The 56,348-nt window shown below is 73.6% G+C and carries 53 protein-coding genes (1 of these 53 running past the window's edge); 29 read left to right on the top strand and 24 right to left on the bottom strand.

What is annotated here, in order from left to right; translation table 11 throughout:
• Positions 1 to 283 (bottom strand): alkaline phosphatase family protein (locus R2S09_RS15845; protein ID WP_316741625.1); only part of this gene is annotated, 283 nt, incomplete at its 3' end.
• 211 nt (positions 284 to 494) lie between these two features.
• Positions 495 to 620, bottom strand: a complete 126-nt coding sequence (locus R2S09_RS15850) for a hypothetical protein (RefSeq protein ID WP_399143979.1) — start codon at positions 618 to 620, stop codon at positions 495 to 497.
• A 141-nt stretch (positions 621 to 761) separates the two neighbouring features.
• On the opposite strand from R2S09_RS15850, the gene mgrA reads away from it, so the two are divergent.
• A complete protein-coding gene (gene mgrA, locus R2S09_RS15855; protein WP_316741626.1) occupies positions 762 to 1,805 on the top strand; it encodes an L-glyceraldehyde 3-phosphate reductase in 1,044 nt (347 codons plus the stop codon).
• 237 nt (positions 1,806 to 2,042) lie between these two features.
• Here mgrA and R2S09_RS15860 read toward each other — a convergent pair whose 3' ends face one another.
• Positions 2,043 to 2,333 carry a hypothetical protein gene (locus tag R2S09_RS15860; protein ID WP_316741627.1) on the bottom strand — a complete coding sequence of 97 codons (291 nt, stop codon included), beginning with the start codon at positions 2,331 to 2,333 and terminating at the stop codon, positions 2,043 to 2,045.
• A 180-nt stretch (positions 2,334 to 2,513) separates the two neighbouring features.
• Positions 2,514 to 3,812, bottom strand: a complete 1,299-nt coding sequence (locus R2S09_RS15865) for a PHB depolymerase family esterase (protein WP_316741628.1) — start codon at positions 3,810 to 3,812, stop codon at positions 2,514 to 2,516.
• 245 nt (positions 3,813 to 4,057) lie between these two features.
• Between R2S09_RS15865 and R2S09_RS15870 the strand changes: the two genes are divergently transcribed.
• The 4 genes from R2S09_RS15870 (at position 4,058) to R2S09_RS15885 (ending at position 9,843) form a co-directional block, all read left to right on the top strand.
• Complete coding sequence (locus tag R2S09_RS15870) at positions 4,058 to 5,458, top strand: endo-1,4-beta-xylanase (RefSeq protein WP_316741629.1); 1,401 nt, start codon at positions 4,058 to 4,060, stop codon at positions 5,456 to 5,458.
• Positions 5,459 to 5,643: 185 nt separating this feature from the next.
• Positions 5,644 to 7,443, top strand: a complete 1,800-nt coding sequence (locus R2S09_RS15875; RefSeq protein WP_316741630.1) for an FUSC family protein — start codon at positions 5,644 to 5,646, stop codon at positions 7,441 to 7,443.
• A gap of 13 nt (positions 7,444 to 7,456) precedes the next feature.
• On the top strand, positions 7,457 to 8,371 hold the full coding sequence (locus R2S09_RS15880) for a LysR family transcriptional regulator (protein ID WP_316741632.1): 915 nt from the start codon (positions 7,457 to 7,459) through the stop codon (positions 8,369 to 8,371).
• A 245-nt stretch (positions 8,372 to 8,616) separates the two neighbouring features.
• Positions 8,617 to 9,843, top strand: coding sequence for a PP2C family protein-serine/threonine phosphatase (locus R2S09_RS15885; protein ID WP_316741633.1), 1,227 nt, complete (start codon positions 8,617 to 8,619; stop codon positions 9,841 to 9,843).
• Between the two features lie 10 nt (positions 9,844 to 9,853).
• Here the strand turns inward: R2S09_RS15885 and R2S09_RS15890 are convergent, their stop codons facing one another.
• Complete coding sequence (locus R2S09_RS15890) at positions 9,854 to 10,927, bottom strand: NAD(+)/NADH kinase (RefSeq protein WP_306191214.1); 1,074 nt, start codon at positions 10,925 to 10,927, stop codon at positions 9,854 to 9,856.
• 276 nt (positions 10,928 to 11,203) lie between these two features.
• On the opposite strand from R2S09_RS15890, the gene R2S09_RS15895 reads away from it, so the two are divergent.
• Both R2S09_RS15895 and R2S09_RS15900 read left to right on the top strand, forming a co-directional pair.
• Positions 11,204 to 12,418: a chitinase gene (locus R2S09_RS15895; protein WP_316741634.1), complete on the top strand. Its 1,215-nt coding sequence runs from the start codon at positions 11,204 to 11,206 to the stop codon at positions 12,416 to 12,418.
• Between the two features lie 244 nt (positions 12,419 to 12,662).
• A complete protein-coding gene (locus tag R2S09_RS15900; RefSeq protein WP_316741635.1) occupies positions 12,663 to 13,985 on the top strand; it encodes a GAF domain-containing SpoIIE family protein phosphatase in 1,323 nt (440 codons plus the stop codon).
• A 418-nt stretch (positions 13,986 to 14,403) separates the two neighbouring features.
• Here the strand turns inward: R2S09_RS15900 and R2S09_RS15905 are convergent, their stop codons facing one another.
• The gene (locus R2S09_RS15905) at positions 14,404 to 15,486 is read right to left on the bottom strand and encodes a YihY/virulence factor BrkB family protein (protein WP_306191161.1); all 1,083 of its coding nucleotides are present in this window, start codon (positions 15,484 to 15,486) and stop codon (positions 14,404 to 14,406) included.
• Positions 15,487 to 15,704: 218 nt separating this feature from the next.
• Here R2S09_RS15905 and R2S09_RS15910 point away from each other — a divergent pair, with 218 nt between their 5' ends.
• The 5 genes from R2S09_RS15910 to hypA are packed head-to-tail and all read left to right on the top strand — an operon-like array spanning position 15,705 to position 20,627.
• Complete coding sequence (locus tag R2S09_RS15910) at positions 15,705 to 17,252, top strand: hypothetical protein (protein ID WP_316741636.1); 1,548 nt, start codon at positions 15,705 to 15,707, stop codon at positions 17,250 to 17,252.
• Positions 17,249 to 19,042 (top strand): nickel-dependent hydrogenase large subunit, encoded by a 1,794-nt coding sequence (locus R2S09_RS15915; RefSeq protein WP_316741637.1) that lies wholly within the window; start codon positions 17,249 to 17,251, stop codon positions 19,040 to 19,042. The genes R2S09_RS15910 and R2S09_RS15915 overlap by 4 nt, the downstream gene beginning before the upstream one ends.
• Positions 19,035 to 19,646, top strand: coding sequence for a NifU family protein (locus R2S09_RS15920; protein WP_316741638.1), 612 nt, complete (start codon positions 19,035 to 19,037; stop codon positions 19,644 to 19,646). The genes R2S09_RS15915 and R2S09_RS15920 overlap by 8 nt, the downstream gene beginning before the upstream one ends.
• A complete protein-coding gene (locus R2S09_RS15925) occupies positions 19,643 to 20,257 on the top strand; it encodes a DUF5947 family protein (protein WP_306191165.1) in 615 nt (204 codons plus the stop codon). The genes R2S09_RS15920 and R2S09_RS15925 overlap by 4 nt, the downstream gene beginning before the upstream one ends.
• 16 nt (positions 20,258 to 20,273) lie before the next feature.
• The gene (gene hypA, locus R2S09_RS15930; RefSeq protein ID WP_316741640.1) at positions 20,274 to 20,627 is read left to right on the top strand and encodes a hydrogenase maturation nickel metallochaperone HypA; all 354 of its coding nucleotides are present in this window, start codon (positions 20,274 to 20,276) and stop codon (positions 20,625 to 20,627) included.
• Positions 20,628 to 20,741: 114 nt separating this feature from the next.
• On the opposite strand, the gene hypE is transcribed toward hypA, so the two are convergent.
• The 8 genes from hypE to R2S09_RS15970 form a co-directional block, all read right to left on the bottom strand.
• Positions 20,742 to 21,827: a hydrogenase expression/formation protein HypE gene (gene hypE, locus R2S09_RS15935; protein ID WP_316741641.1), complete on the bottom strand. Its 1,086-nt coding sequence runs from the start codon at positions 21,825 to 21,827 to the stop codon at positions 20,742 to 20,744.
• The gene (hypD, locus tag R2S09_RS15940) at positions 21,820 to 22,962 is read right to left on the bottom strand and encodes a hydrogenase formation protein HypD (RefSeq protein WP_316741643.1); all 1,143 of its coding nucleotides are present in this window, start codon (positions 22,960 to 22,962) and stop codon (positions 21,820 to 21,822) included. Before hypD ends, hypE begins: the two co-directional genes overlap by 8 nt.
• Complete coding sequence (locus tag R2S09_RS15945; protein WP_306191169.1) at positions 22,959 to 23,300, bottom strand: HypC/HybG/HupF family hydrogenase formation chaperone; 342 nt, start codon at positions 23,298 to 23,300, stop codon at positions 22,959 to 22,961. The genes hypD and R2S09_RS15945 overlap by 4 nt, the downstream gene beginning before the upstream one ends.
• A gap of 3 nt (positions 23,301 to 23,303) precedes the next feature.
• On the bottom strand, positions 23,304 to 25,694 hold the full coding sequence (hypF, locus tag R2S09_RS15950) for a carbamoyltransferase HypF (protein WP_316741644.1): 2,391 nt from the start codon (positions 25,692 to 25,694) through the stop codon (positions 23,304 to 23,306).
• Entirely contained in the window at positions 25,691 to 26,506 is an 816-nt protein-coding gene (gene hypB, locus R2S09_RS15955) for a hydrogenase nickel incorporation protein HypB (protein ID WP_306191171.1), read from the bottom strand. The genes hypF and hypB overlap by 4 nt, the downstream gene beginning before the upstream one ends.
• 100 nt (positions 26,507 to 26,606) lie before the next feature.
• Positions 26,607 to 27,215, bottom strand: coding sequence for a hydrogenase maturation protease (locus tag R2S09_RS15960; protein WP_316741645.1), 609 nt, complete (start codon positions 27,213 to 27,215; stop codon positions 26,607 to 26,609).
• A complete protein-coding gene (locus R2S09_RS15965; protein ID WP_316741646.1) occupies positions 27,212 to 28,924 on the bottom strand; it encodes an enoyl-CoA hydratase-related protein in 1,713 nt (570 codons plus the stop codon). Before R2S09_RS15965 ends, R2S09_RS15960 begins: the two co-directional genes overlap by 4 nt.
• A gap of 65 nt (positions 28,925 to 28,989) precedes the next feature.
• A complete protein-coding gene (locus R2S09_RS15970) occupies positions 28,990 to 29,358 on the bottom strand; it encodes a low affinity iron permease family protein (RefSeq protein ID WP_316741647.1) in 369 nt (122 codons plus the stop codon).
• Between the two features lie 70 nt (positions 29,359 to 29,428).
• On the opposite strand from R2S09_RS15970, the gene R2S09_RS15975 reads away from it, so the two are divergent.
• A complete protein-coding gene (locus R2S09_RS15975) occupies positions 29,429 to 29,815 on the top strand; it encodes a transglycosylase family protein (protein WP_306191175.1) in 387 nt (128 codons plus the stop codon).
• Positions 29,816 to 29,833: 18 nt separating this feature from the next.
• Here R2S09_RS15975 and R2S09_RS15980 read toward each other — a convergent pair whose 3' ends face one another.
• Both R2S09_RS15980 and R2S09_RS15985 read right to left on the bottom strand, forming a co-directional pair.
• Entirely contained in the window at positions 29,834 to 30,715 is an 882-nt protein-coding gene (locus R2S09_RS15980; protein ID WP_316741649.1) for a diacylglycerol kinase family protein, read from the bottom strand.
• Between the two features lie 181 nt (positions 30,716 to 30,896).
• A complete protein-coding gene (locus R2S09_RS15985; protein ID WP_316741650.1) occupies positions 30,897 to 32,540 on the bottom strand; it encodes an FAD-binding oxidoreductase in 1,644 nt (547 codons plus the stop codon).
• A 48-nt stretch (positions 32,541 to 32,588) separates the two neighbouring features.
• Between R2S09_RS15985 and R2S09_RS15990 the strand changes: the two genes are divergently transcribed.
• Positions 32,589 to 33,242 carry a TetR/AcrR family transcriptional regulator gene (locus R2S09_RS15990; protein ID WP_316741651.1) on the top strand — a complete coding sequence of 218 codons (654 nt, stop codon included), beginning with the start codon at positions 32,589 to 32,591 and terminating at the stop codon, positions 33,240 to 33,242.
• On the top strand, positions 33,239 to 34,837 hold the full coding sequence (locus tag R2S09_RS15995) for a glycerol-3-phosphate dehydrogenase/oxidase (protein WP_316741653.1): 1,599 nt from the start codon (positions 33,239 to 33,241) through the stop codon (positions 34,835 to 34,837). Before R2S09_RS15990 ends, R2S09_RS15995 begins: the two co-directional genes overlap by 4 nt.
• A 104-nt stretch (positions 34,838 to 34,941) precedes the next feature.
• Here R2S09_RS15995 and R2S09_RS16000 read toward each other — a convergent pair whose 3' ends face one another.
• Together R2S09_RS16000 and R2S09_RS16005 are read right to left on the bottom strand one after the other, a co-directional pair.
• Entirely contained in the window at positions 34,942 to 35,469 is a 528-nt protein-coding gene (locus R2S09_RS16000) for a hypothetical protein (protein ID WP_306191215.1), read from the bottom strand.
• A 215-nt stretch (positions 35,470 to 35,684) separates the two neighbouring features.
• Positions 35,685 to 37,964, bottom strand: a complete 2,280-nt coding sequence (locus tag R2S09_RS16005) for a catalase (RefSeq protein WP_316741654.1) — start codon at positions 37,962 to 37,964, stop codon at positions 35,685 to 35,687.
• A gap of 331 nt (positions 37,965 to 38,295) precedes the next feature.
• Here R2S09_RS16005 and R2S09_RS16010 point away from each other — a divergent pair, with 331 nt between their 5' ends.
• The 4 genes from R2S09_RS16010 (at position 38,296) to R2S09_RS16025 (ending at position 41,043) form a co-directional block, all read left to right on the top strand.
• Entirely contained in the window at positions 38,296 to 39,006 is a 711-nt protein-coding gene (locus R2S09_RS16010; protein WP_316741655.1) for a lipoprotein, read from the top strand.
• A gap of 242 nt (positions 39,007 to 39,248) precedes the next feature.
• Complete coding sequence (locus tag R2S09_RS16015; RefSeq protein WP_316741657.1) at positions 39,249 to 39,998, top strand: nucleotidyltransferase family protein; 750 nt, start codon at positions 39,249 to 39,251, stop codon at positions 39,996 to 39,998.
• Positions 39,995 to 40,285, top strand: coding sequence for a hypothetical protein (locus tag R2S09_RS16020; RefSeq protein WP_316741658.1), 291 nt, complete (start codon positions 39,995 to 39,997; stop codon positions 40,283 to 40,285). The genes R2S09_RS16015 and R2S09_RS16020 overlap by 4 nt, the downstream gene beginning before the upstream one ends.
• The gene (locus R2S09_RS16025; protein WP_306191185.1) at positions 40,282 to 41,043 is read left to right on the top strand and encodes a metallophosphoesterase; all 762 of its coding nucleotides are present in this window, start codon (positions 40,282 to 40,284) and stop codon (positions 41,041 to 41,043) included. The genes R2S09_RS16020 and R2S09_RS16025 overlap by 4 nt, the downstream gene beginning before the upstream one ends.
• On the opposite strand, the gene R2S09_RS16030 is transcribed toward R2S09_RS16025, so the two are convergent.
• Entirely contained in the window at positions 41,044 to 41,190 is a 147-nt protein-coding gene (locus tag R2S09_RS16030) for a hypothetical protein (RefSeq protein ID WP_316741660.1), read from the bottom strand.
• Positions 41,191 to 41,372: 182 nt separating this feature from the next.
• Here R2S09_RS16030 and R2S09_RS16035 point away from each other — a divergent pair, with 182 nt between their 5' ends.
• Positions 41,373 to 41,837, top strand: coding sequence for a low molecular weight protein-tyrosine-phosphatase (locus R2S09_RS16035; protein ID WP_316741662.1), 465 nt, complete (start codon positions 41,373 to 41,375; stop codon positions 41,835 to 41,837).
• A 98-nt stretch (positions 41,838 to 41,935) separates the two neighbouring features.
• On the top strand, positions 41,936 to 42,757 hold the full coding sequence (locus R2S09_RS16040; RefSeq protein ID WP_316741773.1) for a fructosamine kinase family protein: 822 nt from the start codon (positions 41,936 to 41,938) through the stop codon (positions 42,755 to 42,757).
• Positions 42,758 to 42,761: 4 nt separating this feature from the next.
• Here the strand turns inward: R2S09_RS16040 and R2S09_RS16045 are convergent, their stop codons facing one another.
• On the bottom strand, positions 42,762 to 43,226 hold the full coding sequence (locus tag R2S09_RS16045) for an SRPBCC family protein (RefSeq protein ID WP_316741664.1): 465 nt from the start codon (positions 43,224 to 43,226) through the stop codon (positions 42,762 to 42,764).
• A gap of 262 nt (positions 43,227 to 43,488) precedes the next feature.
• Here R2S09_RS16045 and R2S09_RS16050 point away from each other — a divergent pair, with 262 nt between their 5' ends.
• The 4 genes from R2S09_RS16050 to R2S09_RS16065 all read left to right on the top strand — a co-directional run bounded on the left by R2S09_RS16050 (position 43,489) and on the right by R2S09_RS16065 (position 48,452).
• Complete coding sequence (locus tag R2S09_RS16050; RefSeq protein WP_316741665.1) at positions 43,489 to 43,968, top strand: hypothetical protein; 480 nt, start codon at positions 43,489 to 43,491, stop codon at positions 43,966 to 43,968.
• Positions 43,969 to 44,244: 276 nt separating this feature from the next.
• Positions 44,245 to 44,802 (top strand): ANTAR domain-containing protein, encoded by a 558-nt coding sequence (locus tag R2S09_RS16055; protein ID WP_399143955.1) that lies wholly within the window; start codon positions 44,245 to 44,247, stop codon positions 44,800 to 44,802.
• Positions 44,705 to 47,467: a SpoIIE family protein phosphatase gene (locus R2S09_RS16060; RefSeq protein ID WP_316741666.1), complete on the top strand. Its 2,763-nt coding sequence runs from the start codon at positions 44,705 to 44,707 to the stop codon at positions 47,465 to 47,467. Before R2S09_RS16055 ends, R2S09_RS16060 begins: the two co-directional genes overlap by 98 nt.
• Before the next feature lie 142 nt (positions 47,468 to 47,609).
• Positions 47,610 to 48,452, top strand: coding sequence for a chitosanase (locus R2S09_RS16065; RefSeq protein ID WP_306191191.1), 843 nt, complete (start codon positions 47,610 to 47,612; stop codon positions 48,450 to 48,452).
• An 81-nt stretch (positions 48,453 to 48,533) separates the two neighbouring features.
• Here R2S09_RS16065 and R2S09_RS16070 read toward each other — a convergent pair whose 3' ends face one another.
• Positions 48,534 to 50,393, bottom strand: a complete 1,860-nt coding sequence (locus tag R2S09_RS16070; protein ID WP_316741667.1) for a glycoside hydrolase family 15 protein — start codon at positions 50,391 to 50,393, stop codon at positions 48,534 to 48,536.
• A 311-nt stretch (positions 50,394 to 50,704) separates the two neighbouring features.
• Between R2S09_RS16070 and R2S09_RS16075 the strand changes: the two genes are divergently transcribed.
• Together R2S09_RS16075 and sthA are read left to right on the top strand one after the other, a co-directional pair.
• The gene (locus R2S09_RS16075) at positions 50,705 to 50,908 is read left to right on the top strand and encodes a hypothetical protein (protein WP_030172676.1); all 204 of its coding nucleotides are present in this window, start codon (positions 50,705 to 50,707) and stop codon (positions 50,906 to 50,908) included.
• A gap of 186 nt (positions 50,909 to 51,094) precedes the next feature.
• Complete coding sequence (gene sthA / locus R2S09_RS16080) at positions 51,095 to 52,498, top strand: Si-specific NAD(P)(+) transhydrogenase (protein WP_306191194.1); 1,404 nt, start codon at positions 51,095 to 51,097, stop codon at positions 52,496 to 52,498.
• 16 nt (positions 52,499 to 52,514) lie between these two features.
• On the opposite strand, the gene R2S09_RS16085 is transcribed toward sthA, so the two are convergent.
• Positions 52,515 to 53,000, bottom strand: a complete 486-nt coding sequence (locus R2S09_RS16085) for a DUF5709 domain-containing protein (RefSeq protein WP_306191195.1) — start codon at positions 52,998 to 53,000, stop codon at positions 52,515 to 52,517.
• A 260-nt stretch (positions 53,001 to 53,260) separates the two neighbouring features.
• Between R2S09_RS16085 and R2S09_RS16090 the strand changes: the two genes are divergently transcribed.
• Together R2S09_RS16090 and R2S09_RS16095 are read left to right on the top strand one after the other, a co-directional pair.
• Positions 53,261 to 53,929 (top strand): DedA family protein, encoded by a 669-nt coding sequence (locus R2S09_RS16090; protein WP_306191196.1) that lies wholly within the window; start codon positions 53,261 to 53,263, stop codon positions 53,927 to 53,929.
• Between the two features lie 52 nt (positions 53,930 to 53,981).
• Positions 53,982 to 54,731 carry a phosphatase PAP2 family protein gene (locus R2S09_RS16095; protein WP_316741671.1) on the top strand — a complete coding sequence of 250 codons (750 nt, stop codon included), beginning with the start codon at positions 53,982 to 53,984 and terminating at the stop codon, positions 54,729 to 54,731.
• Positions 54,732 to 54,770: 39 nt separating this feature from the next.
• On the opposite strand, the gene R2S09_RS16100 is transcribed toward R2S09_RS16095, so the two are convergent.
• Entirely contained in the window at positions 54,771 to 55,718 is a 948-nt protein-coding gene (locus R2S09_RS16100; RefSeq protein WP_316741673.1) for a lysylphosphatidylglycerol synthase domain-containing protein, read from the bottom strand.
• Positions 55,715 to 56,348: the final stretch of a hypothetical protein gene (locus R2S09_RS16105; protein WP_316741674.1), read on the bottom strand. 863 nt of this gene lie beyond the right edge of the window; 634 of the gene's 1,497 nt are visible here — the last part of the coding sequence; the start codon falls outside the window, past its right edge; it ends in the stop codon at positions 55,715 to 55,717. The genes R2S09_RS16100 and R2S09_RS16105 overlap by 4 nt, the downstream gene beginning before the upstream one ends.

Below are 56,348 nucleotides of genomic sequence, written 5' to 3' on the forward strand. Positions count from 1 at the left end.
GGGCGAGGGTGTCGATGTCCCTGGGGGTCTTCCTCGACGCCGTGAACCGCGTGCCGTCGGTGTTGGCGGCCTTCGGGTACGTGGCGAAGTAGTGGTCGAAGGAGACGTTCTCGTCGAAGAGCACGACCACGTGCCGGATGGGCGTGGCCGTCGGTCGGTGGCCGTGGTGGCCGGCGGGAGCGGCGGCCCAGCCGGGAGCGGCCGCGCCCAGGACGGTGAGCGCCGCGGCACCGGCCAGCGCCCCGAGGCTTCGTATCGTGGCTCGTCTTCCCCTGCTGGCCATGCGGCTTCACCTTCCGGGCAGGATCGTCTCTGCGTCGTACGGCCTGGGATGCTCCGCCGGACGTCGGCGCGGTGGCGGAGCCATGATGGCGCGGGAGTGAACGCCCGGTCAGGGAAGCGGGGCCAACAGTTGACCGCGTATTGACCAATTGGCCGAACGGACTCCTCGCAAAGGACGCAAAGGAGTGAAAGGCCCGAGGGCGCCCGGGAGTTCAGCCCAGCAGGGCGCGGCCGTACCAGTCCGTCTCGTCCCGTACGCCGGGCAGGGCGAAGAAGTAGCCGCCGCCGAACGGCTTGATGCAGTCGGTGAGCGGCTCGCCGGCCAGGCACTTCTGCACGGTCTCGAGCTGGCGGGCGAGGTCCTGCCGGTAGCAGGGCGCCCCGTTCGCACCGCCGGTCCGGCCGGGCTCGTAGGGTGGGGTTCGTCCCGCCGCGTCCGGCAGGACACCCCCCCGACAGCACCACCCGGAGAACACTCGATGACCTACGTCGCGGATCCCACACGCTACGACGGCACCATGCGCTACCGGCGCACGGGCCGCTCGGGACTCGACCTGCCCGTCCTGTCCCTGGGCTACTGGCACAACTTCGGCGACGACCGTCCGTTCGAGACCCAGCGCGAGATCGCGCTGCGCGCCTTCGACCTCGGCATCACCCACCACGACCTGGCGAACAACTACGGGCCGCCCTACGGCTCCGCGGAGATCAACTTCGGTCGCCTGATGAGGCAGGACCTCGCGCCGTACCGGGACGAGCTGGTCATCTCCACCAAGGCGGGCTGGGACATGTGGCCCGGCCCGTACGGACAGGGCGGCGGCTCCCGAAAGTACCTGCTGGCCTCGCTCGACCAGTCGCTGAGCCGGATGGGTCTCGACTACGTCGACATCTTCTACTCCCACCGGCTGGACGCGAGCACGCCGCTGGAGGAGACGATGGGTGCCCTGGACACCGCCGTCCGCCAGGGCAAGGCGCTGTACGTCGGCATCTCCTCCTACGACGCCGAGCGGACCCGGCAGGCCGCCGCCATCCTCCGCGACCTGGGCACCCCGCTGCTGATCCACCAGCCGTCGTACAGCATGGTCAACCGCTGGATCGAGACGGAGGGCCTGCTGGACGCGGCACGGGAGGAGGGCTTTGGAGTCATCGGCTTCACCGCCTTGGCCCAGGGTCTGCTGACCGGGCGCTACCTGGACGGCGTCCCGCAGGACTCGCGGGCGGCGCGGGGCACTTCGTTCGACACCGCGTGGCTGTCGGAGGACATGCTGCACCGGCTGCGTGCCCTGAACGACATCGCGGCCCGGCGCGGTCAGACCCTCGCCCAGATGGCGCTCGCCTGGGCGCTGCGCGACGAGCGCGTCACCTCGCTGGTCATCGGCGCCTCGCGGGTGGAGCAGCTGGAGCAGAACGTGGCCGCGCTGGAGCGGCTCGACTTCAGCGACGAGGAACTGGCCGAGATCGACAAGTACGCCACCGATGGCGGCGTGGACCTGTGGCGGGCGGCCCGCACCGGGAACCTCGGCTGACCGCGTCGGCCGTCTGACACGCGCGGCATCCCCCATCCGGCGACGGGTGGGGGATGCGGCGTCAGGAGCGTTGGGCAGGCCTTGCACCTGCATCTCCCCGCGGGGAGCGGGGTGTCTTTCCTTGGACCACCAACGCACGGGCGGCCGCCGGGAGTTCCGGCTTCCTGCCTGACCATCACACTAGCCCTCCCGTGCCGCCGGCGCCTCACGGGACGCGCGCACCGTCACCCGAACGCGTCATCCGCGCTGTTCAGGGGCGGTTGCCGCGGGACCGCCCCAGCCGTGTCCCTTGCCCTTCCCGTGGCCCTTGCCCTTGCCTCCGTGATCCCCCTCGTCGGCGTTCAGGACCGGTGACACAAGGTCGTGGGCCGCTTCCAGGGCCGTCGGTACGGGACCGGCGTCGCCCGGGGCCATGGCGTTGTCCTCGGCCGCCTGGGCCGAGAGGACGGGACCGAGCAGGAGACCGCCTCCCAGCGCCAGCACCGCCACCACCTGCCGCCCGCCGATGCGTCCGATGTGACCGGTCAAACGTCCACCTCCCTGTGCCGGCCGAGCCGTCGTGCCCGGCACAGGGAGGCTGGCAGATCCGGTGATCGACGCGTCGGCGAGTCCCGGGCGGCTCCCACGGAAGGAGGAGGCCCGGACGCCGGAGGTGACGAACGTCCGTGCTGGCGCCGTCGCCGCGACACACCGTGCGCCGACGACCGTTCAGCCCGTCCGGCAGGGGGCGCCGTTGAGGCTGAAGGACGTGGGCGCGCCGGTGTCACCGGTGTGGGTGGCCTGGAAGCCGACGGTGGTGGAGGCTCCGGGCGCCAGGACGGCGTTGTAGGCCATGTTGCGTGCGGTGACGGTGCCGCCGGCCGGCGAGAAGGTGGCGTTCCAGCCGGAGGTGATGGTCTGCCCCGACGGCAGGGTGAACGTCAGCGCCCAGCCGTCGACCTGCGTGGTACCGGTGTTGGTGACGGTGATCTGCGCGGTCAGACCGGTGTTCCAGGTGCTGGTCGTGTACGTCACCCGGCAGGTGCCCGCCGGTGTGGTGGGCGGGTCGGTCGGCGGCTCGGTGGTCGTGGAGTCCAGACCGAAGAACGAGATGGCACGGGCGGCCATGCCGGCGGTCGGCAGCGTGTGGCCGGCGCCCTGGACGCTGATCGCCTCGACGGGTGCCTGGGTGCCGGTGCCGCCGTAGCGGGTGCGGGTCCAGGTGGACTGCGGACGGTCGGTGAAGGCCGGTGTCTGGCTCACGCCCAGCACATCGGTCCACTGCTTGATCTCTTCACCGAAGTTGGGGTACCGCAGGGTGGTGTCCTCCGTGCCGTGCCACAGCTGCATCCGGGGACGGGGGCCGGTGTAGCCGGGGTAGGCGGCACGCGCCAGGTCGCCCCACTGCTGGGGGGTCCTGGTCACCGTGCCGTCGGCGCAGGCGCTGTTCCAGCTGGAGCCGTCGGTGGTCGCGAAGCAGCCGAAGGGCACGCCCATGAAAGCGGCGCCGGCCTTGAAGACGTCCGGGTAGTCGCCGAGCAGCACATTGGTCATCATGGCCCCGGACGAGGCCCCGGCGACGAAGACGCGGTTCGGATCGGCGCCGTAGTGCTGTTCCGCGTAGGTGACCATCGACATGATGCCCACCGGGTCGCTGCCGCCGCCGCGCTCGAGCGCCTGGGGCGAGGACACGTCGAAGCAGCCGCCGCTGCGCGTGACCGAGGGGTAGACGACGAGGAAGCCGTAGCGGTCGGCCAGGGACGCGAACTCGGTGCCCGAGTAGAAGGCAGGGCCCGAGCCGGTGCAGTAGTGCACGGCCACGAGGACGGCGGGGCGGGCCGGCGCGCTGTCCGGGCGGTAGACGTACATGCGCAGGTTGCTCGGGTTGGCGCCGAACCCGGTCACCTCCGTCAGGGACGCCGCGTGCGCGGCGGGCGCGGCCGTCAGCGTCAGTGCCGCGAGCAGCGGCACGATGCCCGCGAGCAGGGCTGTCAGGAGCGACCGGATTCCCGGCCTTCTTCGCGGCATGTCACCATCCTTGGTGTTCGAAACTTTCGGACTCATTTCGGAAACGCGCCGCGTCACGTTAGGAGTACCGCACGACGGCGTCAACCACCTTCACGCCCCTACAACTGCGGGGGGACCAAGGGGCGTAGCCCTTCGGCCATCACTTGAAGAGAGCGTCCGAACCGTTGACCGGCATCGGTTCGGTTCGTAATCTTCGCGTAAACATTCGCCTCGTGAGAGCAAAAGTTTCGACAGAAGGAGATGGCATGAGCATGCTCAGAATCAGCACCGGAGCCCGGCCCCGGGCACTCCCCCGACGGGCGGCGCAGGCGTTCGCGTCCGCGCTGCTCGCCGCCGCCACGGTCACGGCCGTGTCGCACAGCGCCGCGGCCGCCGACACCCTGGGCTCGGCCGCGGCCGGCAAGGGCCGCTACTTCGGCACCGCGGTCGCGGCGAGCCACCTCGGCGAGTCCGCCTACGCCGCCACGCTCGACCGGGAGTTCAGCGCGGTGACCCCGGAGAACGAGATGAAGTGGGACGCCACCGAGCCCACCCGCAACACCTTCAGCTTCGGCGCCGCCGACCAGATCGTCAGCCACGCGCAGAGCAAGGGCATGAAGATCCGCGGGCACACGCTGGTGTGGCACTCCCAGCTGCCCTCCTGGGTCTCCGGCCTGAGCGCCACCGACCTGCGCACGGCGATGAACAACCACATCACCCAGGTCATGCAGCACTACAAGGGCAAGATCTACGCCTGGGACGTGGTCAACGAGGCGTACCAGGACGGCTCCAGCGGCGCCCGGCGCAGCTCGCCGTTCCAGGACAAGCTCGGCAACGGCTACATCGAGGAGGCCTTCCGCACCGCCCGCGCCGCCGACCCGGACGCCAAGCTCTGCTACAACGACTACAACACCGACGGCGTCAACGCGAAGAGCAACGCGGTCTACAACATGGTCAAGGACTTCAAGTCCCGTGGCGTGCCGATCGACTGCGTGGGCTTCCAGTCGCACTTCAACAGCGCCTCCCCGGTGCCCTCCGACTACCAGGCCAACCTCCAGCGCTTCGCCGACCTCGGTGTCGACGTGCAGATCACGGAGCTGGACATCGAGGGCTCGGGCACCGCCCAGGCCACCAGCTACTCCAACGTCGTCAAGGCCTGTCTGGCGGTGACCCGGTGCACGGGCATGACCGTCTGGGGCATCACCGACAAGTACTCCTGGCGCAGCAGCGGCACCCCGCTGCTGTTCGACTCCAACTACGCCCCGAAGCCCGCGTACGACGCCGTGCTGGCCGCTCTCGGCGGCTCGAGCAGCGGCGGGGGCGACGGCGGCGGTGGCGGCGACAACGGCGGCGGCACCGGTGCCACGTGCACCGTCAGCTTCACCAAGACCGCCGACTGGAACGACGGTTACAACGGACAGGTCACCGTGAAGGCGGGTGCCGCCCCGATCACCGGCTGGACCACGACGGTCACCTTCCCCGCCGGGCAGAAGGTGTCCACCCTGTGGAACGGCAGCGCGAGCTGGGACAGCAGCGGCACCGTGATGACGGTCCGCCCCACCTACAACGGCAACCTCGCGGCGGGCACCTCGACCAGTTTCGGCTTCACCGTCCAGAAGAACGGCGACTCCGCCGTTCCTACGGTCGGGACCTGCACCGCGTCCTGATGTCCGGCCGCCCACGCGTCGGGTCCGTTCCATGAGCTGCGTTCGCATTCCATGAGCTGCGCCCGCATTTCATGCACTGAGCGCATGGCTCGGCGACCGTTCAGGCATTGGACGCATGCGTCATCTTGATCGACCCTTGAGGGAGACATCCCCGTCCCCCGGTCCGTCCAGGAGTCGATCAGTTCATGAAGGCATCGCGCGGCGCCCCGCTCACCCCCGTGCCCCTCGCGGCGGCGGCACGGGGCGCCGTCGCGCTCGCCGTGCCGCTCCTCGTGGGCGTGTGGACCGGGGCGGTGGTCCCCGCAGTGATCGCCGGGATCGGCGCCCTGTGGGGCGTGAGCCAGGACGGCTCCGATCCCTACCGGCTGCGGGTCCGGCGGCTGGGCTGCATGGGCGGCTCGGCCGCCCTCGGCCTGCTCGCCGGGGAACTGGCGCTGCGCTGCGGACATCCCGCGGCGGTCACCGTCTGCCTCGGTGCCACCGCGCTGCTCGCGGGCGCGGTCAGCCTGCGCGGCCGCCTCGCCTCCGTGTCCGGCATGCATCTGCTGCTCGGCGCCACCGTCGGCAGCGGCTTTCCGGTGCCGGGGCCGTGGTGGCAGCCTCCCCTCGCGCTGCTCGCCGGGGTGGCGCTTGTCGTCGTCCTGTCCGCGACGCCATGGCTGTGGCGTCGGCACGCCATCGAGCGGGCCGCCGTTCTCGCGGTGTACCGGGCCGCTTCAGAGGCGCTGTCGGCGGCCGGTTCGCCCGAGGCGGAGGCCGCACGCCGGCGACTGACGGCCGCCCTCGACGACGCCCATCAGGTGATGGGCCGCCATCTGACGGGCCGCGAACGGCCGCGGACGGAGCTGGGCGCGGTGCGCGACGCCTTCGACGCGGCGGTGCGGCTGGGCGAGGTGACGTCGGCGCTGGTGTGGGAGGGGCGTCCGCTGCCCCGGCGCGTGACGGACGTACCGCTGCTGGTGGCGGCACGCCTGCTGCCGGACGGGGGTGCGACGGCCGTCTCCCCCGCCGCGGATCTTCCGGGGCCCGCGACCGGCCCGGGTGCCGACCCGTGCGACGGGGTCTCTCCTGGCGTGCTCGCCCTCTCCGAGCTGTACGCGGAGCCGGTGCCGCACGCGGAGCCGGTGCCGCACACGCGGTCCGTCCGGGCGCGTCCGTCCGGCGTGGCGGTGCGTCTGCCCGCGTACCCGTGGCACGGGCGGGCGGCCCAGGCGCGGTACGCCGTGCTGCTGACGGTGTGTGTGCTCGTTGCCCAGCTCTGCGCCGAACTGCTGCACGGGCCGCGCGGATACTGGCTCCCCATGACGGTGGCGTTCGTCTACAAGCCCGACTTCGGGCCGGTCCCGCGCCGCGCCCTGCACCGCTGCGCCGGAACGGTTCTGGGGGTGGCCGCCATCGGCACGGTGACCCTGCTGACGACGGACACCCTCGTCCTCATCGGCGCCGTGGCGGCCTTCGGCGCGCTGATGGCCGTCGGTGTACGCCACCACTACGCGCTCGCCACGACGGGTCTGACGGCGATCGTCTTCGTCCTCCTCGACATGCTCGGCGACCACCGCGCCCTGTACTCGGCGCGCATCCTGGACACCGCGCTGGCCGCCGCGATCGTGCTCGTCGCGCACTTCGCCCTGTGGCCGGACTCGGCGGCCGGCCGGGCCGCCGCGCAGACCGAGGCCGCCCTCGCCGCGGCGCACCGGTACCGGGACCTGGCCGCCGATGCCACTCCGGCCCAGCGGCACGCGCTGCGCCGGACCGCCTACCACCGGCTCGCCGAGGCGCGCAGGGCCGTGGCCCACGCCGACGGCGAGCCGGGCCGCCCCGGACGCAGGGGCGGGAGGAAAAGGAGGCTGCCGGACCGGGAGGACCCCATCGCCTCGGCGGAGCGGCTCTGCGACGCCGTCAGCGCGCGGAACGTGGGCGCGCGGCGGGCGGCGTCCGCGCTCCCGGTCCACCGCTGCACCGGGGCCTGCGCGATGGGAGGATGAGCGCGATGGGAGGATGAGCGCGATGGATCTCCAGGTGCTGCGCTCCTTCCAGGCGGTGGCCGAGGGCCTGACGGTGACTGAGGCCGCCGCCGAGGCCCGTCTCACCCAGCCCGCCCTGTCGCGCGCGCTGCGCCGGCTGGAGGAGGAGGTGGGCGCGGAACTCCTCCAGCGCGTCGGCCGGGTGCTGCGCCCGACACCGGCCGGACGGGTGTTCAAGGAGTACGTCGACGTCGTTCTGGACAGCTACGACCGGGGACGGCGGGCCGTGGCCGAGGTCGTCGACCCTGCGGCGGGCGTGGTGCCGCTGGCCTTCCTGCACACCCTGGGCACCTGGCTGGTGCCCAGGCTGGTCACCGGCTTCCGGGAGGCCTTCCCGCAGGTCCGCTTCGAGTTGCACCAGCACGGGGAGAACGGCCTGGTCCAGCATCTTCTCGACGCCACCGCCGACATGGCGATCACCAGCGGGGATCCCGGTCATCCGCTGATCACCTGGCGACGGCTCCTGGTCGAACCACTGTGGCTGGCCGTGCCCACCGGGCACCGGCTGGCCGGGCGCCCCCGGGTCCGGCTGGCCGAGGTCGCCGAGGAGCCCTTCATCCTCCTCAAGCCCGGCTACGGGCTGCGCAGCGTCACCGAGTCGCTGTGCCGTCAGGCCGGCTTCACCCCGGTCGTCGGCTTCGAGGGCGAGGAGGTGCACACTCTGCGCGGTCTGGTGGCGGCCGGTCTCGGCGTCTCCCTGATCCCGTCCTCGCCGGACGCGGCGGCGACCGGTGACGTCCCGATCCGCTACCTGGAGATCACCGATGTGCACGGTGCCCGGGACATCGGCATCGCCTGGCTCTCCGGACGCACCCTGCCCCCGGCCTCCCGGCGCTTCATCGACCACGCACTCCGGGTGACGGCCACGGCGGCGGACGGCCGGTGGTGACCCCGGCCACGAGAAGCCGGGACGGACCGGGGCCATCGAGGAGTCACGGGCGGGCTCGGGCTCTCTCCGGTGTGCTCCTGCCGGTGCGCTGACATGCCCTTGCCTGGAGCAATGGAGCCCTCGGAACGGAGATCGGCAGCACCCTGGTGGTCTTGATCAAGCCCGCCGGGAGTTCCTGTGAACAGGCCGCCTGAGTGTTGTCGCGCAGACCGTCGCCCGGTGCCGGGCCGCACGCTCGTGCGCCCGTGGTGTCCGGACGGGTGCGCCGGGCCACCGCCCGGTCCTCGCCGGGGCGCACGGTGAGGCCGCCCGGCCGGGCCGGGGCCGCCCAGGCCCGTGCGGCGCGGGTGGAGGCCGCCCAGCCCCAGGTGCCCGGCCCTCCGATGTGGCTGCGCCTGTTGCCGCTCGCGTACGTCGCGGGGGTCCTGGCCATCGAACCGCTCACTCCGGTGGACTGGCCCGTCAGCTTCCTGCTCACCGGCCTGCCACTGGTCGCGGCCTTCGCCTACGGGCCCGCGGGGGTCGCCGTGATCACGGTGTTCGCCGTCGTGTTCGAGGGTGTGCTGGCGGGCACGCCGTGCTGTGCCGGGCGCATGGTCGTCGGCTATCTCTGGGACCGCCATTACGTGGCCAACTACGTGTGCACCGGCCTGGTGGGGATTCTCGGCGCGATCCTGGCGGTGCACCGGATGCGGCGGGAGCGGACGCTGGCCACGGTGCGTTCCGTGGCCGAGACCGCGCAGCGGGTGCTGCTGCGGCCGGTGCCGCGCCGCCTCGGCCAGGTCTCCGTCGAGACGCTCTACCTGTCCGCCGCCGCGGAGGCACGCATCGGAGGCGACCTGTACGAGGCGGTACCGACGGCGTACGGGGTACGGCTGCTCATCGGGGACGTGCGCGGCAAGGGGCTGGTCGCCGTGGAGACGGCCGCGACGATACTGGGCGCCTTCCGGGAGGCCGCCCATGACGAGCCCGACCTGGCCGGCGTGGCCCTCCGCGTGGAGCGGAGCATGAGCCGTCACGCCGCGCAGCTGCCCGGCAGCGAGCTGGCGGAACGCTTCGTCACCGCGGTGTTCGCCGAGATCCCCGAGCACGAGCCGGTCATCCGCATCGTCAACTGCGGTCACCCGCCGCCCCTGCTCGTCCACGAGGGCCGCGTCACCGAACTGCACGCGACCGACCCGTCACCGCCCATCAACCTCGGCGTGCTGATCGGCAACGGCTACCACGTGGACGTCGAGCCGTTCCGCCCCGGGGACCAACTGCTGCTCTACACCGACGGCGTCACCGAGACCCGCGACGCCGAGGGGTGCTTCTACCCGCTCGCCGAGCGTGTCGCGCCCTGGGCCGTGCTGCCTCCCCGCGCTCTGCTGGACCGCCTGCACGAGGATCTGCTCGTCTACAGCGGCGGCCACCTCGACGACGACATCGCCGCCCTCGCCGCCTACCGCCTGCCCGGTGAGCGCCGGTCCTGAGCGGGCGGGTTCACGGCGTCTGCCGAGGAGTGTCGGGTGCGGGCGGCAGTGCCAGGTGCGCGAGGTCTGCGGGCCGCGGGGACGTCACCGGCCAGAGCGGTGGTGGGGTGCCGTCGGCGACCGCGGCGGGGGCGTCGGAGAGCTTCATGCGCTCGCGCAGGCGGCCGTAGAAGTCCATCGGGCCCAGCCGCACGGCCCGCAGCCGGCGCGGGGAGGCGTAGATACCGATCCAGTCCCCCGGGTCCAGCACTCCGCGCAGCTGGCCGTCGATACTGACGACGGCCTGACCGGAGCGGTCCAGAATGCGCAGGGCGATCGGCTCGTCCGGCGCGGCGACGACCGAGCGGTCGAACACCATGTGCGGGGCGACGGCCGTGAAGACGAGGGCATCCGCGCGCGGGGAGACGACCGGGCCGCCGGCGGCGAAGCTGTAGGCCGTCGAGCCGGTCGGGGTGGCGACCAGCAGCGCGTCGGCGGAGTAGGACGCGAGCAGCCGTCCGGCGATGTAGACGCCGGCCGACACCTGGCGGTCCCGCGCCAGCTTCTCCACGACGATGTCGTTCAGCGCGGTGACGTTCAGGGCGATGCCCCACTCGCCGCCCGACTCGCAGTCGGTGCGCACCCGTGGCGGGGGCAGCATCGGGCGGCGGCCGTAGCGCATGAGTTCCTCGATGCCGGCGGGCACCTCCAGGCGGCGCGAGGCCCGCGTCGTGAGCAGCATACGGCTCTCGACCTCGAGTTGCCCGGTGAGGACCGCGTCCAGCGCGGAGTGGACGAAGCCGGCGGGCACCTCGGTGAGGAAGCCGACCCGGCCGAGGTCGACGCCCAGGACGAGGGCGTCGTGCACGGCGGCCAGCCGGGCGCCGCGCAGGAACGTGCCGTCGCCGCCCAGGGTCACGATGAGATCCGGGTCGCCGGCGGCGTCGACCTCCTCCCGGGCGCTGTGCCGCCCGCCGTCGCGCCACACGTCGATGTCCGTACAGTGCACGGCCTGTTCCGCGCACCATGCGCGCACGGCCCGCGCCGCGGCCACGGCCTCCGGGCGCCCTCCGTGCACGACCAGGCCGATCCGACGTACCGTCACATCCGTCTCCGAGTCGATTCGCGTCTCCACGCGGCGGGCGATGCCGCAAGCCATCCTGACCGCGCGGGCCGCCTCCTCCCGCGACGCCACGCCGCCGGACGCCCCTGTCCGCGTCGCACGGCGCTTCCCGCAGCAGCCCGGCGCGACTCCTCCGGCGAGTAAAGAAATCTTATGGTCTAGTCCAAAGACTCGCCTGGTCCAGACCAATCTATTGACGTGCTCGCAACACCATCAGGAAGCTGGGGCCCACTTCCCCACACCCCCTGGAGGCAGGCAGTGAGACGTCTTCACGCATGTCTGGGCGCGGCCACCGCCGTCGGGCTCGCCGCAGTCGGCACCACCGCACTGGTCGCGGGCAGCGCCTCGGGCGCGACCACCCAGCTGAGCAACCGCTGGTACGCCGCGGCCCCGTATCTGATGCCGCTGGACAACGACCCGCCGGACGCGGCCGCCATCATGGACGCCACCGGGCTGAAGGCGTTCCAGCTCGCGTTCATCCTCGCCCCCAACGGCGGCGGCTGCTCGCCCACCTGGGACGGCACCGCCTCGGTCTCCTCCGACACCGCCGTGAAGTCGTTGATCGACACCATCCGCGCCAAGGGCGGCGACGTCTCCGTCTCCATCGGTGGCTACGGCGGCACCAAGCTCGGCCAGGCGTGCTCGGACCCGGCCGCCACGGCCGCCGCCTACCAGCAGGTCGTCACCAAGTACGGGCTGCACGCCATCGACTTCGACCTGGAGGAGCCGGAGTACGAGAACTCGGCGGCCATCCACAACGAGATCGGTGCCGCGAAGATCCTCCAGCAGAACAACCCCGGCCTCTACGTCTCGGTCACCACCGCCGGAACGGCGGACGGCACCGGATGGTTCGGCAAGCAGATGCTGCTGGAGGCGAAGTCGCAGGGGTTCACGCCCAACAACTTCTCCATCATGCCGTTCGACGGCGGCTTCAACGGCGCGGCCTCCCAGACCAGCGCGCTGACCAACTTCAACCGGATCCTGCAGTCCACGTTCGGCTGGGACCAGGCGACCGCCTACGCCCACGAGGGCTTCTCCGGCATGAACGGCCGCAGCGACACCGGCGAGATGTTCTACCAGAGCGACTTCCAGACCGTGCTGGACTTCGCCACCAGCCACAACATGGACCGCTTCACGTTCTGGTCCCTCAACCGCGACCGCCAGTGCTCCCCGCCCGACAACGGCGGCCGCACCTCGGGCACCTGCTCCAGCGTCCCGCAGAACTCCTGGGACTTCGCCAAGTTCTCGGTGAAGTTCGCCGGCGCCACCCCGCCCACCACGACGCCGCCCACCTCCTCCTCGCCGACCCCGCCGAGCACCGAGTGCAAGCCGGCCTGGAACGCGAGCACGGCGTACACCGGGGGCAGTGAGGTCTCCTACGACAAGCACAACTGGAAGGCCAAGTGGTGGACCCAGAACGAGGTCCCCGGCGCCTCCCAGTGGGGCCCGTGGCAGGACGAGGGCGCCTGCTGACGGTCGCCGCGGTCGCCCGCCGGTCCGGCCGGGGCGGGCCGGCCCGGCCGGACCGGCCCGCCCCGGTCGGTCCCGCGCGCACACCCCGGCCGGACCGGTGCGCCCGCCCCGCTCCTGTGGGTCGCGACCGGCCCAACGGGTGATGCGACGACGGGCCGCCGTCCCGCCGTCGGCGTAGGGTGATCGTGTCGGGGCGGTGCCCGGCGGGCGGGCCACGCCCGGCCCCCGGCGGGAGGTGCCTGGCATGTCGGACGATCGGCGGGAGCCGCGACCACTGCCGGACGGCGCGACCGTGGAGGATCTCAGCGCCCGGGTACGGCACTTGGCGCTGGGGCAGCGCCGGCTGCGGCGGCTGCTGGACGCGGTGGTGGCGATCAGTGCCGACATGGACACGCGGACGGTGCTCCAGCACATCGTGGACACCGGTGTCGACCTCGTCGCCGCGCGGTACGGCGCCCTCGGCGTGCTCGGGGACGGCGGGGAGTTCACCGACCTGATCACCGCCGGTGTGGACCGGGCGCGGCTGCTGGCCGAGTCCGGACTGCCGCGGGGCCACGGGCTGCTGGGGGACCTCGGGCCGGTGCGCGTCGACGACGTCGCCGCCGACCCGCGCTCGGTCGGGTTCCCGGCCGGCCACCCGGCGATGACCACCCTTCTCGGGGTCCCGTTGAGGGTGCGCGGCACCGTGTACGGCACCCTCTTCCTCGCCGACAAGCTCGACGGGACGCCGTTCGGTGACGACGACGAGGCCCTGCTGACCGCGCTGGCCAGCGCCGCCGGCGTCAGCGTCGAGAGCGCCCGGCTGTACGGGCGTCTCAAGCGGGCCGCCGAGCAGTTCCAGCGCCGGCTGCTGCCCGTGCTGCCCGATCTGGCGCCCCTCGAGGTGGAGGTCCGCTACCAGCCGGCGTCCGAGCTGCCGAGGCTCGGGGGGGACTGGTACGACGCCGTGCGCCTGCCCGACGGGGCGGTCCTCGTCGTGGTGGGGGACGTCACCGGCCACGACGTGGAGGCGGCGCCGATGATGGGGCAGATCCGCAGCATGCTGCGGGCTCTGGCGTTCGACCGGTGCGGACCGCCCAGCCTGGTCGTGGACCGGCTCGACCACGCGCTCACCATGTACCCCGACCCCACGGCGGCCACGCTGGTGATGGCCCGCATCGTGCACGAGCCGGGCGCCGGATACACCATGTACTGGACCAACGCCGGCCATCCGCCGCCCCTGCTGGTCACGGCCGACGGCGCCACGCGCTGGCTGGCGCCCGAACCGCACGGCATCCCGGTCGGCGTCGATCCCGGGCTGTACCGCCCCGACCACACCCACCCGCTGCCTCCGGGGAGCACGCTGCTGCTGTTCACCGACGGTCTGGTCGAACGCCGCGGGCAGGACATCGGAACCGGACTGCGACAGCTGGCCGACAGCGCCGCCGCCCTGGCCACGGCCCCACTGGCCACGGTCTGCGACCGCCTGATCACCCGCGAGGACACCTACGACGACGATGTGGCGCTGCTGGCACTGCGGGTGCCGGACGTGGCTCCGGGGGCGCCCGGGGCGGACACGCCCGCGTAGCGGTGGCACGGCGGCCCCCGAACGGCGAGGCGGCCGTGGACGGCTGGGCGATCGTGGACAGCGGGGGCTCGTGGACGGCTGGGCGATCGTGGACAGCGAGGGCTCGTGGAGGCCGGGGCGGCCGTGGACGGCGGGGCGATCGTGGAGGCCGGGGCGGCCGTGGACGGCGGGGCGATCGTGGACAGCGGGGCTCGTGGACGGCGGGCGCTCGTGGAGGCCGGGGCCGCCGTGGACGGCGGGGCGATCGTGGACGGCGGGGCGGCCGTGGACGGCGGGGCGGCCGTGGACGGCGGGGCGATCGTGGACGGCGGGCGCTCGTGGAGGCCGGGGCGGCCGTGGACGGCGGGGCGCTCGTGGAGGGCGGGGCGGCTGTCGGCGGCGAGGTCGCGCAGCCACTCGTCCAGGCGGGGACCCTCGGTCACGTACGGCCGTCCGGGCCATGGTCCTCGGGGGCCCGTTCCTCACCCGTACCCGCGTGCGGCGGCGGGTCGAAGTGGACGGTGATCCGCTCGAAGCCCTTGAAGGACTCCGTCGTCGCGTAGGACCGGTAGGCCCGCTGGTCGCCCGGGCTGAGGTGGACCCGGTCGGTGAACGGGCTGAGCAGGCTCCTGGGCCACAGCCGCATGCACCGGACCGCGCCGATCTCCGCCGTGACCAGGTACACCAGCGCCCCGAGGTAGATCCATGCCAGCAGGCCGAGCACGATGCCGAACAGCCCGTACGTCGCCGTGGTGCCCCGGAGCACATGGCCGACGTAGTAGGTGCCGCCCCACAGCAGCCCCTGCCAGGCGCACGCCGCGCCCAGCGCCGGGCCCCACATCACGCGCAGCGGCAGCGGGCGCCGGGTGAGCAGGCGGTAGCTGCCGACCAGCAGGGCGGCGTTCAGCAGGACGGCCAGGATGCCGGCCGCCACCTGCACGCCGACCGCCAGCCGGGCGCCGAAGATGCCCGCCGCCCATTCGGCGGTGGTGGACACACCCGTGATGACGCACAGGCCGAGCGCCAGCAGCGACAGGAACTTCAGCCCCTTCAGACGCGAGCGCAGCGGGTCGGGCCGGGCGTGCCGGGGCACGGCGAAGATCTTGTTCAGCGCGTGCTGGGCGGCCTGGGCGACGTTCAGCGCGCCGTAGAAGCTGCCGATCACACCGACCGCGACGGCGACGGCGCTGCCGTGGAAGGAGTGGATGTTGTGGACGATCTGGTCCCCGATGACCGGGAACTCGCTGAGCGCGGAGTTGAGCAGCTGGTGCTGGAGGTGGGGGCTGCTGCTGAGGACCGAGCTGAGCACCGCGACGAGGAAGAGCATCAGGGGGAACAGCGACAGGAAGGCGTAGTACGTCAGCAGCGCGGCCAGATAGGCGGCCTGGTCGTCGTAGAACTTGTAGATCACGGCCAGCGCCATGCCCGCCCAGCGACGCCGTCGCTGGTAGGCATCCAGTCGGGCCAGCACGTCCATGCGCTCTTCCACACCGTCGGCCGTGGCTCCGCTGACACCGGACACCACCCGTTCCAAGTGCCCCTGGCCAGGCCTTCCATGCCGTACGGCGGAATCCGGGCGGGCGCCGACCGGACCTGGGCCGGCGCATGGCCGCGCGTCGGGCGGCGCAGGGTGCCGTTGCGCCGGACGGGCCAACGCACCGGGTCCAGGCGGGCGGGGCCGCGTGAGCGGTGCGCCGGTGGTGGAAGACATGGCGCACACGCGAATCCGAGGGAGGCCGGATGCCCGATGCCGTGACCCAGGACGCCGTGCCGTGCGCTGCCGCCGTCGACGACGGTGCCCTGCCCGCCGACCGGGGCGGGCCTGGCTTCGAGCAGCTGAGCGCGGTGGCCGACGCGGTCCTCTACGAGGGTTACCTGCTCTACCCGTACCGTCGTTCGTCGCCCAAGAACCGGGTCCGGTGGCAGTTCGGCGTGCTGCTGCCCCGGAACTGGGTGGAGCGTGACGGCCCGGTCGTGGCCGGTGTGTCGGGCTCCGCCGACTCCTGGTACCAGCGGACCGAGTGCCTGCTGCGGGTGCGGCGGCCGGATGCCGCCGTGCGGGTGCGGGTGCGGTACCTGCGGATGCGGCACAAGCAGGTGGAGGCCGCGGACGCGGACGGCGGGCACCGCCCGGTCGGGTCGCTGCGGACGGACGACGGCACGGCCCATCTGACCTTCGACGAGGCGGTGCCGCGCGAGACCGACCTCACCATCGCCGTGGACGACCTGCTCCGGCGGGACCTCACCGTCCCGGTGGGCGCGGCGGCCGGCACCGAGACCCGGCCGCTGCCCTCGGGCGCCGGGCGGGTGGTGCGGCGGTGCGAGGAGCTCCGGGCGAACACCGCCCTCACGGCCGAACGGCTCGCGCCCGGCCTGCTCCGCCTCCGGGTGCGCACGGAGAACACCGGGCGGGCCCCGGACCCGGGTGCGGTCCGTGCCGAGGCGCTGCGCCACGCGCTCATCGCGACGCACTGCCTGATCGGCGGCGCGGGCGTGGAGTTCGTGTCGCTGATCGATCCGCCCCCGGATCTGGCGGAGCACGCGGCCGCGTGCCGCAACGAGTTCACGTTCCCGGTCCTCGGCGGACCGGCGCCCGCCGGCGGCGACGGCGCCGGGGGCACCGGTCCCGTCGTGCTCTCCTCGCCGATCATCCTTCCCGACCGTCCGCGGGTGGCGCCGGAGAGCCCGGGCGATCTCCACGACGCCGCGGAGATCGACGAGATCCTGACGCTGCGCACGATGCTCCTGACCGACGAGGAGAAGGCCGAGGCCCGGGCGACCGATCCGCGGGCCGCCGCGATCCTCGACCGGGTGGACACCATGCCCCCGGAGGTGTTCGCCCGGCTGCACGGCGCGATCCGGTCCCTGGCCCCGGCACGGCAGGAGCCGTCCGGCCCGGCGCGTCCCGCCTGGTGGCAGGAGGGCGGCGACGACGGCCTGTCACCCGCCACGGACACGGTGCTGGTCGGCGGCGTGCGCGTGGGCGGCGGCAGCCGGGTCCGGCTCCGTCCGCACGGCCGGGGCGCCGACGCCCAGGACATGTTCCTGGCCGGGCGCACCGCGCGGGTCGCGGCCGTACGCCACGACGTGGACGGCGGTGTGCACCTCGCCGTCACGGTGGACGACGACCCCGCGTCCGAGCTGCACACCTGGTACGGCCGCTTCCACTACTTCCGTCCCGACGAGCTGGAGCCGCTGCCCGACCAGCGGACCCGCACACCCCGACCGGACCACACACCCACACCACCCCCATCGGACACCGACAGCGAGGGGCAGCAACCCAGATGACCACCACCGAGGCCCGTTCCACGGCACGCAAACCCGCGCAGATCGTGGACATGTCCTGGGACCCGATCACCCGGATCATCGGCAACCTGGGCATCTACACGAAGATCGACTTCGCGAACCAGGAGGTCGTGGAGTGCCGCTCCACGTCCTCCCTCTTCCGCGGCTACTCCGTCTTCATGAGGGGCAAGGACCCTCGTGACGCCGGGTTCATCACGTCCCGGATCTGCGGCATCTGCGGCGACAACCACACCACCTGCTCCAACTACGCCCAGCAGATGGCCTACGGGGTCAAGCCCCCGCCCCTGGCCGAGCACATCACCAACCTCGGCGAAGCCGCCGAATACATGTTCGACCACACGATCTTCCAGGACAACCTGGTCTTCGTCGACTTCTGCGAAGCCATGGTGAAGGCCACCAACCCGACCGTCCTGGCGCGGGCGGAACGCACCGAGGCGCCACGCGGCGGCATCCACGGCTACCGGACCATCGCCGACATCATGCGCGCCTTCAACCCCTTCGAGGGCGAGGTGTACAAGCAGGCGCTGAAGGTCTCCCGGGTGACGCGGGAGATGTTCTGCCTGATGGAGGGCCGCCATGTGCACCCCTCCACGCTGTATCCGGGCGGGGTGGGCACCATGCCCCAGCCCACTCTCTTCACCGACTACCTCTCCCGCCTGCTGAGGGTGCTGGACTTCGTCAAGCAGGCGGTGGCGATGAACGACGACGTCTTCGACTTCTTCTACGAGGCCCTGCCCGGCTACGAGGAGGTCGGCCGCCGCCGGATCCTGCTGGGCTGCTGGGGCGCCTTCCAGAACCCCGACTCCTGCGACTACCGCTACGAGCGCATGAACGACTGGGGCCGGGACATGTTCGTCACCCCCGGCATCGTCGTGGACGGCGAACTGGTCACCAACAACCTGGTCGACATCAACCTCGGCCTGCGGATCCTGCTGGGCTCCTCCTACTACGAGGACTGGGTGAACGAGGAGCCGTTCGTCACCCACGACCCGCTCGGCAACCCGGTCGACGTCCGCCACCCCTGGAACCAGACCACCCTGCCCGCACCGCAGAAGCGCGACTTCGACGGCAACTACAGCTGGGTGATGAGCCCCCGCTGGTACGACCCGCGCACCAGCGACCACCTGGCCCTGGACACCGGCGGCGGACCGCTGGCCCGTCTGTGGACCACCGCGCTGAGCGGCCTGGTCGACACGCCCTACGTCAAGGCCACCGGGCACAGCGTCCGCATCACCCTGCCCAAGAGCGAGAAACTCCCCGAGACCACCCTGGAGTGGCACATCCCCAAGTGGTCCAACACCATCGAACGCGACCGGGCACGCCCCTACTTCGTCGCCTACGCCGCCGCCATGGCCGTCCAGTTCCTGGAACGCGCCATGGAGCTCGTCCGCGGCGGCGACACCAAGGTCTTCGAGAACTTCGAGGTCCCCGACGAGGCGATCGGCTGCGGCTTCCACGAGGCCGTCCGCGGCGTTCTCTCCCACCACCTCGTCATCAGGGACAAGAAGATCGCGAACTACCACCCGTACCCGCCCACCCCGTGGAACGCCAGCCCCCGTGACACCTACGGCACCCCCGGCCCGTACGAGGACGCCGTCCAGGGGCAGCCGGTCTTCGAGGAGAACGGGCCGGACGACTTCAAGGGCGTCGACATCATGCGCACCGTCCGCAGTTTCGACCCGTGCCTGCCCTGCGGCGTCCACATGTACATCGGCAACGGCAGAACCATCACCACCAGCCACACCCCCACCTACGGAGCCGGCCATGGCTGACGCCGGCCACGCCTCCCCCTCCGGCCGCCTCCGGGACCCGGACGTGGAGGCCCGGCTCGCCCGGATCGACGAGCTGCTCGCCGGACTCGACTGCGCGCCCGGCCCCACGGTGCGCCTGGCGGTGGAGGCGGTACGGCTGCTGACCGAGGTCTACGGCGAGGCGCTGGCCCGGGTGCTGGAGCGCGCGGACGACGCCCTGGCGCGGCAGCTGGCCGAGGACGAGTTGCTGGGGCATCTGCTGGTGCTGCACGGGATCCATCCGGAGACCGCCGAGCGCCGGGCCGCCCGCGCGGTCGAGCGGCTGCGGCCCGCCGTGCGTCAACGCGGCGGCGACGTGGAGTGGGCCGGTGTGGACGGATCGGTGGCCCGGGTGCGCCTGAGCACCGGCGGCGGCTGCGGTTCCGGGTGCGGCGGCGGGTCGGGGGACGTCGGCGGGGCGGTGCGTGAGGCGGTGCGTCAGGCGGTGCTCGCCGCCGCTCCGGAGCTGACCGCGGTGGAGTCCGTCGCGGATGCCACCGACCGGCGCGCGGCACCGGCGTTCGTGCCACTGGACGCCCTGCTGCGACGGCCCACGGGCGCGGCCCCGGCAGGGGAGGTGCGGTGAGTTCGGAGGGGGCGCTGGCCCGTCTGATCCGCTCCTCGGCCTCGGCCCCTGCCGGCCGGCCGGCCGGGGCCGGGGCCGAGGTCGAGTCCTGCGAGCTGTGCGCCGCGCCGGTGCCCGAGGAGCACGCCCATCTCTACGACACCGCGCAGGCGGAGCTCTGCTGCGCCTGCGGACCCTGTTCGGTGCTGTTCGCCGGGGACGGTGCGGGCGGCGGGCGCTTCCGGCTCGTGCCACGGCGCCGGATCCGGCTGCGCGCGGTCGACACACAGACGCTCGGGGTGCCGGTCGGTCTGGTGTTCTTCGTGCCGCACGCCGACGGCACGGTGACCGCCCAGGGGCCGAGCCCGGCGGGGGCCATGCGGTGGGAGGTGGACGCGGCGGCCTGGCGGCGGGCCGCCGAGCGGTGTCCCGAACTGGCCGCCATGGAACCGGAGGTGGAGGCGCTGCTGGTGAACACCGTCCGCGGCCTCGACCACCACTGGATCGTCCCCGTCGACGACTGCTTCCGGATGGTCGCCGTCGTGCGCCGGGAGTGGCGGGGGCTGTCGGGCGGCGGCCGGGTGTGGCCGGCCGTGGAGGAGTTCTTCACCGGACTCACCGAACGGCGATGAGCAACGGGGAGTGACCGTGCACGAGTTGTCGATCGCGACCGCGATCGTGGAGCGGGCCGAGGAGTGGGCGCGGGCCGACGGGACGAGTGCCGTCTCGTCGGTGACCGTGCGGGTCGGTGAGCTCTCCGGCGTGGTGCCCGACGCGCTGGACTTCGCCTTCGAGGTGGCCCGGGAGGGCACCGCCCTGGCCGGGGCCCGGCTGGTCGTCGAGCAGGTGACGGCACGGGCGTACTGCGATCCGTGCGCGGCGGAGTTCGCGGTGGGCATGCCGCCGTTCTTCTGGTGTCCGCGCTGCGACCGGCCGTCGCACGACCTGCGCGGCGGACGGGAGCTGGAGATCACCGCCGTCGAACCGGCGCCCGCACACTGACCGCCGCCGCACTCCGGCGGCCCCGGAAGGACGCGACCCCGCCGGTGCCCGACACACCGGCGGGGTCGCCTCCTCCCGGGGCCGCGGCTGTCCCGGGTCAGCGGCTGTCCCGCGTCAGCAGATGCGCGGCAGTTGCTCCCCGAGCGGCAGGTCGACCACCCGGGTGCCGCCCAGGCCGGTGGAGACGACGACCATGCCGGGGTGTTCGGCGACGCACTCGCCGATGAGCGCGGCGCCGCCGCCCTGCGGGTGGACGCGCATCGCCTCCAGGACCGCCTCGGCCTCCGCCGCCGGCACGAAGGCCACCAGCCGCCCCTCGTTGGCGACGTACAGCGGGTCGAGACCGAGGAATCCGCAGGCGTTCGCGACCGGCTCCGGTACCGGAATCGCGCGCTCCTGGAGCCGGACGCCGGTGCCGGAGGCGCGGGCGATCTCATTGAGGGAGGCGGCGAGCCCGCCCCGGGTGGGGTCGCGCAGCACATGGACGTCCGGGGTGACGGCCAGCATGGCCGCCACCAGGTCGGCCAGGGGCGCGGTGTCGCTGGCGATCTCGACGCCGAACTCCAGGCCTTCCCGCACGCTCATGACGGCCACGCCGTGCAGCCCGATCGGACCGCTCACGATCACGGCGTCCCCGGGGCGGGCCCGCTGCGGGCGGATGTCCACTCCCTCGGGGACGAGCCCGACCCCGGCGGTCGTGACGTACACACCGTCGCCGTGGCCCGCCTCCACCACCTTGGTGTCGCCGGTGGCCACCGTGACGCCGGCCGCCTCCGCCGCCGCGCCCATGGCGCGTGCGACGCGGTCGACGACGGCCAGCTCCACGCCCTCCTCCAGGACGAAGGCCGCCGAGAGGTAGGCGGGGCGTGCGCCGCTCATGGCCAGGTCGTTGACGGTGCCGTTGACCGCGAGGTCGCCGAGGCTGCCGCCGGGGAAGAACAGCGGCCGCACGACGTAGGAGTCGGTGGAGAACGCCAGCCGGGCGCCGCCGAGGTGGAGGACGGCAGAGTCGCCCATGCCGGCCAGGACGGGGTTGCCGTAGGCCGGGGCGAACACGTCGTGGATCAGTTCGGCGGACAGGGCGCCGCCTCCGCCATGGCCCATGACCACGACCGGCTGGTCGCGCAAGGGGGCGGGGCAGGTCCAGTTCGCGGGGTCGACGGGGGCGGTCTCGGTCGCCTCGGGAGCCAGTTCAGCCAACGGGGTTCATCTCCTCCTGCGGGATACGGGAGCCCGGTGCCGGAGCGCCGTTCATCCGGCGGTACAGGTAGTAGGCCGCGCAGGCGCCCTCGCTGGAGACCATGGTGGCGCCGAGCGGGGTGCGCGGGGTGCAGGCGGCGCCGAACGCGGCGCACTCGGTGGGCTTGATCAGCCCCTGGAGGACCTCGCCGGCCCGGCACACGGCGGGTTCCTCCGTGCGGATCCCGGTGACGTCGAAGCGGTGTTCGGCGTCGTAGGCGCGGTAGGCGTCCGACAGCCGCCAGCCGCTGGCCGGGATGCGGCCGATGCCGCGCCAGTTGCGGTCGGCGACCTCGAAGACCTCCTGGAGCATGCGCAGCGCGGCCGGGTTGCCGTCCTCGCGCACCGCGCGCGGGTAGGCGTTCTCGACCCGGTGCTCGCCGCGCTCCAGCTGGTGGACGGCGCGGCGGACGCCTTCGAGGATGTCCAGCGGTTCGAAGCCGGTGACCACGATCGGGACGCGGTGCCGCGCGGCCAGCTCCGGGTACTCGGCGGTGCCCATGACGCTGCACACGTGCCCGGCGGCCAGGAAGCCCTGCACCCGGCAGGCGGGCGCGGTCATGATGGCCTCGACGGCCGGCGGGACCCGGACGTGGGAGACCAGGAGGCTGAAGTTGTCCAGGCCCAGGCGGCGGGCCTGGTGCACGGCCATGGCGTTGGCGGGCGCCGTCGTCTCGAAGCCGATGGCGAAGAACACCACCTGCTTCTCGGGGTGCTCCCGGGCGAGCCGGAGCGCGTCGAGCGGCGAGTACACCACCCGTACGTCACCGCCCTCGCCCTTGACGCGGAACAGGTCGCGGTCGGTGCCCGGCACCCGCAGCATGTCGCCGAACGAGCAGAAGATCACCTCCGGGCGCGCGGCGATCTCCAGGGCCTTGTCGATGACCTCCAGCGGGGTGACGCACACCGGGCAGCCCGGGCCATGGATCAACTCCAGCTTCTCCGGCAGCAGCTGGTCGATGCCGTGCCGGATGATGGAGTGGGTCTGGCCCCCGCAGACCTCCATCAGCGCCCACGGCCGGGTGACCGTCGCGTGGATCTCGTCCAGCAGCCGCCGGGCCAGCTGGGGGTCGTTGAACTCGTCGATGTACTTCATCGGGCCTCACTCCCGCCGTGTTCGCGCGCGACGGCCGCGGGGACGTGCGAGGCCTCGCTCCGGCGCCCGGCCTGGTCGGCCGCCTGCTGCCAGGCGTCGCCGAACTCCTCCTCCAGCAGCCCCAGTTGCTGGAACAGCTCCAGGGACGCCCGGGCCGACTCCTCGTCCAGCCGTTGCAGGGCGAACCCGACATGGACGATCACGTACTCCCCCACCCGCAGATCGGGCAGGTACTCCAGGCACGCCTGTTTGCGCACCCCGCCGAAGTCGACGACGCCGGTGAGCGGGTCGGCGCGGTGGTCGATGGACACGACCTTGCCGGGCACTGCCAAACACATGGGTCACTCCGTCTCGTCGTTGTCCGGGGTCTCGTCGCTGTCCGGTGTCCGTCGCCGCGCGTGGGCCGCGACCACGAGCTGCCCGAGGGCCAGTCCGCCGTCGTTCGGCGGGACCTCGCCATGGCGCAGTACGGCGAAGCCCTCCGCGCCCAGCAGGGCGGCGCACTCCTCCTCCAGCAGGCCGTTGGCGAAGACGCCGCCGCTGAGGACGACCGTGCTCAGGCCCGTGGCCCCGCGGGCGCGGCGGCAGATCTCCGCGACCGCCCGTGCCACGCCCCGGTGGAAGCGTGCCGCGAGCACGGGTGCGGGGGTGCCGCCGCGCCGGTCGGCGAGGAGCGCACGCAGCATGGGCGCGGGGTCGCAGCGCACCGGGCCGGGTCCGGTGGCCAGGTCGAAGGGGTACGCCGCCCGGTCCGCCTCCCGGGCCTCGGTGGCGGCCGCCTCCAGTTCGAGCGCGGCCTGTGCCTCGTAGTGCGCGCGGTGGCAGATGCCGGCCAGCGACGACACGGCGTCGAAGAGCCGGCCCATGCTGGAGGTCGGCACGCAGGCCAGGCCCCGCTCCAACTGCCGCCGCAGCACGGCCCGTTCCTCCGGTGTGCAGGCGGTGACGCTGGGCACGCCGGGGGCCCACGGCAGGCCCGCCGCCCACAGCCGGGCCAGCGCCAGGCGGCACGGGTTGGCCACCCCGGCGTCGCCGCCGGGCAGCGGGGCGGGGGCCAGATGGGCGAAGCGGCGGTGGCCCGTGTAGTCGGCGATGAGGAACTCGCCGCCCCAGACGGTGCCGTCGTCACCGTACCCGGTCCCGTCGAAGGCGACGCCGATCACCGGTGTGGTGCCGTCGAGGCCGTGTTCGGCCATCGCCGAGGCGATGTGCGCGTGGTGGTGCTGGACCAGCACCGGCTCCGGGTGGGCGACTCGGGCGGCCCGCCGACGTGCCCGGCGGACGGAGTGGTAGCCGGGGTGCCGGTCGGCGGCGACCAGTTCGGGGCTCACCCCCGTGAGGGTCAGCAGGTGCCGCTCGGCCCGCCGGGCGGCCTCCAGGCCGGCCAGGTCGCCCATGTCGCCGATGTGCGGGCCGAACCAGGCCTGGTCCCCCTCGCCGACGCAGAGCGCGTTCTTCAGGTCGCCGCCCATCGCGAGCGCGGGACGCACCGGGAACGGCAGGCGCAGCGGGCGGGGCACATAGCCGCGGGAGCGGCGCAGCACCTGCTCGGTGCCGTCGGGGCGCACCCGGATCAGTGAGTCGTCGCACGGACAGGCGATGGGCCGGTCGTGGGCGAGCCAGGCGTCGGCCAGCCCGGCCAGCCGGGTCAGCGCCTCGTCGTCGTCGGTGACGATGGGCTCTCCGGAGCGGTTGCCGCTGGTCATCACCAGCATCCGGGGGCCGGGCGGGTCGCCGGGCAGCCCGAACAGCAGGGTGTGCAGGGGGGTGTAGGGCAGTATCACGCCGATGTGCGGGCTGCCGGGACACACCTCGTCGGCGGGCCGGGGGCCGGCGCCCGGGGTGCGGCGGCGCAGCAGGACGATGGGCCGTCGGGGGCCGGTGAGCACGGCCCGTTCGCGTTCGCCCAGGACGGCGATGCGTTCCGCGGTGGCCAGGTCCGCGCACATCACCGCGAAGGCCTTGCCGCCCCTGTCCTTGCGGGCGCGCAGGGTGGCGACGGCGCGGGGGTCGGTGGCGTCGCAGGCCAGGTGGTAGCCGCCGATGCCCTTCACGGCGACGATCCGCCCGGCGGCGAGCAGCGACCGGGCCGCCGCCAGTGCCTCGGCGTCCCGGGCCGGGCGCGCGCCGCTGCCCTCGGCGGGCACGAGACGCAGCCGGGGTCCGCAGTCGGGGCAGGCGACGGGCTGGGCGTGGAAGCGCCGGTCGGCGGGGTCCGCGTACTCGCGCACGCAGGCGTGGCACAGCGGGAAGGCGCCCATGGTCGTGGCCGGGCGGTCGTACGGCATCGCGGTGGCGATGGTGAACCGGGGGCCGCAGTGGGTGCAGGTGATGAACGGGTGCCGGTGGCGGCGGTCGGCCGGATCGGCCAGTTCCCGCAGGCAGTCGGCGCAGGTCGCGGTGTCGGGCGGGAGGTGGGTGCGGCCCGTGGACTGCTCGGTGGGGCGGATGGTGAAGGGGTCTGTGGCGCCGATGGCGGGGAGCTCTTCGAGTCCGATGCCGGTCACGGCGGCCAGGGGAGGTGGCTGCTGGGCGAGCCGGTCGCAGAACCGGGCCACATCGTCCGGGGGACCCTCGACCTCGATCAGCACCCCGCTCGCGGTGTTGCTCACGAAACCGGCGAGCGCCAGCTCGGCCGCGAGCCGGTGCGCATACGGCCGGAAGCCCACGCCCTGCACCGTGCCGCGCACGGTGAGCCGGCGGCGTACCGGGGCGGTGGCGGGGGCGGTCACGAGGCGGGGGTGGTGGCCGGGCGGGACTGCGCGCGGGTGTCGTCGGCGTGCTCGTCGAGGGCTGTGTGCACGGGGCCCGGACGATGGCCGTGGCCGTGACGGGCGCTGTGGGGGCGCGGGGCGAGGGGCGGGTGGTGCGGCGGGGTGCCGTCGAGGGCGGCGAGCGCCCGGTCCAGTACGGTGTCGACGCCGTCGCCGGTGCGGGCGCAGGACCGTACGATCTCCACCCCGGGGTTGACCCGGTGGACGTTGGCCCGGAAGGCGTCCTCGTCGAAGCCGGCCGCCTCGGCCAGGTCCGTCTTGGTGACCACGACCAGGTGCGCGGAGCCGAAGGCGGTGGGGTACTTCAGCGGCTTGTCCTCGCCCTCGGTCACGGCCATCAGCACGATGCGCAGGCTCTCGCCGAGGTCGTAGGAGGCCGGGCAGACGAGGTTGCCGACGTTCTCCACGAACAGCACCCGGGTGGCCGTGGGCAGCCGGCCCGCCAGCCGGGCGCGCACCTGGCGGGCCTCGAGATGGCACAGCCCGTCGGTGAGCACCTGCTGCACCGGCGCGCCCGAACGGGCGAGCCGGCGCGCGTCGTTCTCGGTGGCCAGGTCCGCGGTGAGCGCGGCCACCGGGACGCCCCGCTCGACCGCCCGGGCCAGCACCCGGCCGAGGAGTTCGGTCTTGCCGCTGCCGGGGCTGGACAGCAGGTTGACGAGAGCGGTCCCCTGCCGGGCCAGGTCGCTTCTCAGCGCCTCGGCCAGGTCGTCGTTCCTGGCGAGGACCGCCTGCTTGACGTCCTGCGTGACGTCGGCGGACCGGCACATGTCGCTTCTCCTCGCGGTCGGTTCGGTTCCTCGTGGACGGTTCGGGCCTCGCGGTCGGTTCGGAAGGGACTGCTCGTGGCGGGCGGGACCGTCCGGCCCCTCACCGATCTTGTGCGGTCTGGGCGGCCGGAAGCGGCAGCGCAGCCGTGTGCGGCGGTGCGGATTCGTCCGGGCGGCCCAAGGACGGGGTGGCCGCGGGGTCGGCGAGCAGGACCGGGACGATGGTGTGCAGCGCCCGGACGGCCCGGTCGACGGCGGCGCCGACCGGGCCGCTGAGCCCAGGCATGATGTCCTCGTCGCCACGCGGGAGGACGTCGGGCTCGCAGGCCAGGACGAGGACCCGCGGCAGCGGTCCGTCGCCGAGGTGGGCGGCCAGCGCCAGCACCTTGGCGGGGTCCATGCCGTGGGCCTCGGGCGGGGCCGCTGGCGCGGTGGAGGCTTCGGGCGGGTCCGGCTCGATCAGGGACAGGGTGCCGGGCCGGTGGCCGCGCGGGGCGGCGTCGACCAGGACGGCGGTGTCGTATCCGTCGAGCAGTTCGTAGGCGAGGTCCAGGCCGCGGATGCCGAAGTCCCGCACCCGCGCGGCGGCCGGCAGCGGCCGGGACGCGAGCGCCCGCACCACGTGGGGGCCGAAGGCGTCGTCCGCGAGGAAGATGTTGCCGACGCCCGCGACGAGCATCCGGGGGCGGGACCCGGGCGGGGCCGTCATCGCGCGTGCCCTCCGGCCGGGTGGAGCACGGGCGGGGCCAAGGGGTCGGCGGGGCCGCTCGGCGTCTTGCGGACGAACGCCGAACGCAGTGCGTGGTAGGGCGCGGCGGGGTCGAAGAAGATGTCGCGCATACGGGCGAGTTCGGCGCGCCGGTGGTCCGCGAGCGGCCGTACGGCCTCGTCGCGTGCGCGGGCCTCCTCCTTGGCCTCGATCCGCCGGGCGAGGTCGGGGGCGGCGGCGAGCTCGGCCGCCATGCGGGCGGTCTCGTCGGCGAACTCCGCCGCGGGGACGGGCAGCAGACGGTCCACCAGGCCGAGGCCGTGCGCGGTGGCGGCGCTCACGGGCAGCGCCTCGGCGGTGAGCCGTTCGGCGGTCCGCGCGCCGACGCGGCGGGGCAGGCTGTAGGTCCAGTACTCGGAGCCGTACAGGCCCATGCGGCGGTAGTGGGGGTTGAGCACGGCGCCGCCGCGGCACCACACCTCGTCGGCGGCGAGCGCGAGCATGACGCCGCCGGCGGCGGCGTTGCCGCCGAGCGCGGCGACCACCAGCCGGTCGGTGGTGCGCAGGACCGCCTCGACGAGGTCGTTCATGGCGCCCAGGTTGGCCCAGGACTCGGCGGCCGGGTCGGAGGCCGCCTCGATGACGTTCAGGTGGATGCCGTTGGAGAAGAAGTCGCGGGCGCCGCCGAGGACCAGCACGGGTGTGGGGCGGGCGAGCGCGTGCCGGTAGGCGGCGAGCAGCCTGCGGCACTGGTCGGTGCTCATGGCTCCGCCGGGGAAGGAGAAGGCGAGGAAGCCGACGTCGCCGTCGCGGCGGTAGCGGATGTCGGTCCAGGTACGCCGCTCGGGGGGTAGTTCGAGCGGGACGGTGGCCTCCGGGAGCGAGCAGGGACCGAGGACCGAGGCGGCCGGGCGCTTGAAGGGCGCGGGGTCACCGGAGTTCTTGCGCGGCCTGAGTTCGGGGATCCACACGGCGCCGTCCCGGGTGGCCCGGCACACCGCGCCGGCGCGGGTGGCGAGCGGTTCGCCCGGGCGTCCGCGCAGCCGGTCCTCGGGGTGCCCGCCGTGCAGGAACACCTCCCGGCCGTGCAGTTCGTCGAGCACGCCGGGCCGGGAGTCCGCCGCACGCAGTCTGCGCAGCACGGTGGCGGTGCTGTCGTTGTCCCAGTCGATCCGGCGCTGCGGCTGACGCATGACGTCGCGCCACATCACCCGGACCGAAGGGTCGTTCTGCGACAGCGGTTTGAACGAGCCCTCCTCGTAGCGCCGTACGGCCAGCAGTACGGCGGCCGCCGCCGCGTCGGCGGCCTCGTTGCGGTAGAGGTCGCTCTTGCCCACGTCGGGCGTCTCGAACGGCATCGACGCCCAGATGTCACCGGCGTCCATGGCCGCCTCGGCCTGAAGGACCGTCACGCCCCAGCGCGCCGCCTGGTCGGTGATCGCCCAGTCCAGGGAGGACGGCCCGCGGTCCCCGGGTGGCCCCGGGTGCACGACGAGGCAGGTGTGCCGCTGCCACACGTCCTCGGGCAGCGCCGTGCGCAGCATCGGGGCGATGATCAGCTCCGGGTGCGTCCGCGCGACCGCGGTGCGGACGGCGTCGGCGCCGTGCGAGGCGAGGACGGCGTCCACCCGGTGCCCGCGGTCCGACAGTTCGGCGTACACACGCTGGGCCAGGCTGTTGAACGCGCTTACGACCAGCAGAATGTCCATGACGCGGCATGGTGTCCGTTTCGCCGGGCACCGGGAAGGACCGTTGCGGCGTTTCGCCCGCCCGGTCAGGTCTCTTCCTCCATCCGGATCGAATTCCTCAGATCCTCGAAGGCCGGGCTGTGGTCGTCCTTGTTCATCTCCAGCAGGGCACGGGCGAGTGCGTCGAGCTTGCGCTGGATGGCGTGCTCCGCGCGCATCTCGGCGTTCTTCAGCAGGGCGAGCAGCAGCAGCGTCACCGCGGTCATGGACTCGCCCGCCAGTAGCAGCAACTCCAGGTCCATATGGGCCGCGTGGGCGGTGACGAAGAAGCCGACGAGGAGCAGACAGATCAGGAAGAAGACCGGTGAGCTGGTGAAGTTGGAGGCGTACTCCGCGAACTGGTCGAACGGGCCGCGCCGGGGGCCGCCGCGGTGCACTGGACTCTTGAACGTCATGAACGGGAGCCTTTCCCCATGCGGCGCGCCGTCTCGCTACTTTCGGTTCATATGATGTAACAGTCTGCACATGAACTGGCAGCAGAACATCGACAGGGCCTCCGTCCGTCATGACGGGGCATCAGGTCAGTATCCTCGTCGCCGCGGACTGCGCGGGGCGCTGCTGGTCGCTGCGACCACCGCGGCGCTGGCCGGGGGACCCACCGCGACCGCGCTCCCGTCCCGGGGCCTCGGCCCGGACTGGGACGCCATCGCCGCCTGCGAGTCCAGCGGCAACTGGCGGGCGAACACCGGCAACGGGTACTACGGCGGGCTTCAGTTCGCCCAGTCCAGCTGGGTCGCGGCCGGCGGACGGAGGTACGCCCCCCGGGCGGACCTGGCCACGCGCCGGGAGCAGATCAAGGTGGCCCGGCGGCTGGCCCGCGTCCAGGGGATGTCGGCCTGGGCCTGCTCCTGAGCGTGCCCGGCCCGCCGGTCAGCACAGTACGGAGAGTGCGCCGGGCAGCACCCGGGCGGTGACGGGCAGCACCGCGTCGACCTCGCCGTCGGCGCCGTAGGGCACGGGCCGGTCGGCCTCGATCCGGATCTCCCGGCCGCGCAGGATCCGCACCTCGGGCCGTGCGACATGGGTGCCCGACTTCAACTCGTTCATCAGGGCGAAGAAGAGCCGCCGTGGTGCGGCGCGGATCAGCACCACGTCGAGCAGGCCGTCGTCCACCCGGGCGCCGGGGGCGATCATCCGGCCGGAGCCGTAGTACGCCGAGTTGGCGGCCACCACGGTGTAGCCGCGGTGGCCGTGCTCCTCGCCGTCGACGGTGACGCGGTAGGTCGCCGCGCGCCAGGTGGCGACCGCCCGCAGTCCCCCGGCGTAGTACGAGGCGGCGCCCCGCAGCAGCCGGGCGTGGTTGGCGTGCCGGTTGGCGAGCGCGTCGACGCCCGCGTACACGCTGCCGAGGACGACGGTGCGGGGGTGAACGGCCGACTCCACCTCGATGGTGTCGACAGGGCGCGGCTCGTGGTGCAGCAGCACCCGGGCCAGTGCGGACGGGTCGGCGGGCAGGTCGAGCGCGCGGGCGAAGTCGTTGCCGCGGCCGGCCGGGACAAAACCGAGGAGCGTGCCGGTGCCGCTGAGGGCGCCGCCGATGCCGCCGGCGATGCCGTCGCCGCCGACGGCCAGGACGACCCGTCCGCGTTCGCCGGCGTGCCGGGCGAGGTCCTGCGCGTGGGCGAGGCTGCGGCTGTACTCGGTCTCCAGTCCGGCGCCCGCCTCCCGGAGCAGCCTGGCCACCCTCAGCAGCGCGGCGGCGCCCGCGGATCCGCCGGCGGTGGGGTTGACGATGGCGGTGAACTGTCGCATCGGTGGGGCCTCCGGGCGGAGAGAGGGCGGTCGGGCGGGTCGGGAGGACGGCGAGAGGGCGGGTGGTGAGAGAGCGGGCGGTGGGAGAGAACGCGCGGGCGAAGAGGGCAGGCCGTCGAAGCGGGGGCCGGCGCGGGTCGGGCCGCGCGGGTCGGTGCGGCGCCGCGTCGGTCCGGCCGCGTCAGTCCAGGGGCAGGAGGACTCCCGGATTGAGCAGACCGCCCGGGTCGAGCCGCTGCTTGACGGCCCGCAGCGCCTGGACGCCCAGCGGCCCGGCCTCCCGGACGTACCCGTCGCGGTGGTCGGTGCCCACACCGTGGTGGTGGCTGATGGTGCCGCCCGCGGCGAGGATCGCCTCGCTCGCGGCGCGCTTGGCGGGCGCCCAGTGTGCCACGGGGTCCTCGCCCTGTGCCGAGACCACGGTGAAGTAGAGGGAGGCGCCGTTCTCGTAGACGTGCGAGATGTGGCACATCACCAGCGGCGGGGTGCCGGACTCCGTGAGCGTCGTGGTGAGCGCGGAGCGGACGGCGGCGTACAGCTCGGGCACGCGCGACCAGAACGCGGCGGTCTCCAGGGTCTCGGCGAACGCGCCCACGTCCAGCAGCGCGTCGCGCAGATACGGCGCCGAGTAGCGGCCGTGGGCCCAGCGTTCGCCGGGTTCCTCGCCGAGGCACGTGCCGCCGCACGCGCGCAGCACGGCGGCGGCGCGCTCCCGGCGGTGGGCGACGTCCTCGGCGGTGCCCTCGTAACCGGCGATCGCCTGGCAGCCGGCGGGCTGCGGCGCGCCGGGGGCGCCGGGGGCGCCGGGGGCGCCGGGGGCGCCGGGGGCGCCGATGGCGTCGGGCTGGGCAAGACCGATCAGCGTCTCGGTCTCGTCGGACAGGCGCAGCACCGTGGGCCGCGGCCCGTCCTGGGCCAGCCGGCGCAGGGCGGTGGCGCCCTCCTCGAAGGAGGCGAAGCGCCAGCCCTCGTACACGCGGGTGTGCGGCAGCGGGCGCAGGCGCACGGTCACCGAGGTGATGACGCCGAAGGCGCCCTCGGAGCCGAGCACGAGCTGGCGCAGGTCGGGTCCGGCCGCCGAGCGCGGGGCCCGGCCGGCCTCCAGGGTGCCCTCAGGGGTGGCGAGGGTGAGGCCGAGCACCATCTCGTCGAAGCGGCCGTACCCGGCGGAGGCCTGGCCGCTGGAGCGGGCCGCGGCGAACCCGCCGACGGTGGCCCACTCGTAGGACTGCGGGAAGTGACCGAGGGTGAAGCCGTGTTCGGCCAGCAGTGCCTCGGCCTGGGGGGCGCGCAGTCCTGGTTGCAGGGTGGCGGTGCGCGAGACGGGGTCGAGGGCGAGCAGGCCGTCCATGCGGCGCAGGTCCAGGGCGACGAACGGGCGCCTGTGGGACCCCCGCTGCTGGGGGGCGAGGCCGCCGACGACGGAGGTGCCGCCGCCGAACGGGACGAGGGCCAGGTCGTGGGCGCCGCAAGCGCGCAGGACGGCGAGCACCTCGTCGTGGCCGGCGGGGAGCACCACGGCCGCCGGGAGGTCGGCGACGTCACCGCGGCGGATCCGCAGCAGGTCGGGGGTGGACTTGCCGCGGGTGTGCCGGATCCGGGACTCGGCGTCGGTGCGGACGTGCGCCTCGTCGCCGACGGCGTCCCGCAGGGCCCGGTGCGCGGCGGCGGTCAGCGGTGAGGCGGGGACGTCGATGCCCTCCAGCTCGACCGGGCCGGTGCCGTGCGGCTTGACCCCGAGCAGGTCGCGCAGCAGCGCGGTCACCGAGTCGGGCAGTGGTGTGGCCTTGGCCGGGTCGCCCCAGCCCCTCCACAGCATGTCCATGGGGTTGTTCCTCACCGGTCGGATCGAAGGGGCATTACACTGTTACACATGACGCCTATTCGTCACAATGGTTCAGGGGGTCCGAACGGCAAGGGCGACCCGGCGGCGGTCTCCGGCGCGCCGGAAGCCGCCGGGGATCCCGTGCTCGACGCCGTGCGCGACTGTGTGCTGGCCGTCGGAGTCCGGCGTACGACGATGACGGACGTGGCCCGGCGCGCCGGTGTGTCCCGGATGACGCTGTACCGGCGCTGGCCCGACGTGCGCTCCCTGGTGGGCGATCTGATGACCCGGGAGTGGGTCGACGTGGCCACGCGGTCGATGCCCGAGCGCCGGCCCGGGACCGACACGCGCACGCTGATCGTCGACGGGCTGGTGGCCGGGGTGGTGGCGTTCCGCGCGCACCCGCTCTTCCGCAAGATCGTCGACGTCGACCCCGAACTGCTGCTCCCCTATGTACTGGACCGTCGCGGAGCCAGCCAGGAAGCCCTGCTGGCGCTGCTCACCGACGCCCTGCGCGAGGGCCACGCCGACGGTTCGGTACGCACCGGCCACCCCGACCGGCAGGCCAGGTCCCTGCTGCTGGTCGTCCAGTCCTTCACGCTGTCGCTGCGCACGATGACCGACGAGGACGACCCCGGCCTGACCGCCGAGGCGTTCCTCGCGGAACTGCGGACCATCCTGGAGAGGACCCTGACGCCATGAGCCGAGCCCACCCGCACACCACCCCGGACGGCGCGGCTCCCGGATCGTCGCTGACCGCCGCGCGCCGCGCCCGCGAACTGGCCCTGACCGTCGGCGGCCCGGCCGTGGACGTCCTGGTCGTCGGGCTGGGCGCGACCGGGGCGGGGGCCGCGCTGGACGCGGCGGCCCGGGGACTGACCGTGGCCGCGATCGACGCCCACGACCTGGCTTTCGGCACCTCGCGCTGGAGCTCGAAGCTCATCCACGGCGGGCTGCGCTACCTGGCCTCGGCGCAGTTCGACGTCGCGCACGAGAGCGCGGTCGAACGCGGGGTGCTGATGGAGCGCACCGCGCCCCACCTGGTCGGTGCCCAGCCGTTCGTGCTGCCTCTGACACCGCTGGTCTCCCGCGGTCAGGCCGCCCTCGCCTGGGCGGGCCTGCGCGCGGGCGACGGTCTGCGCCTCGCGGCGCGCACCGCCCGCGCCACGCTGCCGGCGCCGCGCCGGCTCTCCGCGGCGGAGACCCGCCATCTCGCTCCGGCGCTGCGTGGGGCAGGGCTGCGCGGCGGCCTGCTGTCCTGGGACGGCCGGCTCGCCGACGACGCCCGCCTGGTCACCGCCGTGGCCCGGACGGCGGCGGCGCGCGGCGCGCGGATCCTGACCCGGGTGCGGGCGCTGGAACTGACCGCGGCCGGTGCCCGGGTCCGTGACGAACTCACCGGCGAGGAGGGCGAGATCCGGGCCCGCGCCGTGATCAACGCCTCCGGGGTGTGGGCGGGCGGCCTGGTGGACGGCATCCGCATACGCCCCTCCCGCGGCACGCACCTCGTGCTGCGGGCCGACCGCCTCGGTCCGCTGCCCGCCGGGCTGCACATCCCGGTCCCCGGCGAGACCAACCGCTTCGTCCTCGTTCTGCCCCAGGGCGACGGCCGGGTCTACGTCGGCCTCACCGACGAACCCGTCGACGGTGACATCCCCGACGTTCCCGAGGCTCCGGAGACCGACATCGGGTTCCTGCTCGACGTCCTGGGTTCCGCCCTGGACGTGCCCGTCCAGCGCGACGACGTGGTGGGAGCCTTCGCGGGGCTGCGCCCGCTGCTGGACGCGGGCCCGGGCGACGGCTCCGGCGCGGCGCCCCGGACCGCCGACATCTCCCGCAGGCACGCGGTGCTCACCTCGCCGGACGGCGTGATCACCGTGGTCGGCGGCAAGCTCACCACCTACCGGCGGATGGCCGAGGACGCCGTGGACGCCGCCGTCGCCACGCACCGCCTGGCCGCCGGACCCTCCCCCACCGCCTCGCTGCCCCTCGTGGGCGCCGCGTCGCCGCGCACCCTGTCCGCGCTCCAGGCGCCGCGCCGCCTGATCCGGCGCTACGGCACCGAGGCGCCGGCCGTCCACGCCCTGGGTCTGCGCGATCCGCGGCTGCGCGAACCCGTGCTCGAAGGCCATCCCGTCACCCGCGCCGAGCTGGCGTGGGCCGCGCGCCACGAGGGCGCCCTCGACGAGGCCGACCTCCTCGACCGGCGCACCCGCATCGGCCTGGTCCCCGCCGACCGCTCCGCGGCGCTGCCGGCCGCACGGGAGGCGGTGGGGAAGGCACTCGGGTCCCGGTGAACTCGGAGGCGGCACTCGGGTCCCGGTGAACTCGGAAGCGGCACTCGGGTCCCGGTGAGCTCGGGATCGGTCCTCGGCCCCGTGCCGGGGCGGGTCTGTGCGGGTCAGGCCGCCAGGGGCCGGTCCGGGTGCAGGCGGTCCACCAGCTGGGTGTGGTGCAGGGAGCTCACCGGGGCGAGGAGGTCGGGGTGACGCAGCAGCGCGGCCGCCCGGCGGTCTCGCTCGTCGGGGGCGAGCAGCCGGCGGAACTCGACCGGGGCACCCGCCACATGGCCGCCGTCGGCGAGCGCGGCCACCGCGCGGTCGGCGAGCCCGGGGTCGGTGAGCAGGCAGGCCGCCCAGCTCACCACGACCTCGTCCACCCAGGTGCGCCAGGCGTACGCGTCCGGGTCGTCGCCCTCGACGCCTTCGGCACCGGTGATCCAGTCCAGCCGGGCCGAGCCACCGGGGCCCGACATGCCGACCAGCGCGGCGTCCATGGGCGTGGGGTAGCGCAGCCAGGCCGCGACCGTGACCGCCTGGCGCGCCTGCACCTCGCACAGGGCGGAGGCCAGCGCGCCGTCGGACGCCGGGTACGCGCTGGTCAGCCATTGGGTGGTCGCCGCGATGAGGGGGGAGAGATCTTCGAGCACTGCGGGGCCGTTCGAGCTGTTCACGGACGAAAAGGACTCCGTGCAACGCTAACCCTCGGCCTCGGCGAGCCATATGGCCCAGGCCTCCTCCGGGACGTGGCTTGTGCCACATGGCACGCGCCGATGGGCGGCGGTGCGGGACGGAGGGGCCCGGGCCCTGCGGACGGTGTGCGGATGTGACGGGTCGGGGGCGACCCGCGTCGGAGTGGGGCAGGTCAGGCCTCCCCGGGGAAGCGTTCCCAGACGCGGTGGGCGCCCAGGAGGCGGGCGATCTGCTCCAGCGTGCCGGGGCCGCTGTCGCCGACGATCACGCCGGGGGCGTCGACGGGGACGCCGGCCGCCTCCAGCGAGGCCTCCGCGCCCTTCCAGGCGCCGATCGCCTTGCCGTGCCGGAAGGCCTCGGAGAGCAGCAGACTGACGCGCGGGTCGTGGGTCGCCTGCTGCGGGGAGGGCAGAGGGGACTTGGCGTCGCGCGCGCCGTAGGCGTCGGCGCCCACGCCCGGCGACCCGGCCAGCAGGACGGCGTCGAACTCGACGGAGCGGGCGGTGGCGTAGGTGCGCTGGACGGGCAGCGCGTCGGCGCCGTTGCCGAGCTTGCCACCGGTCGGCGCGACGACGAGCGGGACCATGCCGTCGGCGAGCACCGCTTCGCGTACGGCCCGTACGCCGTCCAGGTCGCCGTCCGGCCCGGCGATGATGCCGATGACCCTGCCGTCCGTCGGCCAGGTGCGCCCGACCTGGGACAGCGCCGGGCTGGGCTCGACGTCGGCCAGCGGCACGGTGGCCTTGGGCGCGGGCAGGCCGAGCCCGGCGGCGACCTCCGCGCACAGCTCGGGGTCGATGTTGGCCAGCACCCGCAGACCCCGTTCCTTGACGGCCTGCTCCCAGCACTTGCCGAGTTCGAAGGTGTAGGCCCCGATGATGTGCTCGCGTTCCACCGGGCTCATGCTGAGCCAGAACCGGCGGGGCTGACTGAAGTGGTCCTTGAAGGACTCGGGCGCGTCCCGGACCTTCTTCGCCTCCGGAACGCGTACGGGCGCCTCGATGTACGCACCCGTGTCGGCGCCCGCCGTGAACGGGCAGCCCCCGTCGAGGGAGTTGGGACGGTAGGGGGCGACGCCCGTGTGCACGGCGGACTGGTGGAAGCTGTCGCGCAGCATGTCGTTGACCGGGGCGTGCGTGCGGTTGATCGGGATCTGCCCGAAGTTGGGGCCGCCCAGGCGGGTGATCTGGGTGTCCAGGTAGGAGAACAGGCGTCCGGCGAGCAGCGGGTCGTCGGTGATGTCGATGCCGGGGACGAGGTGGCCGGGGTGGAAGGCCACCTGCTCGGTCTCGGCGAAGAAGTTCTCCGGGTTGCGGTTGAGCACGAGCCGCCCGATGGGCTGCACGGGGGCGAGTTCCTCGGGGACGATGTTCGTCGGGTCCAGCAGGTCGATGCCCTCGAAGGTCTGCTCGGGGGTGTCGGGGAAGGTCTGGATGCCCAGTTCCCACTCGGGGTAGGCGCCCGCCTCGATGGCGTCGGCGAGGTCCCGGCGGTGGAAGTCCGGGTCGACGCCGTTGATGATCTGCGCCTCCTCCCACACCAGGGAGTGCACGCCCAGCTTGGGCTTCCAGTGCCACTTCACCAGCGTGGTGTTGCCTTTGGCGTTCACCAGGCGGAAGGTGTGGATGCCGAACCCCTCCATCATCCGGAACGAACGCGCGATGCCCCGGTCGGACATGTTCCAGATGGTGTGATGGGTGGCCTCGGTGTGCAGGGTGACGAAGTCCCAGAAGGTGTCGTGGGCACTCTGCGCCTGCGGGATCTCCCGGTCCGGATGGGGCTTGCCCGCGTGGATGACGTCGGGGAACTTGATGGCGTCCTGGATGAAGAAGACCGGGATGTTGTTCCCGACCAGGTCGAATACGCCCTCGCTGGTGTAGAACTTCGTCGCGAACCCTCGGGTGTCGCGCACGGTGTCGGCTGATCCCCGGGACCCCAGCACCGTGGAGAACCGTACGAAGACCGGCGTCTCGACGTCCTTGGCGAGGAACGCCGCCTTGGTCACCGAGGCCGCGGTGCCGTAGCTGGTGAAGATGCCGTGCGCCGCCGCGCCGCGGGCGTGGACCACGCGCTCCGGGATGCGCTCGTGGTCGAAGTGCATGATCTTCTCGCGCAGGTGGTGGTCCTGCAGCAGCACCGGTCCGCGGGGCCCGGCCTTGAGCGAGTGGTCGGTGTCGTACAGCCGTGCGCCCTGGGCGGTGGTCAGGTAGCTCCCGGCCTGCGCCATGGCGGACCGGTCCGCACCGGTCGGCTGTCCCGTGGGCGAGACGGTGTCCGGACCGGTCTGGTCCGGCTTGGGCGGCAGCGGTCCGTGGGGCTCCGTGGGCTCCGCGACGGAGGGCGAGCGCGAACCCGGCTTGCCCGGGATACCCCCCTCCGGTCCCGCGCCGTCGCCCTTGAGGGCGTCGGCGGCCTTGTGGGCTGCCTGCTTGATGGGGTTGGCCTCGCTCATCAGTACCGTTCCTCCGCTTCTGGCCGTGCCGCGGGTGTGTGCCTCGGCCGTGTGCTGTCCTGCTCCGGCAGGGCGGTCGTCTCCGGGCGCACCGGTCCGCGCCGCCGGGCCGGTCGCCACCGCTGGGCCCGAGCCAACTGGCTAACCCGGAATCAAGGGACGAAACGCCGCGAATTGGCATCGACCCCGCCAATCTCTCACGGTGGGGAGGAGGGCGCATGGGGCATGCGACGAGGGGGTGAACCCCCTGAACGCCCCGCGCAGCGCGCCTCCGTTACAGTGACGCGGCTGTGGGGAGGGGAAGGACCCCGGCCCGCGGGAGGGGGACAGGGTGAGCATCGGGGCGGGAACGGCCTGGTGGGCTGCGGTCGCCGCGGCAGTGCTGCTGGGCGGGGCGCTGACGGGCTGCTCCCAGACGTCGGACGACGACGGGCACCGTGCCTCACGTAAGCAGACGACGGCCGGCGACACGGCGACGGCCGGCGCGCGTACGGGCGCGGGCGCAAAAGCCGCGGGAGGCGTGGCCCGGCGCGGAGGCAGCGTCGGGGCGGCGATGTCGGCGTGCCCCCTTCCCGTCAGCTTCGACGTCGCCGCCGGCTGGAAGGCCAGTGCCGTGGACCCCGAGGCCGTCGGCGACTCCGGCCAGGCCAAGGAGCTCGCCGACGCCGTCCTCCGGCAGGGTCCGGTGACCGCCGCGTGCGAGATCGACGCCAAGCCCGCCGGGAACATCGGCTTCCTGCGCGTCTACACCGGCAAGTCGGGCTCCGGAGACGCACGCTCGGTACTGCGGGCCTTCGTGGCGGCCGAGGGTGACGTGAGCGAGGAGCGGTACGGCCCGGTCACGGCGGGCGGCCTCGACGGCGTGGAGGTCGAGTACCGGCACAGGGACAGGGCCTTGGACGAGACGACCAAGGAGAGCGCCCTCGCCGTCGTCACGCCGAAAGGACCGGTCGTACTGCACCTGGACGGGCTCGACGCCGAGGAGCACGACCACATGCTCCCCGCCTACGAACTCGCCAAGCGCACCCTGCGCCCCGCCTGACCGCGTCGTCCGTTCGCCGCACACCCGGGCACCCGCCGAGCCACGTGTCCGGCAGCCGCCGGGACGCCCCGCCGGCCCCAGGGGCTCGTCCGTCGCCGCGGACCGGGCACGCCGTGTCACACCAGGAACGCCGGGTACCCGACCCGGCACGAGAGGGCGTCCGGGACCGGGCGAGACGGCCGGCCCCTGGGTGCCGAGCCCGGTGGGCCGCCCGGTGTGCGGTCCGGTGAATGGAGTGGGGCATGACGCGGAACGGAGGCGACGCGGCTTCCGCCCGGAGGGCAGGACCCCCCGGCCTTCGTCTTGCGGCAGGCGGGGCCGAGCCGCCCGCCCCCCACGGAGCGCGGCCGAAGGAACAGCATCCGCCTTCCGACCAGGGGCAGGCGATCCTGGAGGCGGCCAAACAGGTCGGCGCGCTCCTGAAGCGCAAGGGGCACCCGTTCGCGCTGGCGGGCAGCGTGGCCGCCTACGCGCACGGCGGCAGCGCCAGCCTGCGGCACGACGCCGACTTCTGCGTACGGCGCGAGGACGCCGAGGCCGTCGCGGACACCCTGCGCGAGGGCGGCCTGCCGGTCTACACGCCGCCCGAGGACTGGCTGATCAAGTCCAAGTGCTTCGACCAGGACATCGACATCATCTTCGAGCTGGCCCACGAGCCCGTGTCCCTGGAGATGCTCGCCCGGGCCGAGGAACTGCCGGTGGACTCGGTGCGGATGCCCGTGCTGGCCCCTGACGATCTGCTGTGCGGTCTGATCGCCGCCTTCTCCGAGCATCACTGCGACTTCGGCGCGGTCCTGCCCATCGCCCGCGCCCTGCGCGAGAAGGTCGACTGGGAGCACGTCCGGCGCGTCTGCGGGGACGAGCCCATGCCCGCCGCCTTCTTCTTCCTTCTCGAACGCCTGAACGTCATCGCCCCGCAGCAGGACACACGGCAGAACCAGCGGCAGGACGCGCGTCAGGAGCGGAACGAGCCTCGGGAGGAGCAGTCATGAACCACCACGGCCAAGAGCCCGCACCCGGTGCCCCGGCCGCCGGGGAGAACCTGGAGTACCGGGTCGCCCATCTGAGGGACCGGATCGCGGGCGGGCCGCCGGGCGAGCTCGGGGTACGGCTGGAGGTGCGCGGCGAGACGGTGCTGCTGACCGGTACGGTCCCCTCGGCGCACACCCGCGACGAGGTCTGCGACCTCGTCGCGGCGGAACTTGCCGGACACCAGGTCCACTGCGACATCACCGTCGCCGACTCCTCCTCCCCCGACCACGCGGAGGACCTCGCATGATCCGCGCAGCAGCCGTCGGAGACATCCACATGGCGCCCGAGACCCAGGGCACCCTGCGGCCGGCCTTCGAGACACTGCCCGACTGCGCCGACCTGCTCCTGCTGGCCGGTGACCTCACCCGGCACGGCACGCCGGAGGAGGCACGGGTGGTGGCACGGGAGATCCAGGACCTGGGGGTGCCGGTGGTGGCGGTCCTCGGCAACCACGACCAGCACGACGACCGGCCGGAGGAGGTCACCGCCATCCTGGAGGACGCCGGCGCGCAGGTCCTGGAAGGTCGGTCGGTCGTCGTCGACTGCGGCGGGGAACGCGTGGGGGTGGCCGGCACCACCGGGTTCGGCGGCGGTTTCGTCGGTCGCAGCGCGGGCGAGTTCGGGGAGCCGCTGATGAAGCAGTTCGTCCGGTACTCCCGCCGCTGCGCCGACGGCCTGCGCACTTCCCTGGAGCGGCTGGCCGGGCAGGGCTGCGACCTTCGGATCGCCCTGACCCACTACTCCCCCGTGCCCGACACCCTCGCCGGGGAGCCGCTGGAGATCTATCCCTTCCTCGGCAGCTATCTGCTGGCCGAGGCCATCGACACGGCCGGGGCCGACCTCGCCGTGCACGGTCATGCCCACCTCGGCACGGAGAACGGCATGACCAACGGCGGAGTCCGGGTGCGCAATGTCGCCCAGCCGGTGATCGGACGGGCCTTCCACGTGTACCACCTGCACGCGCGGCAACCGGTGGGAGCCGGCGTCGCCGGTGCGCCGGCGTAGTCACACCACGGCCGCCGCGCGGCGGCGCCGCCGGATCGTCCAGGACAACAGCATGGCTATGACGCCGAGTTCGACGGTCGTCGACACTCCCGGGACCGCCTCCACCGGAAGGGTGAAGAGGAGCACGAACCCGGCCGCCGCCTCCACGGTCGGAGCGACACCCCAGACGGCGGTCTCGAAGCGCAGGGTGCCCCGTGCCCGCGACGCACCGGGCCCGGCACCCGGGTGCAGGCGGCGGGATTTCTCCCGCCGGGTCTCTCCGCCCAGGGGTGGGGTCCTGGCGACGGACCCGCGGTCGGCGCCGGGAGACCGCCTCGTACCCTGGGGCCGTGCACATCTGTTTTGTCTGCAGCGGGAACATCTGCCGGTCTCCGTCCGCGGCCCTGGTGTTCGCCGAGCATCTGCGCCGGGCGGGCCTGGACGGGGCGGTGCGGGTCACCAGCGCCGGCATCGGGCCGTGGCACGCCGGGGAGCCCATCGACGAGCGGTCCGGCGAGGTACTGGCCCGGCACGGCTACCCGGTCGAGCACGTCGCCGCACAGGTCGGCGCCGAGCACCTGGACGCCGACCTGTTCCTGGCCATGGACCGCGGCCATGAGAAGGCCCTGCGCCGCCTCGTCGACGACCCGTCCCGGGTGCGGATGCTGCGCTCCTTCGACCCGGACGCCACCGGCGACCTCGATGTCCCCGACCCCTACTACGGCGGTCCGGAGGGGTTCGAGGAGGTGCTGGCCATGATCGAGGCCGCGGTGCCCGGGCTGCTGGCCTGGGTGCGCGGGCGCCTGCCGTCGTGACCTCCGGTACCGACGGCCCGGACGCCGCGGACGCCCCTGCCGCCGGCCCGGACCACGCGGGTGCCGGCCCGGACAACCCGGGGGCCGCGGCGGCCCGGCTGACGGGTCGCCGGGTGACGGACCTGCGCCCGCTGTCCTCGACTCTGGCCGAAGTGACGCTCGACGGCGGGCGGGTGGTGATGGTCAAGCGCGGTGACGAGCCGCGCGCGGTGCGCGCCGAGGCAGCGGGGCTTCGCTGGCTGGCCGCCGCGGGCGCCGTCGCGATCCCCGCCGTGCACGGTCACGACGGGCGCTGGCTCGTGACGGACCGGGTCGCTCAGGGCCGGCCGAGTGTACGGGCGGCGGTCCGCCTCGGCCGTGACCTCGCGGCCCTGCACGCCGCCGGAGCACCCGCGTTCGGGGCCCCTCCCCCGGGCGGACCCGAGCGGGCGTACATCGGACTCGCGCCCCTGCGCAACGCCCCCGGCGACGACTGGCCGCACTGGTATGCCGAGCACCGGGTGCTTCCCTATCTGCGGCGCGCGGTCGACGACGGCACGCTCCGCCCCGCCGAGGCGGCCGTGATCGAAGGTGTCCTGGAACGGCTGACGGAGTTCGCCGGCCCCGCCGAACCGCCCGCGCGACTGCACGGCGACCTGTGGAACGGCAATGTGCTGTGGGGCGCGGACGGGCAGGCCTGGCTGATCGACCCGGCGGCGCACGGCGGGCACCGCGAGACGGACCTGGCGATGCTGCACCTGTTCGGCTGCCCGCATCTGGACCGGGTGCTGGAGGGCTACCAGGAGGTGGCGCCGCTCGCCGCCGGCTGGGCCGACCGCATCGGGCTGCACCAGCTCTTCCCGCTGCTGGTGCACACGGTGCTGTTCGGCCGCGGATACGCCCACCAGGCCGTCGAGGCGGCCCGCGGCGCCGGCCGCTGAGCACTCACCCCCGCGCACCCTCCACCAGCCGGGCGAGGTTGTCCAGAGCCATCCGGGTGCCCAGCTCGTTGTCCTGGCGCGGGACGGCGTCCGGCATTCCCTCGTGCCGGACGACGACCTCCGTGCCGCCCCCCACCTCGGTGAGAGACGTGGTCATCGTGATCGCGCCGCGCAGCGCGTCGTCGTCCGCCTCGAACTCGAGGACCTCGACCACCAGTTCGCCCGGCACCAGCCGTGCGAAGTGGCCCCGGTAGGTGTCCGTGCGGGCGCCCGACTTCCCCTCGGCGCCGGGGTCGTCGTAGACGAGGGAGACGCGGAACCTGCCGCCCTCGCGGGGATCGAACTCGTGGACGTGGCTGGTCATGCCCTCCGGGACCCGCCAGGCCGCCACCGCGTCCGGGTCGACGAGCGCCCGGTACACGGCTGCGGGCGGTGCCTTCACATGCCGGGAGACCGTCGTGGTGTACACAGCGGTACCGTACTGCGCCCACCGCACGTCCCGGACGGAGACTGTCATGTGACGTGTCGTCGGCAATTCCTTGTTCGCGCGGGGTTGAGCCGTCCATGTCCCGATTTCGTCACCGAGTTGCCCCCATGTCCCTTCCGTTGCCCGTCCGGGAACGGCCCGTGCTAAGAAATACGGCGTCACAGGCATGCGGGCGTACCACGGGGGTGCGCCGCGGGTCATGCCGTCGCGGCCCGTCGTGGCCGCAGGGGGAAAGGACCATCACATGCACCGCACTCGCACGACAGCCGCAGTCCTGGCCGCAGCCGGGGTGGTCACCGCGGCCCAGCTGGGCCTGGCCGGTGCCGCCTCCGCGGCGCCCACCGTCACCACGACGAGCGCGAGCTGCCCGATCAACATCGTCTACCCGACCCGGTTCTACGTCGACCACAACGGCTGGGTGACCAACGGGGGCCTGTACTTCGGCATCAAGAGCAAGACCGGCAAGAGCTTCAAGAAGGTCACCTTCACGGTCACCAACGTCAAGAACCTGCGCTTCGGCTCGGCGACGGCCAAGGGCGGCAGGATCAGCCACAAGACGTCGCAGACCGTGTCGGTCTACACCTCGACCTTCAAGGGCAGGGCCGGCCTCGGCTTCAAGGTCCGCACCCACCTGCTGAACACCCGCAGCTACAAGCTGAAGCTCACGCTGCACGGCTCCGGCTGGAACTGCGCGGTCAACCAGGGCACGTGGGGCTCCCGCTGACGCCCCCGCGCGCCTGGATCGTCCCGCCTCCGCTGCCCCGGCCCCTTCGGCCGGGGCACCGGTGTGCCGCGGCGGCACTGGCGACACGCAGGTGCGTCGCGATCACCTCGACGCGGTACGCGCCTGACGCCCGCGAGCCGGCCACCGGCAGCATGACGGGGTTCCTGCTCCACGCCGACAACCAGGACTTCGGGGCACTGGACCGTCACTCCGGCCGCCGTCACCCCTCGGAGCGAGACGGCCGGCCGGCCGCACGCCTCGCACGCCGCCGTCGCGGTGACCTGCGCCCGGACCGGCGACCGGCTCGAACACACCCTGGAGACCCGGCACGCCATCGGCGGCGCCATGGGCCTCCAGGACGAGCGCCACGGGCTCGGCGAGGACGACGCCTTGGCGGTGCCGCGCCGCGTCTCCCCGCACCACCACCTCCAACTTCGCGACGTCGGCCGGAACATCCACGACCGGTCGAGACAGCAGGCCCTCGGCCGCCCAACCCCGTGGCACGGTCCGGGCATTCGTACGCGCCGCCGGCCCGGCCGGCCGCCGCCGGGCCCGTGCGCCTCACCCGGACGTACCAGCGTCCGGGACATGACCGGCGGGGTCGCCCCCGAAGCGGCCACGCGCTCCGGCGGGTGCGCGGGGCTCCCCCCTTCGCTGCGCGGGCCCCCGGCCGTCGCCCTCCGCGGCGGGTGTGACGGGCCTCGCCTCACGGGGCCCGGCAGTGTAGACATGGCTCATGGTCCGACTCCCGGGTCGAACCGGCACCCGGTCGACCAGCCGTCCCCGCGGTCAGCGCCTCGAGCAGACGCCTGGCCCCGCTCGGCGAGCCCGTGAGCGCGCCGAGCGGAGCCGGGCTGCGGACGGTCGGTCCACGGGTGTGCGGGCGGCGCTGCGCGGGCGCACTGTCGCCGGACAGGTGTTCGCCCTTCAGGTCGTCATCGTGCTGCTGCTGGTCCTGGCGGCGGTGGGGGCGCTGGTGCTGCAGGTGCAACACGACAGCACCGAGGAGGCCCGCAACCGGTCGCTCGCCGTGGCCGAGACCTTCGCCAACGCGCCGGGGACCCGCGCGGCGCTGGCCGCCCCCGACCCGACGGCGGTCCTTCAGCCGCGGGCCGAGGCCGCCCGCATGGCGGCGCATGTCGACTTCATCGTCGTCATGAACACCGACGGGATCCGCTACACCCACCCCATACCGAACCGCATCGGCAAGAAGTTCGTGGGCACCATCGAGCCCGCGGTGCGCGGTGGCACCGTCGTCGAGGAGATCCACGGGACCATCGGGGAGCTGGTGCAGGCCGTGGTGCCGGTCAAGGCGCCGGACGGCACGGTGGTGGGCCTGGTGTCGGCCGGCATCACCACCCAGAGCGTCGGCGGCCTCGCGGAGCGGCAGCTGCCCGTGGTGCTGGGCGCCGCGGCGGCGGGTCTCGCCCTGGCCACGGCGGGTACGGCGCTGGTCAGCCGGCGGTTGCGGCGTCAGACCCATGGGCTGGGGCCGGGTGAGATGACCCGGATGTACGAGCACCACGACGCGGTGCTGCACTCGGTGCGCGAGGGTGTGATCATCGTCGGTGACGACGGCGAACTGCTGCTCGCCAACGACGAGGCGCACCGCCTGCTCGACCTGCCGCCGGACGCGGAGAAGCGGCGCGTGCCCGATCTCGGTCTCGCCCCCGACATCGCCGACCTGCTGGCGTCCGGGCGGGTCGCCACCGACGAGGTGCACCTGGTCGGCGACCGGCTGCTGGCGATCAACCAGCGGCCCACCGATCTGGAGGGCGGCCCGTCGGGCAGCGTGGCCACCCTGCGCGACTCCACCGAGCTGCGCGCGCTCTCCGGCCGCGCCGAGGTGGCCCGTGAGCGCCTGAGCCTGCTCTACGACGCCGGCATGGGCGTCGGGACCACCCTGGACGTGACCCGGACCGCCGAGGAACTGGCCCAGGTGGCGGTGCCACGGTTCGCGGACTTCGTCACCGTGGACCTGTACGACGCCGTGCTGCGCGGCGAGGATCCTCATCCGGGGGACGCTCTGCGACGTACCGCGTACGGCGGGATCCGCGACGACGCCCCGCTGTACCCGTTGGGGCGGCAGATTCGTTTCGTCGCCTCCTCTCCGCAGGCGGACAGCCTGCGCACCCGGCGGCCGGTCCTGGAGCCGCGGCTGGAGGCGGCCCCGGGGTGGCTGGCGCAGGACCCGGAGCGCACCGGGCAGGTGGTGCAGTACGGCATCCACTCGCTGATCACGGTTCCGGTGCGGGCCGGGTCCGTGGTGCTGGGCCTGGTCAACTTCTGGCGGTCCGAGAAGGCGGAGCCCTTCGACGCCGAGGAGCTGGCCCTGGCCGAGGAACTGGTGGCACGGGCCGCGGTCTCGATCGACAACGCCCGCCGCTACACGCGCGAGCACGGCATGGCGGTCACCTTGCAGCGCAGTCTGCTGCCGCGCAGCCTGCCCGAGCAGAGCGCCCTGGACATCGCCTACCGCTATCTGCCGGCGCAGGCCGGCGTGGGCGGTGACTGGTTCGACGTCCTGCCGTTGTCCGGGGCGCGGGTCGCCCTCGTGGTCGGGGACGTGGTGGGGCACGGGCTGCACGCCGCGGCCACCATGGGCCGGCTGCGGACCGCGGTGCACAACTTCTCCGCGCTGGACCTGCCGCCGGACGAACTGCTCGGACTGCTGGACGAGCTGGTCGGCCGCATCGACCAGGACGAGACGGATGACGGCTCCGGCGCCCCCGTCATCGGCGCGACCTGCCTGTACGCGATCTACGACCCGGTCTCCCGGCGCTGTGCCATGGCTCGCGCGGGCCATCCGCCGCCCGCCGTGATCCGGCCGGGGGGCGAGGTGGTGTTCGCCGACGTGCCCGCCGGTCCCCCGCTGGGACTGGGCGGGCTGCCGTTCGAGACGGTCGAACTCGAGATCGCGGAGGGCAGCCGGCTGGTCCTGTACACGGACGGGCTGGTGGAGGACCGGGAGCGGGACATCGAGACCGGTCTGGAGGAGCTGCGCGACGCGCTCGCCACGGCCGGCGAGTCGCCCGAGGAGACGTGCCAGGCGGTGCTCGACACCCGGCAGCCGTTCCGGCCGGGCGACGACATCGCGCTGCTCGTCGCGCGCACCCGGGCCCTCGGCGGGGACCGGGTCGCCGAGTGGGACGTGCCCGCGGACCCGGCGGCCGTCGCGGACGTGCGGGCGGCGGTGGGCCGGCGGCTGGCGGAGTGGAGGCTCGAGGAGCTGACGTTCACCACGGAGCTGATCCTGAGCGAGCTGGTCACCAACGCGATCCGCTACGGCAGCACGCCGATCCAGGTGCGGGTGCTGCGTGAACGCGCCCTGATCTGCGAGGTCTTCGACAGCAGCAGCACCTCGCCGCATCTGCGCTACGCCACCACGACGGACGAGGGCGGCCGCGGACTGTTCCTGGTGGCGCAACTGGCCGAACGCTGGGGCACCCGGTACACGCCGACGGGCAAGGTCATCTGGGCGGAGCAGCCGCTGCCCTGACGGCCCGGCGCCTTGCTCTCGTTCATTTCTACGAATTCACGCTCGATGGGTGACCATATTTTCGAGACTCTGATAGTAAACTTTCCTGTTAGTTGGCGGGCTGACGCCAACTCTCCACCCCCCACTCACCCTTGGAGCCCCCGTGGCGCATCCGAATCCCGGCACGGCCGTGCCGGCCACCGTCTCCCGCCGTACCGTCCTCGCCCTCGTGGGCGTGTCCCTGGCCGCCGTTCCCCTGCTCGATGCCGCCCGCGTGGCGGCGGCACCGGCGGCGGCACCGGGCCTGGACGACCCGGCCAAGAAGGAGATCGCCATGCAGTTGGTGTCGAGCGCGGAGAACTCCTCGCTGGACTGGAAGGCGCAGTACCAGTACATCGAGGACATCGGCGACGGCCGCGGCTACACAGCCGGCATCATCGGCTTCTGCTCCGGCACCGGCGACATGCTCGACCTGGTCCAGCTCTACACCGACCGCAAGCCGGGCAACGTCCTGGCCAAGTACCTCCCGGCGCTGCGCCGGGTGAACGGCACCGACTCGCACGACGGACTCGACCCGGACTTCCCCGGGGACTGGCGCAGGGCGGCCCGGGACACGACGTTCCAGCAGGCGCAGAACGACGAGCGGGACCGCGTCTACTTCGACCCGGCCGTCCGGCAGGGCAAGGCGGACGGGCTGCGCGCGCTCGGCCAGTTCGCCTACTACGACGCGATCGTGATGCACGGCGACGGCGACGACCCGACCAGCTTCCGCAACATACGCAAGCGGGCGCTGCGCGCCGCGAAGCCGCCGGCGCAGGGCGGCGACGAGGTGACGTACCTCGACGCGTTCCTGGACGCGCGGGTGTGGGCCATGAAGCAGGAGGAGGCGCACAGCGACACCAGCAGGGTCGACACCGAGCAGCGGGTGTTCCTGCGCCGGCGGAACCTCGACCTGAACCCTCCGCTGGACTGGAAGGTGTACGGGGACCCGTACCACATCGGCTGACACGCCACGTCGGCTGAAGCGCCGCATCGGCTGACGCTGCCGTACGACCGTGGGCCCGCGCGCGGGCGGGCGCGCACGGCGTCAGCCGAGGGCGCGGTCGAGGTTGTAGGCGGCGCTGATCAGGGACAGGTGGGTGAACGCCTGCGGGAAGTTGCCCTGCTGTTCGCCGGTGCGGCCGATCTCCTCGGCGTACAGGCCGAGGTGGTTGGCGTAGGTGAGCATCTTCTCGAAGGCGAGCCGTGCCTCGTCGAGCCGGCCGGCCCGGGTGAGGGCCTCCACGTACCAGAACGAGCAGATGGAGAACGTGCCCTCGTCGCCGCGCAGCCCGTCGGGGCTGGAGCGCGGGTCGTAGCGGTAGACGAGGGAGTCGGAGACCAGGTCCTCCGTCAGCGCGTCCAGGGTGGACAGCCACTTGGGGTCGGTCGGCGCGATGAACTTCGCCAGCGGCATCATCAGCACGGCGGCGTCCAGCACGTCGCCGTCCTCGCACTGGACGAAGGCCTGTCGCCCGGTCGACCAGCCGCGGTCCATGATGCGGCGGTAGATCGTGTCCCGGGTCTGCCGCCAGCGGGGCAGGTCGGCGGGCAGCCCGCGGCGGTTGGCCAGCCGGATGGCCCGTTCGATGGCCACCCAGCACATCAGGCGCGAGTAGAGGAAGTTCTTCCGGCCGCCGCGGGTCTCCCAGACGCCTTCGTCGGGCTGGTCCCAGTTGTCGCACACCCAGTCCACCAGGGCGCACACGTCGTCCCACTGGGAGCTGGAGATCGGCTGGGCCCACTTGTCGTAGAGGTAGATCGAGTCGATCAGGGCGCCGTAGATGTCGAGCTGGAGCTGGTCGGCGGCTGCATTGCCGACCCGGACCGGGGCCGAGCCCTGGTGCCCCCGGAGGTGGCCGAGTTCGCGCTCGGGCAGGTCGCTGCGGCCGTCGATGCCGTACATGATCTGCAGCGGACCGTTGGCCTTGCCGTCCCCCGGGCTGATGTGCTGGGTCAGGAACCGCATGAAGGCCTCGGCCTCGCCGGTGAAGCCCAGGCGTAGCAGCGCGTAGACGGCGAACGCGGCGTCGCGGACCCAGACGTAGCGGTAGTCCCAGTTGCGCTCGCCGCCGATCCGTTCGGGCAGGCTCGTGGTGGGCGCGGCGATGATGGCGCCGGTCGGGGCGTAGGTGAGCAGCTTCAGGGTGAGCGCGGAGCGGTGCACCCGCTCCCGCCAGCGGCCGCGGTAGCGGGACTGCGCCAGCCAGCGCCGCCAGTACGCCACGGTGGCCGAGAACTGCTCCTCGGCCTCCAGGTGCGCGCACCGGCGCGGCGCCACCTCGCCGCCCACCTGGTCGAGGGCGAAGACCGCCGACTCGCCCTCGGTGAGCTTGAAGTCCGCCCGTACGTCCGGGCCGTCGATCTCCAGGGGCACGGTGGCCGTCAGGGCGAGGGACAGGGTCGCCGACTCGAACAGGACCATGCAGCCCTGGGCCTGGAGCGTGTGCGGGTCGGCACCGTAGTTGAAGCGTGGAGCGACTCGCGCACGGAACGGGAGGGTGCCGCGCACGCACAGCACCCGCCGGATGAGCCGGTGCCTCTCGGCCTCCCCGCCGCCCGCGGCCCCGGTCACCGGCATGAAGTCCTGCACCTCGCCGACGCCGTCCTCGGTGAAGAACCGGGTGATCAGCACGTTGGTGTCGGGGAAGTAGAACTGCTTGGTGCGTGCCGCCTCGACCGCGGCCAGCTCGAAGCAGCCGCCTCGCTCGGCGTCCAGCACCGCGGCGAAGACACTGGGGGCGTCGAAGGCGGGGCAGCAGTACCAGTCGAGCGTGCCGTCGCTGCCGACGAGGGCGACGGTGCGCAGATCACCGATCAGCCCGTGCTCGGCGATCGGCACACAGCCGGACGCGCCGGGCCGGAGCGGCGTGCCGGGCGCGGGGTGCGGGCTCGGGGTGTCGGCCATCGCGGCGGCCTCCCTGTCTGGGCACGCGGACAGCTTCCCGTTCTGGAGCGAGTCGCTGTCCGTTCTGGAGCGAGTCGCTGTCCGGCCTTCTCGGGCCCTTCCAGCTTAGGAGCGGACGGCCGGGAGGGATGGTTTCGGACACGGCGGGCAGATGCCCCCCAACCGGCCGGGGTCGTCCCGGGCGGTACGGCGCGCCCTTCCGGATGCAGGGTGCGGCGCGCCGGGCAATGGTGGGAGAAGGTCCCGGTCCCGCAGCACGGGCGGCGCAGTCCGGACCCGGGCGGGGACCCGGCCGGAGCCGAGGAGGACACATGTCGACGTCACAACCCGATGCATCCCGTTGGGCCGGGGGCCGCACCCCGGACAACGTGCTCCACGCCCGTACCGGCACCGACGTCTCGCCCGAGGACATCGTGCTGGCCGCGGGCCGGGACATCACCCCGCGGAACCTGGAGTGGGCCAAGCGCAAGATCGAAACGGAGGGCCCGGCCGCCCTGGACAAGCTGCTGCCCTAGGGTCTCCCGTTCGGATCAGGCCGGGGCGAGCCCGGAGTGATCCGAACGGGAGGCCCTGCCGGCCGGCGGACCGTGCGGGTCCGCCGGCCGTCGGGAGGGAGCCGGGAGGGACCGAGGGACCGGGATGCCGCCCCGGTTCCTCCGGGCTCTTTCCGCGGGGGGTGTTGTGCTGTCAGACTCCGGTGCGTGCCCGACTTCGACATGCTCGTGATCGGATCCGGACCGGGTGGCCAGAAGGCCGCCATCGCCGCGGCCAAGCTGGGCCGCCGGGTCGCCGTCGTCGACAGCCCCGACATGGTCGGCGGGGTCTCCATCCACACCGGCACCATCCCCTCCAAGACCCTGCGCGAGGCGGTGCTGTACCTCACCGGACTCACCCAGCGCGATCTGTACGGGCAGAGCTACCGGCTGAAGGAGGACATCACCGTCGCCGACCTGACCGCGCGCACCCGGCACGTGGTGGGCCGCGAGGTGGACGTCATCCGCAGCCAGCTCTCCCGCAACCACGTCTCCCTGTTCGCCGCGACCGCCCGCTTCGTCGACGACCACACCGTCGCCCTGCGCGAAGTGACCGGCGACGAACGGCTGCTGACCGCCGACCGCATCGTCATCGCCACCGGTACGCGCCCGGCCCGCCCCGACAGCGTCGAGTTCGACGGGCGCACCATCATGGACTCCGACAACGTGCTCGCGCTGGAGCGGGTGCCCCGGTCCATGGTCATCGTCGGCGCCGGGGTGATCGGCATGGAGTACGCCTCCATGTTCGCCGCGCTCGGCAGCAAGGTCACCGTGGTCGAGAGGCGGGCGGGGATGCTCGACATGTGCGACGTCGAGATCGTCGAGTCGCTCCGCTACCACCTGCGGGACCTCGCCGTCACCTTCCGGTTCGGGGAGACGGTGGCCGCCGTCGAGCGGCATCAGAACGGCACGCTGACCGTTCTGGAGAGCGGCAAGAAGATACCGGCGGACGCGGTGATGTACTCGGCGGGCCGGCAGGGGCTCACCGACGGGCTGGACCTGCACAAGGCCGGGCTGACCGCCGACGCGCGCGGCCGGATCGCGGTGGACGAGCACTACCGCACGCAGGTGCCGCACATCTACGCGGTCGGCGACGTGATCGGCTTCCCCGCGCTCGCGGCGACCTCCATGGAGCAGGGCCGGGCGGCGGCGTACCACGCCTGCGGGGAACCCGTCGGCCGCATGCACGGTCTGCAGCCCATCGGGATCTACACGATCCCGGAGATCAGCTTCGTCGGGCGGACCGAGGACCAGCTCACCGAGGACCGGGTGCCGTTCGAGGTGGGCGTGTCCCGCTACCGGGAGCTGGCCCGCGGGCAGATCATGGGCGACTCGCACGGCATGCTGAAGCTGCTGGTCTCACCCGGGGACCGCACGCTGCTCGGGGTGCACTGCTTCGGCACCGGGGCCACGGAGCTCATCCACATCGGGCAGACGGTCATCGGCTGCGGCGGCACGGTGGACTACCTCGTCGACGCGGTGTTCAACTACCCGACGCTCGCGGAGTCGTACAAGGTGGCCGCCCTGGACGCGACGAACAAGCTGCGGCAGATCGACCGGCTCGGGGACTGAGCCGGACGGTGGCGGCTCAGCGCCCGGTGTCGTCGGGGAGGGTGCGGTCGTCGTCGACGATGTGGACGGCGGCCTCCTCGGCTCCGGCGGCTCCCGCGTCGACGCCCTTGTCGGCGGCGATCTCCTCCTTGGTGGTATCGGTGTGCGCGCCCTCGTCCGGGGCCACCAGGCGGCCGGCACGGTCCGTGCCCGCCTCCCGGTCGACCGGCTCACCCTCGCCGCCGGGCAGGTCCCCAACGCCGTCGCCCTCCTGCTCCGCCACGTCGGGCCGCTCCTGGGCCAGCCGCTGGTCCAGGCTCTCGCCGTCGTGCTGTTCGGCGGCCGTCGTGCCGTGCTTGTCGACGCCGAGCGGCCGCTCGGGCGGGGAGTACCCCTCGTCCAGGGTGTCGTCGTAGGTCCGCTCGTCCACCGCGTCCTGCATGTCCAGCGGCGCGGCGTCCTCCTGCTCCTCGTTGCTCCCGGTGGGCTGGTAGGCGTCGTCGGCCATCGGATCGCTGCTCACGGGTCCTCCCTCGCGACGGGCTCGGTGCCGGAGTGCCCTGATTCGCGTTTCCCGCCGCGGCCGGACCAATCCCCCGGTGACACATCATCTCTCCCGGCGGCGGATTCACCCGTCCGCGCCCGCGTTCAACCGAGGGGGCGAGCACGGGAACACCGCCGGAGTGGTTTTCGTCTACAGTTCAGTAGACGGTCTACAGATGTGTAGTCACTCCTGGGCGCGATCGTGCGCGTCCGCCGACCCGACGGAAAGGGCCCGCGACGATGATCGCTGCCTCGTACCTGTCGTCGCAGCTCGCGGTGAACGTGCTGGACGCGCGGTCGCTGCTGGCCGCCTTCGGCGTGCTCGGCGTCGGCGTGGTGATGTTCGCCGAGACCGGGCTGCTGATCGGCTTCTTCCTGCCCGGCGACTCGCTGCTGTTCACCGCGGGCCTGCTGTGCACGGGCACGGCCGACCGGGGCGTGAAGCTGTCCCTGGCCCCGCTGCTGCTCGCCGCCGTGGTGGGGGCGCTCGCCGGTTCGCAGTGCGGTTATCTGCTGGGCCGCAAGGCGGGCGGCGCGCTGCTCGCCCGCACCCGCTCCCCCAGGCTGCACGAGGGGGCGCGACGTGCCGAGGAGCTCCTGGAGCGGTACGGCTTCGCGAAGGCGATCGTGCTGGCGCGCTTCGTCCCGGTGGTGCGTACGGTGCTCAATCCGATGGCCGGCGCCCTGGGGGTGCCGGTGCGGACGTTCACGGTGTGGCAGGTGGCGGGCGGTCTCGTCTGGAGCGCCGGCCTCACCCTGGCGGGGTACGCGCTCGGCTCGTCGGTCCCCGACATCGACAGATATCTGCTGCCCGTGATCGCGCTGATCGTCCTCGTGTCGCTGCTCCCGCTCGTCGCCGAGGTCCTGCGCTCCCGCCGCGCCGCGAAGGCGAAGGAGGCGCGCGGATGAACCTCGGCCGGCCCGGTCGGCCGCCGCTGTCATGACGCGGCACACAGGGCAGATGCGATACATACGGCCCGTACGGCCGACGGACACCGCGGAGCTGGCGGGCAGCCTCGGGATCGGCGCGTGGGCGGCGTTCGCCGTGGTCGGCTTGGTCGTCGGCGGTCGTGGCAGCCCGCTGTCGGTGGACCAGGACCTGCTGTCCTGGTCCGTGGGCCACCGCCCGGAGGTGGCGGTGGCGGCGGCGCGCGGGCTGACCGCCACCGGGACGGGTGTCGTGCCGTACGTCCTGGTCGTGCTGGCCGGGATCGCCGTCGGCCGCACGGCACGGCAGCGTACGGTCACGGCGGCCCTGGGCGTCGCCTGTCTGGCCCTCGGGCAGGCCGTGCGGTACGGCGTGATGGAACTGGTGGCCCGCCCGCGGCCGCCGCGGCAGGACTGGGAGGCTCACGCCTCGGGCTGGGCGTTCCCCTCGGGGCACACCACCACCTCGGCGCTGACCGCCGGGCTGCTGATCCTCGCGCTCCTCGTGCGCGCCCCGCGCGGCCGTACGGCGCTCTGCCTCGTCGCCGGCTGCTGGGGCGTACTGGTGGGGCTGACCCGCGTCTATCTCGGGGTGCACTGGTTCACCGACGTGCTCGGCGGCTGGCTCTTCGCCGCGGGCTGGCTCGGGATGTGGCTGTGCGCTGCCGCCCGGTGGCTGCCCGCGCGCCTCAGGGCCGACAGGAGAACGCCGTCCGGTGGCCCTCCGGAGCGGCCCACGCCCCGAGAACCTCCCGGCGACCCGGGACGACCGGACTCCGGGTGACGTGAAGGACCCGGTCCTGCCTCTGGCTCCAGCGCCCCCTCACACCGCCCTGCGGCGGATCAGGGCCGTCAGGACCAGGAGGCCGGGGACGAGGGGCAGCCATACCGTCAGGAGGCGGTAGCCGAGGACGGCGGAGGTGGCCGTGGTGGCAGGGGCGCCGCCGGCGGTCAGCGCGAAGGCGAGCGCGGCGTCCAGGGAGCCGAGGCCGCCGGGGGTGGGCAGCAGGGCGGCGGCGCTGCTCGCGGCGAGGTAGAGCAGGGCGGCCCGGGCCGGGGACAGCGGGAGTCCGACGGCCTGGGTGACGGCGACCAGCACCAGCGAGTGCGCCGAGGCGAAGGCGAGCGAGCCGCCCCACAGGGCGGCGGCCCGGTGCGGCCGGGAGTGCACGGCCCGGATGTCGGTCAGCACCGACGCCACCGCGGGCCCGCACCGGGACCGCAGCGGCCCGCGCACCAGCACGGTCACCAGCACCGCTGCGGCGAGCACGGCGGCCACGGCGGTGCCCGGGACGCGCGGGATCCGCAGGACGCCGGGGCAGGCGGCGGCCAGGACGGCGATCAGGGCGGCGCGGGCGAGGACACCGGCGGCGGCCTTGACCGCCAGCGCGCTCGCCGAGCGGCCGGCGGACAGCCCGCAGCGCATCAGAAAGCGCAGGTTGACCGCCCCGGCCCCGAGGCCGGCGGGCAGGACGTGGTTGGCGGCGGAGGCGGCGAACTGCGCGGCGACGAGCCGGCCGGCGGACAGCGGCTCGGCCACCGCGCCCTGCTGGGCGAGGGCCGAGCACGCCCAGGTGGCGACGGCGGCCGTCGCGGCCACCAGCAGCCACCTCTGGTCGGCGGTGGCGAGCCGGCCGGCGCCGGTCTCGAGCACGGGCCAGTGGCGCCGGCCGAGGTAGGCGGCGCACAGCAGCACGGCGAGCGTGGCCCCGGTGTGCCACCAGGCGCGGCCCCGCAGGCCGGCCGTGGCGGTGAGGGGCGGGGAGGTCATACGGCGCCACCCTTCTGCGCCGTCGGCGCGACGTACAGGCGCAGGTCGCCCATCTGCTGGAAGGGCCATGTGCGGGCGTAGGCGGGTGGGGAGGCGTTCGCGGTGACGAGCGTGGCGACCGGGATCCGCCGGGCGGTCTCCTCGATGATCGCCCGGGTGGAGTTGGCGTTGTGCCCGTCGGTCGCGGCGGAGTCGCAGCCGGTGTAGAAGGCGATCGGGATGGCCTCCTCTCCGGTGAGCAGGCAGGGTGGGCGTACGCCGAGGCGGTGCAGCGCGGCGGCGACACGGTCCCACTCCCGGCGGTCGGCGGTGGTCCGGTCGACGGTGTGCGCGAGGACGGCGTACTGGACCCCCAGGTGGAGCGCCAGTCCGAGGCCGACCAGGCTCAGTGCCACCGGCCGCCAGGTGCCGCCCGGGGCGCGCACGAGGTGGACCAGGGCGTCGGCGACCGGGATCGCGAGCAGGGCGTAGGCGGGCAGCAGGAAGCGCGGTGCCGCATACCCGATCATGAACAGGTAGGGGAAGGCGGCCGAGGCGCCGCAGGCCAGCGCGATGAGTGTGGGCGGGGTGCGCCGGGCCCGCCGGGCCAGGGCGAGGCCCAGCAGGGCGAGCAGCGGCAGCACGTACCAC

The sequence above is a fragment of the Streptomyces sp. MK7 genome (assembly GCF_032658145.1).
GTDB lineage: Bacteria > Actinomycetota > Actinomycetes > Streptomycetales > Streptomycetaceae > Streptomyces > Streptomyces spiralis.

Excerpts from the sequence above, each read along its gene's own strand:
- mgrA (WP_316741626.1), top strand. The coding sequence starts at position 762 with ATGACCTACGTCGCGGATCCCACACGCTACGACGGCACCATGCGCTAC.
- R2S09_RS15865 (WP_316741628.1), bottom strand. The coding sequence starts at position 3,812 with ATGCCGCGAAGAAGGCCGGGAATCCGGTCGCTCCTGACAGCCCTGCTC.
- R2S09_RS15870 (WP_316741629.1), top strand. The coding sequence starts at position 4,058 with ATGAGCATGCTCAGAATCAGCACCGGAGCCCGGCCCCGGGCACTCCCC.
- R2S09_RS15875 (WP_316741630.1), top strand. The coding sequence starts at position 5,644 with ATGAAGGCATCGCGCGGCGCCCCGCTCACCCCCGTGCCCCTCGCGGCG.
- R2S09_RS15880 (WP_316741632.1), top strand. The coding sequence starts at position 7,457 with ATGAGCGCGATGGATCTCCAGGTGCTGCGCTCCTTCCAGGCGGTGGCC.
- R2S09_RS15900 (WP_316741635.1), top strand. The coding sequence starts at position 12,663 with ATGTCGGACGATCGGCGGGAGCCGCGACCACTGCCGGACGGCGCGACC.
- R2S09_RS15910 (WP_316741636.1), top strand. The coding sequence starts at position 15,705 with ATGCCCGATGCCGTGACCCAGGACGCCGTGCCGTGCGCTGCCGCCGTC.
- R2S09_RS15915 (WP_316741637.1), top strand. The coding sequence starts at position 17,249 with ATGACCACCACCGAGGCCCGTTCCACGGCACGCAAACCCGCGCAGATC.
- R2S09_RS15920 (WP_316741638.1), top strand. The coding sequence starts at position 19,035 with ATGGCTGACGCCGGCCACGCCTCCCCCTCCGGCCGCCTCCGGGACCCG.
- hypD (WP_316741643.1), bottom strand. The coding sequence starts at position 22,962 with ATGAAGTACATCGACGAGTTCAACGACCCCCAGCTGGCCCGGCGGCTG.
- R2S09_RS15945 (WP_306191169.1), bottom strand. The coding sequence starts at position 23,300 with ATGTGTTTGGCAGTGCCCGGCAAGGTCGTGTCCATCGACCACCGCGCC.
- hypB (WP_306191171.1), bottom strand. The coding sequence starts at position 26,506 with ATGTGCCGGTCCGCCGACGTCACGCAGGACGTCAAGCAGGCGGTCCTC.
- R2S09_RS15960 (WP_316741645.1), bottom strand. The coding sequence starts at position 27,215 with ATGACGGCCCCGCCCGGGTCCCGCCCCCGGATGCTCGTCGCGGGCGTC.
- R2S09_RS15965 (WP_316741646.1), bottom strand. The coding sequence starts at position 28,924 with ATGGACATTCTGCTGGTCGTAAGCGCGTTCAACAGCCTGGCCCAGCGT.
- R2S09_RS15970 (WP_316741647.1), bottom strand. The coding sequence starts at position 29,358 with ATGACGTTCAAGAGTCCAGTGCACCGCGGCGGCCCCCGGCGCGGCCCG.
- R2S09_RS15975 (WP_306191175.1), top strand. The coding sequence starts at position 29,429 with ATGAACTGGCAGCAGAACATCGACAGGGCCTCCGTCCGTCATGACGGG.
- R2S09_RS15980 (WP_316741649.1), bottom strand. The coding sequence starts at position 30,715 with ATGCGACAGTTCACCGCCATCGTCAACCCCACCGCCGGCGGATCCGCG.
- R2S09_RS15985 (WP_316741650.1), bottom strand. The coding sequence starts at position 32,540 with ATGGACATGCTGTGGAGGGGCTGGGGCGACCCGGCCAAGGCCACACCA.
- R2S09_RS15990 (WP_316741651.1), top strand. The coding sequence starts at position 32,589 with ATGACGCCTATTCGTCACAATGGTTCAGGGGGTCCGAACGGCAAGGGC.
- R2S09_RS15995 (WP_316741653.1), top strand. The coding sequence starts at position 33,239 with ATGAGCCGAGCCCACCCGCACACCACCCCGGACGGCGCGGCTCCCGGA.
- R2S09_RS16005 (WP_316741654.1), bottom strand. The coding sequence starts at position 37,964 with ATGAGCGAGGCCAACCCCATCAAGCAGGCAGCCCACAAGGCCGCCGAC.
- R2S09_RS16015 (WP_316741657.1), top strand. The coding sequence starts at position 39,249 with ATGACGCGGAACGGAGGCGACGCGGCTTCCGCCCGGAGGGCAGGACCC.
- R2S09_RS16020 (WP_316741658.1), top strand. The coding sequence starts at position 39,995 with ATGAACCACCACGGCCAAGAGCCCGCACCCGGTGCCCCGGCCGCCGGG.
- R2S09_RS16025 (WP_306191185.1), top strand. The coding sequence starts at position 40,282 with ATGATCCGCGCAGCAGCCGTCGGAGACATCCACATGGCGCCCGAGACC.
- R2S09_RS16050 (WP_316741665.1), top strand. The coding sequence starts at position 43,489 with ATGCACCGCACTCGCACGACAGCCGCAGTCCTGGCCGCAGCCGGGGTG.
- R2S09_RS16060 (WP_316741666.1), top strand. The coding sequence starts at position 44,705 with ATGGTCCGACTCCCGGGTCGAACCGGCACCCGGTCGACCAGCCGTCCC.
- R2S09_RS16070 (WP_316741667.1), bottom strand. The coding sequence starts at position 50,393 with ATGGCCGACACCCCGAGCCCGCACCCCGCGCCCGGCACGCCGCTCCGG.
- R2S09_RS16075 (WP_030172676.1), top strand. The coding sequence starts at position 50,705 with ATGTCGACGTCACAACCCGATGCATCCCGTTGGGCCGGGGGCCGCACC.
- R2S09_RS16090 (WP_306191196.1), top strand. The coding sequence starts at position 53,261 with ATGATCGCTGCCTCGTACCTGTCGTCGCAGCTCGCGGTGAACGTGCTG.
- R2S09_RS16095 (WP_316741671.1), top strand. The coding sequence starts at position 53,982 with ATGCGATACATACGGCCCGTACGGCCGACGGACACCGCGGAGCTGGCG.
- R2S09_RS16100 (WP_316741673.1), bottom strand. The coding sequence starts at position 55,718 with ATGACCTCCCCGCCCCTCACCGCCACGGCCGGCCTGCGGGGCCGCGCC.